Here is a 57,671-nt window from a genome sequence, read left to right as displayed (position 1 = left end):
GCCGGGTCCGAAGCCGGGCCAGGCCTCGCTCGTACGGCTGTCGCCCGGGTAGTGGTCCTCGCCGGTCCGGGTGGTCAGCATCGCCGCCACGTAGCGGTCCGGCTCGGCGAGCGGCTCGCTGACGTAGGCGGTGTCCAGCACCGAGCGCGGCGCGAACGGCGACCCGGCGCCCGGCTCGCCCTCACGCAGCAGCCGGACGAACTCGGGGGCCGCACCGCCGGCGCCGGAGCCCGCTCCGTCGGGCGAGTTGAGCCGTCCGTCCACCCCGTGGGTGCCGCCGAAGCCGTACGGGGAGACCGGGTTGACGAGGGTGATCGAGCGGACGAGCTCCGGCCGGTCGCGGAGCAGTTGCAGCACCACCCCGCCGCCCATGCTCCAGCCGACCAGGTGCACCGGGCCGAGTGCCAGTTCCGCCACGAAGGAGAGCAGGTCCTCGCTGTGGTCGCGCAGACCCCGGGTGGCGTCCACCGGGAGCGGCTCGCTGCCGCCGAAGCCGCGCAGGTCGGGAGCCAACGGCCGGTAGCGTGTCGGAAGTTCGGTCATCGTCGAGTGCCAGAAGACGCCGGAGGAGACGTTGCCGTGCACCAGGACCACGGGCTCCCCGGTCCGGCCCTCGACCTCGGCGTAGTTCACGGTCAGCCGGTCGGTGGCCACCAGTCGATCGGTGATCATCCGGATCTCCTCAGTTCAGCCAGCCGGCGACCTGCGCGCTCGCCGCGCTGTCCCAGCCGAGTTCCAGGTGGTTGGCGGAGGCGATCAGCGCGGTGCCGCCGACGGTGCCGAAGCCGGTGGTGTCCAGCGCACTGGCCACGAAGACCACGCCGTCGCTGGGGCCGCGATCCTCGTTGAAGATCCCGAGGATGTTGGGCGTCCCGCCGGCCAGCAGGTACGCCTTCACCGAGGAGGGCACCCCGGCCTGGCGCAGCGGGGCGATCAGCGAGCCGGCGTCGATCGCGGCCTGGATGCCGCCGCCGTCGGTGTAGAAGCCCTGCCCGCCGTAGTAGGTCGTGTACCAGTCCTGCTGGGTCTGGTCGACGCCGAAGACCGAGTCCCAGCGGGCCAGCATCTGCCGCTGCCCGGGGTAGTCGTCGTAGCCGCTCGTCGGTGTGAAGGAGAACTCCGGGTGCGCGGTGTAGGTGCCGTAGCAGGTCATGTGCAGGTGCGGAGAGGGGGCGTTGATCGCACCGCCGCACTGCGGCCAGATCGAGAAGTCGTGCGCCCACCCGTGCGCGAAGGGGTAGTCGTAGCCACCGTTCGGACCGCCCAGGGTGATCAGCTTGCGCACGTCGCCCGCGTACGCGCGGCCCCAGGCGGGCTTGACCGAGGAGACGTAGGCCCGGGCCGACATCTCGCCCTTGCTCCAGCCCACCACGTCCACCTGCGGGACACCGAGCTTCGCGCGGATCAACGCGACCGCGTCGCCGACCTCCTGGGCCTGCATCAGGTTGTCGCCCTGCTTGTGCGCGAAGCCGATCGCGAAGACCCGGTAGCCCTGCCCGGCCAGCTTCTGCATCAGCCCGGTGCTCGGGCACGAGGCGGCGCCGCAGCCGTATCCGCCGGACTCGCCGGGGTTGGCCCAGGCCCGGTCCGGGTTGTCGTTGGCACCGTGCACCAGCAGCACGGGGACCTGGCGCGCTCCGGTGTTCCAGCCCGGGGCCGAGTAGAGCAGGAAACGGCCGGAGAAGGGCTGCTTGACGCCGCCGAAGAAGGTGAGCCGCTGGCCGTCCTGGTTGCCGCGGCCGTCCGGCGGATACTGCTCCTGGCGGAAGCCGGAGGTGGTGTCGAGGTAGCGCTCGACGCGGTCCCAGCCGTTGGCGACGCCGCTGTAGGTCGCCTCCAGGGTCAGGTAGGGCGGCACCGCCGCCGAGGCCGACCCCGCCGGAACGACCGCACCGATCAGCGCCAGCACGCTCGCGAGCAGCCAGCCCCAGCCTCTCCGCCCACCACGTCCGTTCCTCCGCATGTGCGTCGCTCCTCCTCGTTCGGCTCCCGTGCGCGACACGTTACGGATGCCGGAGTGCCATCCCTATGGCGGCGACACATATGTCGGGCGTCACAGTGTGGGCGTCTGCCACCTGGTCCGTGGACCTCGCGCTGACTCCGCGAACGCCGCCACGACCGCTCGGAGTCGCCAGGACACCGGCGGCGCACGCGCCGAAAGGCACCGGCAGACGGCCGACGACCACCGGGTGCTCGACCGCGTTGTGGATCCGGACGGCGGGGTCTGCGGCGGGCTCCAGCCGCACCGCGTCCACGATCGCGGTCCCTCTCGGTCCGCGAAGGCCGGACGGAGCACCGGCCAGGCCCGGTGATGTGGGACAGCCGTCGTGAGTCGCGGGCCCGTGTCCACGACGACCCGGGCGGCTGGACGCCACGGCGGGTGTGACACTGATCTGGGGGCCACCGTGAGGTCGGCGCGCGTGCACACCGCACTCCGGGGACAGGGTGCCGACGGTACGGGTTGTTCCGACGAGGACGGGAGTCGGCGATGTCCGGAAGCAGGGACGGGACGTACCGCGCGCTGATCGCCGAGCTGGCCGGACTGGTCCGGCTGGCGCACACCGCTCTGCGAGGCGCCACGGCCGCGCTGGCGGAACCGGTCGGTGGCCGCGACGGGATTCCGGCCGCGGAGAAGTCCCTGGCGGAGCTGCGGGCCCGGATCGAGGAGGACGCCGCCGGCACGCTCGGCGGGCAGGCCGGGGTCGTCATGGGCGTCCATGTGGGCACCGAGGTGGAGTCCCTGGGACAGCTCGCACAACGGCTGCTGGAGGCGGCCTGGGCACGTCAGGAACGTGAACCGGTCGACGGGCGGCTTCGGGCTCCGCTGCGCGGAATCGCCGACACGGCCTTGGACGTGGTCGCCCGTGCGGCCGATGTCCTGGAGTCCGGTGCGCCCGAGGACGTCGCCGACCTGCTGGCGGACGTGCACGAGGTCGGCCAACGGCAAAGGCTCCTGTACGAGCTGCTGATCCACGAGGAGGAGGTGGACCCGGTCGACTCGGCCGACCTGGTGCTGCTGTCCTGCTGTTACCTGCACTGCGCCGACCACGCGGGGTCGATCGCCCGCCACGCGATGCTGTTCTCGCACACCGGGGCCTGAGGTCAGGGCAGGCCGGCGACAGCGGTCGCCTCCAACAGCAGCCTCCTGGTGGGTTCGTGCAGCACCGTGCCCCGGTCGGTCACCAGCATCGGGCCGAGTACCGGGTCGGCCGCGAGTGCCCCGCCCCGCAGGAGCCGGCCGAGCAGCGCCAGCACGTTGTGGGCGTACGCGCGCGAGGCGCTCCCCGGTACCTCCTCCGCCAGTTCACCCGCTCCGATCACCGTCACTCCGCGGCCGACCGGCACGGTGACACCCTGGAGTGCGCCCTCGATGGTGTTGCCGCCGTCCGGCTCGACATCCAGGTCCACCAGGACCGAGCCGGGCCGCATCGCCGCCACTGTGCCCGCGCCGAGCAGCACCGGGGGGTTTCGGCCGGCAAGCCCGAGAGCGGTGACCACGAGGTCGTCGCACGCGACGGCCTCGGCGAGCCCCGCCGTCCACGCGGATCGCCCGTGGTCGAGGGTGTCCCACAGCTCCCGGTCGTCCGCCACCGGGTGGAGACCCGGCAGCGCCAGCAGCTCGACCCCGAGGGCGGCGACCGCTGCGCGCTTGGGCCGACGCAGCTCGACGGCGCGGACCGACGCGCCCAGGCGACGGGCCGTGTCGATCGCCTGCAGGCCCGCGTGTCCGGCACCCACCACCAGAGCCCGGACCGGGTCGAACAACCCGTCCGTCGATCCCCACGGCGGCAGGCAGCGGTCCATCCGGGCAGCGGCGAGCAGCACCGCCCGGTAACCGGCCACCCTCGCCTGGGAGGCCTCGGCGTCCAGCGGGTACGCGGCCGGCAGGTCCGGCGCCAGGTCGAGGCCGATCGCCGTCACGCCCCGGTCCGCCCACTTGCGGACCAGGTACGGGATCCGGTGCGGTCGCAGCAGCGCTGCCAGTACCTGCCCGGGGCGCAGATCACCCACCGGGTCGACGTTCGGCGGATGGACGCCGAGCAGCACGTCCGCACGGTCCAGCAGCTCAGCGTGCCCGGTCACGGCGGCGCCGGCCATGCGGTAGTCGGCGTCGTCGTAGCCGAGGGGGGAGCCGGCGCCGGACTCGACCAGGACCGTCACGCCGAGGCCGCCCACGGCTGGGACCACGTCCGGCACGAGGGCCACCCTACGCTCGCCCGGCGCCGTCTCCCGGAGCACTCCCACCGCCGAAATCGCCATCACTGCCTCCCAGGTCGGCCGGCAGGACCAGTATGTTCCGTTTGCCCGGCCAGTTCGCCCGGTCGGATACTCGTACGCAGGGCCACTCACGCGCGGGGCGCCACGCGGCACAGCGGAGGGAGCCGGTCATGGCATCCAGGGGCTGGCAGTTCTGGGTGGACCGGGGCGGGACCTTCACGGACGTGGTGGCCCTGGCCCCGGACGGCCGTCTGCTGACCCACAAGCTCCTCTCGCACGCCCCAGCCCGCCACCGTGATCCCGCCGTGGCGGGGATCCGGGCCCTGCTGCCGCCCGACGCGGACCTCGAGGCGGACGTCGACTCGGTCCGGATGGGCACCACGGTGGCCACCAACGCCTTGCTGGAGCGCACCGGCGAGCCGACCGTCCTGGTCATCACAAGGGGATTCGCGGACGCGCTGCGGATCGGCTACCAGAACCGGCCGCAGATCTTCGCCCGCGGGATCGAACTGCCCGAGCCGCTGTACGCCCGGGTGGTGGAGGTGGACGAACGGATCACCGCCGACGGCGAGGTGCTTCGCCCGCCCGACCTCGACCGGCTCGCCGCGGAGTTGAGGGCCTGCTTGCACGACGGCATCCGCTCCGTCGCCGTTGTATGCCTGCACAGCTACCTCCATCCCGCGCACGAGCGCAGGATCGGACGGCTGGCCGAGCAACTCGGCTTCGAACAGGTTTCGTTGTCCAACGAAGCCAGCCCGCTGATGAAGCTGGTACCGCGCGGCGACACCGCCGTGGCCGACGCCTATCTCAACCCCGGCCTGCGCCGCTACGTGCGGCAGGTTTCGGACGAACTGGGCGGTGTCCGGCTGATGTTCATGCAGTCCAACGGCGGACTCGCCGAGGCCGGGCACTTCCGGGGCAAGGACGCGATCCTCTCCGGCCCGGCCGGCGGCATCGTCGGCATGGTGCGGATGTCAGGACTCGCCGGCTACGACCGGGTGATCGGCTTCGACATGGGCGGCACCTCCACCGACGTGTCACACTTCGCGGGCGAGTACGAGCGAGTGGTGACCACCCAGGTGGCCGGGATACGGCTGCGGGCGCCGATGCTCGCGATCCACACCGTGGCGGCGGGCGGAGGCTCGGTGCTGCGCTTCGACGGTGAACGCCTGCGGGTGGGGCCGGACTCGGCCGGCGCGGACCCCGGGCCGGCCTGCTACCGGGGCGGCGGGCCGCTGACCGTCACCGATGCCAATCTGCTGCTCGGTCGGATCCAGGCCGAGCACTTCCCGCACGTCTTCGGGCCCGGCGGCGACCTGCCACTCGACGAGGAGTCGACGAGACATCAGTTCGTCGAACTGGCAGGGGCGATCGGCGACCGTTCGGCGGAGGCGGTGGCCGAGGGATTCCTGCGCATCGCGGTCGGAAACATCGCCAACGCGATCAAGCGCATCTCCGTCCAGCAGGGCCACGACGTCACCCGCTACGCCCTGACCACCTTCGGCGGAGCGGGTGGCCAGGTCGCCTGCCCGGTGGCCGAGGCACTGGGCATCCACACGGTGCTGGTCCCGCCGATGGCCGGCGTCCTGTCCGCACTCGGCATCGGCCTGGCCGACACCACCGTCCTGCGCGAGCAGGCCGTGGAACGCCCGCTGGCGGAGGAGGAGATGGCCGCCGTGCGGGAGCGGGCCGAGGCGCTGGCCGGGGCAGCCACCGAGCAGCTGCTCGACCAGGGCGCGCCGAAGGAGCGGATCCGACTGGCCCGTCGGGCCCGGCTGCGCTATCAGGGCACGGACACCACGATCGGCGTCCCGCTGGGCGAACCGGCCGACATGCGGGCCGAGTTCGAGGATCGGCACCGAGCCACCTACTCCTTCCTGCTGGACCGCCCGCTCGTGATCGAGGCTCTGGCCGTCGAGGGCACCGGCCTCACCGAGCAGCCGGAGTTGGACGCGCTCCGCCCCGGACCCGTAGCCGGGTCCGGACTCAAGACGGTGTCGCTGTACACCGGGGGCGACTGGCGCCGAGTCCCACTGCGGGAGCGGGAGTCGATGCGCTCCGGCGACACCGTCACCGGCCCGGCCGTCATCACCGAGGCCAATGCCACCACCGTCGTGGACGACGGTTGGCGGGCCACCATGACGTCGCACGGACATCTACTCGTCCAGCAGGAGCGGTCCCGCACCGAGTCGCCCGCCCCGACGACGGCTGACCCCGTCCTGCTCGAGGTCTTCAACAACCTCTTCATGGCGATCGCCCAACAGATGGGCGCCCGACTGGAGTCCACCGCCCAGTCGGTCAACATCAAGGAGCGGCTGGACTTCTCCTGCGCGCTCTTCGATCCGGACGGCAACCTGGTCGCCAACGCCCCGCACATCCCCGTGCACCTCGGCTCGATGGGCACCACCGTCAAGGAAGTGATCCGCCGCAGCGGCCCCCGGATGCGCCCCGGCGACACCTATGCCGTCAACGACCCGTTCCACGGCGGCACCCACCTGCCCGACGTCACCGTGGTGACCCCGGTCTTCGACCCGAACGGCAGCGACGTCCTGTTCTTCGTCGCCTCCCGCGGCCACCACGCCGAGATCGGCGGCATCACGCCCGGATCGATGCCGGCCTCCAGCCGCGAGATCCACGAGGAGGGCGTGCTCTTCGACAACTGGCCGCTGGTGACGGACGGCAGGCTCCACGAGGCCGAGACCCTCCGCCTGCTCACCGAAGCGCCGTACCCCTCCCGCGACCCGGCCACCAACCTCGCCGACCTCCGTGCCCAGATCGCCGCCAACCGCAGGGGCGTCGACGAAGTCAACGCGATGATTGATCACTTCGGCCTCGACCTCGTCCAGGCCTACATGCGCCATGTCCAGGACAACGCCGAACAGGCCGTCCACCAGGCCATCGACGACCTCAGCGACGGTTCCTACCGCTACGAGACCGACTCCGGCGCCGTGATCGCCGTCCACGTCCGGATCGACCGCGAGGACCGCACGGCCACCATCGACTTCACCGGCACCTCACCCCAACTCGACAGCAATCTCAACGCCCCCTCCGCCGTCGTCAACGCCGCCGTCCTGTACGTCTTCCGCACCCTCGTCGCCGACGACATCCCGCTCAACGACGGCTGCCTGCGCCCGCTGCGGATCGTCGTCCCACCGGGCTCGATGCTCGCACCGACCTACCCCGCCGCCGTTGCCGCCGGCAACGTCGAGACCTCCCAGGCGATCACCGGCGCGCTCTACGCCGCCCTCGGTGTCCAGGCCGAGGGCTCCGGGACGATGAACAACCTCAGCTTCGGCAACGAGCACCACCAGTACTACGAGACCGTCGCCTCCGGCTCCGGTGCCGGCCCCGGCTTCCACGGCGCCGACGTCGTCCAGACCCACATGACCAACTCCCGCCTGACCGACCCCGAAGTCCTGGAATGGCGCCTGCCCGTCCTCGTCGAGGACTTCGCCGTCCGCCACGGCAGCGGCGGCACCGGCCGGTGGCACGGCGGCAACGGCGCTCTACGCCGCCTGCGCTTCCGGAAACCGGTGACCGTCAGCCTGCTCTCCGGCCACCGCCGGGTCCCCCCTTACGGCATGGCCGGCGGCTCCGCCGGCGCCCTCGGCGTCAACCGGATCCTGCGCGGCGACGGCACCGTCGAGGACCTGCCCGGCTGCGTCAGCGCCGACGTGGCGGCCGGTGACGCCTTGGAGATCCGCACGCCCGGTGGTGGCGGCTACGGCAGCCCGGACACGCCCCGACGCGGTGACGGTTCCCGGCGCCGGTAGGGCAGCGACCGGCCTGACGGCGGGCAGGTCCGGGGTCGGACGCCGCCGGCGGCAGGTGGGCCGGGTGACGGCGCTGCCGCGGATCATCGCCGTCACGTGCTCAGGCGATCGGGTCATCACCCGCCCCTGCCGCCGTAGCTGCGGGCGGGGAGGATCGGTCGGGCGCTCCCTGCCGGCTGCAAGGCGTCGAGCAGGGCCTGTACCGGCCCCGGCCGAGGGACCGGTCGGCCCTGCCGTCCGCCGCGATCCCCTCCTACCGTGGAAGCGAGCAGCACCATCCGGTGGAGGCGCGCCGAACCTGGCGATCGCGATCGCCGCGGTGATCCTTCCGCGAGGGGTGCGGTGGTGGTGTCCATCGGGCCGTCCTCGGTCAGGTGTCCGGCACCGTCCGGGGTGGGCGGCACGCTGCGTTCCACTGTCCGACGAGTCGCGGGATCCTGCATGGGCCGGGCGGCCCCGGGTCGGGGGCCGCCCGGGCCCGGGCCGCGACGGGGGGTGGGCACGGGCCGGTCGGGTCCCGTTGGCGGGCCACTGACCCCGCCCGGCACGGCCGTCGGTGCCCTCACCGGGCGGGATCGGTGGCCCGCCATGAGCCGGTCGCGCCGTGTGACCGCCGACAGCCGGGTCGCCGGGCTCGGCCGTCAGCCGCGCCGGTCGAGCCGCAACGCCAGCGCCGGGCACTGGCTCATCGCCCGTCGCGCGGCGTGCTGCTGCCACGGTGTGACGGGCATCGAGGTCGACGCGGGGTAGCCGTGCGGGCCGAGCCGAACCAGCCCGGGTGCCACGACGGCGCACAGGCCGTGTCCCGTGCAGCGGGACCAGTCCACCTCCAGGCGGGGCCCGGTCTCCCCCGGGAGCGGCAGCACCCCGAGCGTCGGCCGACGGCACCCGGGCCCGGCGACGTGCGCTGCCACGTCCTCCGCGAAGACGTCGAGCGCGGTCAGGACGAAGCGGACCGTGCCGTCCGGGTGGGCGCAGGCGCCGCCGCCCTTCGCCGCCCCGAGGGCCGAGCGGACCCGTTCCAGGACGGCGGGCCCGGCGGCACCGGCGGCCAGGTCCGCCAGTGCGTCGGCAGCGTCCGGCAGCCCCCGCCGGCAGGGTCCGCACTGTCCGGCGGACTCGCCCGCCAGCCAGGCCGCGACCCGGGCGATCTCGCCGAGTGGGCAGGTGTCCCCGGGGAGGGCGACGACCGCTCCGGCGCCGAAGGTGCCGCCGAGCCCCGCCAGACCGGCGCGGGACAGCGGAGCGCCGACGGCGTCCCGTGCTGGCAGCCACGCCCCGTGGTAACCGCCGACGAGCACACCCTCGTCCACGGGGGTGCCACAGGCCTCCAGCACCGGTCCCATGGCCTCCCCGGCCGGAACCTCGACCACCAGGGGGCCGGCATCCGGTCGGTTGACCGTGAGCAGCACCGTGCCGGGTTCCGCAGCGGTGCCGACCGCCGCGTACCCTGCGGCACCGAGCCGCACGGCCAGCGCGAGCTGGGCCCACGTCTCGGCGTTGGACAGCAACGTGGGGCGCCGCCGGACACCGCCCGGCCCACCGTCGGCAGCGCGGGCCCGCACCGTGCCGGGCACGACCGCGAGGCCGTTCACGCCGCGGATGAGCGCGCTGGACTCGCCCGACACGAACCGCTCGGGCAGGCACACCACACGGGCCGGGCACGGCAGGTCGTCCTCGCGCTCGGCGAGCGCCGCGGTGACGGAGCCCTCGCCGGGGCCACCCGCCGCGACGCCGATCACGATCTCCTCCGCGTCGAACGCCGCCGCCGCCGCGCGCGCCCCGTCCAGGACGAGGTGCGGCACACGGGCGAGCAGCATCGTGTCCTTGGCGCTGGGCGGCTCGCCCTCGGCGCCGTTGACCACGACGACGGGGCGCGCGCCCGAGCGGTCTGACGCCACGAGGGTGGCGCGCGCCTTGCGGGCGAACGGGAATCCGGCGCCGCCGCGACCCCGCAGGTCCACGCGCTCGGCGAGCGAAAGCAGGTCGTCCCGGGACGGGGACGGCGGCAACGGGTGGACGGACCTGTGTGCCGCGAGGTCCAGTCGCCGTTTCCGGTCCAGGCCGGCCGTGAGCCGTGCGGGTGCCAGCCAGCGCACCTCGGGCAGCGCGGGCGCCGGGCTCATCGGCCACCGCCCGGCCGGGCCAGACGCAACGGGCCGGCCGCAGGCGGCCCGGCGTGCCGCGGCTGGCGCGGCAGTCGACCCGCGGAGGAGAGGCCGGCTGCGGACGGGGCCGGTCGAGCCAGGGGGCGGGCACCGCTGTCCACCCGGGAGGCCCGGGCGGTGAGATCGGCGAACGTGACCGCGCGCGCGGTGGCGGGGCGGCGGGCACGCGTCCTGCGCCGGTGCAGGCCGACGGCCCGTCGCCGGCCCACGCCGGCGAGGGTGCGCACCAGCAGGGCGAGGGCCACCGCCGCCGCGCACAGCCCGTAGCCCCACCACACCCAGGCGTGTGCCGGTCTGCCCGCGGTCAGCCCGTGGGCCAGGGCGACCGGCCAGCAGGCGTACGCGGTGGAGTGCAGGACCCGCCAGAGCCAGGCGTGGCGGCTGCCCGCGAACCTTGCGCGCACCGCGCCCGTGGCCGCGACCAACACCATCAGGTCGGCGGCCACGGTCCCCAGGGCGACCTCGACGCCGGTGCCTCCGGTGAACGGGACCACCACGGCCCACGGGTCGGCGTGCCGCTCGGCGACCTTGACCGCGATGTGGACGCCCAGGAATCCGAGGGCTGCGACGGCCGTCGCCCGGTGTGCCGACTGCACGGCCACCCGCATCCGCGGTGTCAGCAGCAGCCGGTCCGTGGCGACCAGCCCGCACACCACCACCGCGGTGAGCGACAGCAAGGTGAAGACGCCGGCGAAGTAGTCCAGGAAGGCCTGGACCCGGACGACTGCTGGAGGCGACGGGTGGAGCGCGGGCGCGGCGGACAGGGCGTAGCCGAACATCGGGGAACCTTCTTTCGCGGGCCCGGGTCGCGCGGCTCGTTCCGGAACCGGGACCGCGGCAGGGCGTCAGCCGACCCGCACGGGGGGTGCCGCCCCCTGGTGGTGCGGGCGGCGAGGCATGACGGGCCCATTCTTAGCGTGGCTCGCGGCGGGGCCCAAGGCCCCTCAGTACGACCATGCACCGTAGGCGGCCGCCGCGCGGGCCTCCCGACAGTGCCCCCGACCAGGGACGTCGCGGGTACGACCGACCGTAGGAGACGCTCCGGCCGGTGTTACCGGCCTCACGGTGCCGGGCGCCGGGGCTCCGGCCGGCACCTCCGGGCCGGCCGACGAGCGGACGGCCCGCCGGGCATCGCCCGGCCGGACCGTGCCCCCGATTCGACGGGCCCCTCCGCCGGTCACGGCGCGGGGCGCGGTCGGGCCCGCGCACGCCCCTAGGCTTGGGGCCATGCAGAGCACGGCGGCGGTACGGGTCCTGGTGGTCGAGGATGACGCGGGGATCGCCCGGCTGCTGGTCAGGGGCCTGCAGCGCGCCGGGTACGCGGCGCAGACCGTGGAGACGGGCCGTGCGGCTCTCGCCGTCACACCGCAGCCGGACGTGGTCCTGCTCGACCTCGGCCTGCCCGATCTGGACGGGGTCGAGGTGTGCCACCGACTTCGGCAGCGCGGCGACGCGGCGATCATCGTGGTGACCGCGCGGGGCGAGGAGAGCGACCGGGTCTCGGCCCTGGACGAGGGCGCGGACGACTACCTGGTCAAGCCGTTCGGTCTGGCCGAGCTACTGGCCCGGATCCGCGCGGTGCTCCGCCGCACGCGCCCGGCCGAACCGGAACTGCTGCGGCACGGCGTACTGGTCGTCGACCCGCGCACGCGCAGGGTCACCGTCAAGGGGAAGGAGGTGGCCCTCACCCCGAAGGAGTTCGACATCCTGGAGTGCCTGGCCACCGACCCCGGCCGGGTCGTCTCCCGGCAGGAGATCCTGGAACGGGCCTGGGACGAGCACTGGTACGGTCCCACCAAGGTCCTGGACGTCCACGTGGCCGCGCTGCGACGCAAGCTCGGCGTACCCGGCCTGGTGGAGACCGTCTACGGCCGGGGCTTCCGGCTCGGCGAACCGGGCTGAGCAGCGATGACCCGGCGAATCGCCCTGACCGTCCTGGCCCTGGTCACCGTCCTGCTGGTACTCGCGGTAGTCCCGCTCGGCGCCCTGCTGACCCAGCGGGAGGAGACGTCGTTCCGGGGCACCGCCCAGGCCGCGGCGCGCACCCTGGCCTCCGCCGCCGAGGAGCACCTCTCCGATCACAAGCCCGACACGGACATGCTCGAACTGCTCGACGACACGCAGGACGAGGGCGGGTGCGCGGCCGTGTACGACGCGTCGGCCCGAGTGATCGCCCGCACCTCGTGCGCCGCCGCGACCTCCGCAACCGCCCACCGTCTGGTGGCCTCGACCCTCGCCCACCCGGACACCGTCACCCGACGGTCCGGCGACGCGCTGACGGCGGCCACGCCGATCGGCGACGAGGCCGCCCCGGTCGGGGTGGCCGTCCTGGTGCGGTCCACCGACCCGCTGGACGACCGGATCGCCGCGGTCTGGGGCTGGCTCGCGCTCATCGGCGTCGTCGGGTTCGGCCTCGGGACGCTGGTTTCAGTGCGGCTGGCCCGCTGGGTGGGGCGTCCGCTCCAGGCGGTCGACGCCGCAGCCCGCCGCCTGGGCGAGGGGGCACTGGACGTCCGTGCCCCGGCGGACTCCGGGCCCGAAGAGGTGCGCCGGCTCGCCGCCACCTTCAACACCATGGCCGCTCGGACCGAGGCCCTGGTGCACGGGCACCGGGCGGTGACCGCCGACGTGTCCCACCAACTGCGGACCCCGCTGACGGCGCTGCGCCTACGGCTGGACCTGTTGGCCGCGGACGCCGAGGGCGAGGACGCGGCCGAGCTGGCCGGCGCCCAGGAGGAGATCGCCCGGCTGTCTCGCCTGGTGGACGGCCTGCTGGCCGCGGCGCGGGCGGAGAACGCCGTGCCCACGCCCGTCCACGTGCGGCTGGACGACGTCGTCGCCGAGCGGATCGCGGCCTGGGAGCCGGTGGCCGCCGAACGACGGGTCGGGTTGGCCGCGCACTGCCCGGGCCGACCCGTCGTGTTCCTGAGCGGCGGCCACCTCGAACAGTTGCTCGACAACCTGCTGGCCAACGCCCTGGACGCGGTACCTGCAGGGGGCACCGTCCGGTTGGAGACGGCACCTGCAGCGCCCTCCTTCGGGACGGGGACGGAACTGCGGGTCATCGACGACGGGCCGGGGATGAGCCCCGAGGCACGGGCGGCCGCGTTCCGGCGTTTCGGCAACGCCCAGGCGCGCGGCACCGGCCTGGGCCTGGCCATCGTGCACAGGCTGGCGACCGCCAACGGCGGCACGGCCCGGTTGGAGGAGACCCCGGGCGGCGGGCTGACCGTCGTACTGGAACTTCCCGCCGTGCCGCGCGGGCAGGAGCCCGGCCGCCCCGCCCAGGCACCCGGCTGACCCCCGGACGTCATGTCCGTCCGGGCGCCCGGACACCCCCGCCCGAGCCGGCGGTGGCGGTACTCGCGGCCCGCTCTGGCCCGGCGCTGCGCCGATCTTTACCGGATCCGAAGGATTTCTGAACGGGATTCCGACCTCCTGTGGCGGACGCTGGAAACCGGATGAGACGCAGGCGGCCCCCGCCGCACCCTCGACGCCGGTGCGGGGGCGCCGCCGCCGGGAGGTGCACGATGCCGGACTCCGACCCCCTGCACGACCACCCCGCCGTCCGTCGGCGCGACCGGGGGCTGCGGCGCGTCGGCGTGGTCACCGCCGCCGTGCTGACCACGGCCGCCGCGGGCACTGCCGTTCTGGGCGCCGAGTACCGCGGTCAGCCGCCGGGTGTGGTCCCTCCCCCTGCCACGGCGCCCGCGTCCGCACCGACCCCGCCGGCGGGCAGCACTCTACGGCCCCCGGTCCAGGCCCCGGTCCCGGTCGCCCCGCCCTCCCAGGCGCCTTCCGCGACCTCGGGGGCGTCATGACCGCCCACGCCGTCCGGCACTCGACGACGACGTTCCCCGCGCTGGGGACCACGGCGGTCCTGTTGGTGGCCGACCCCGACGGCACCCCGGACGCCCTGCGGGTGCTGAGGGCGGAACTCGAGGCGATCGACCTCGCCTGCAGCAGGTTCCGGCCCGACTCCGAGCTCTCCCGGGCCAACCACGTGACCGCTCCGGTCACCGCCGGTCCCCTGTTCGCCGAGGCGATCGACGCCGCCCTGCGGGCCGCGCGGGCCACCGAGGGCGCGGTCGATCCCACCGTCGGCCCCTCGATGGCGGCGCTCGGCTACGACCGGAGCTTCGCCTCCGTCCGACCAGTCGACGACGGCCCGGTCACCCCGGTCCGACCGGCCGGCTGGTGCACCGTGGACTGGGACTCCCGGACCCGCCGTCTGCGCCTGCCCCCCGGTACCGGTCTCGACCTCGGGGCGACGGCAAAGGCGCTGGCCGCGGACCGCGCGGCCGAACGCGCCGCGCAGGCGGCGGGGTGCGGTGTGCTGGTCTGTCTCGGCGGTGACCTGGCGGCTGCCGGCCCCGCCCCGAGGGACGGCTGGCAGGTGGCGATCGCCGATGACCACGCGACCCCGCCGAGCGGGGCCGGCCCGGTGGTGTCCGTCACCGGCGGAGGCCTGGCCACCTCGGGCACGGCCGCACGGAGCTGGCGCCGCGGGGGCCGCACGCTCCACCACATCGTGGACCCCGCCACCGGCGACGTCCCGGCCCCGCTCTGGCGGACGGTCAGCGTCGCCGCTGCGACCTGCGTGGACGCCAACACCGCGGCCACCGCGGCGATCGTCCGCGGCACGCGCGCCCTCGGTTGGTTGCGCGGACTCGGTCTGCCGGCCCGGCTGGTGCGCACGGACGGCTCCGTGACGGTCGTCTGCGGCTGGCCCGAGGACTCCTCCCCCGCCCGCCCGCCCGCCGACTCGCGGAGAGGTCCCCGATGAGCGCCACCGTCCCCCTCACAGCCGCACCGAGTCCGCTCTGGTACGCGACCAGGGCCGGGGGCACCGTCGCCCTGCTGCTGCTCACTGCGACCGTCGTCCTGGGGATCGCGGCCGGCGGCCGGTACGCGCCCCGGCGGATCGCCCGGTTCGAGCTGGGAGCCCTGCACCGCAACCTCTCGCTGCTCACCGTGGTCTTCCTCGGACTCCACATCGCGACCGCGATCGCCGACCCGTTCGTCCATCTGACGTGGCCGGACGCCCTCGTACCGTTCGTCTCCTCCTACCGGCCGATCTGGTTGGGTCTGGGAGCCCTGGCCGTGGACCTGCTGCTGGCCGTCCTGTCGACCAGCGCGCTGCGGCTGCGGATCGGGCGCAGGGCGTGGAAGGCGGTCCACTGGGCGGCCTACGCGTTGTGGCCGCTGGCGTTGCTCCACGGCGCGGGCACCGGGACGGACACCCGGCTGACACTGCAACTCGTCCTGGTGGCCGGCTGTCTGATCTCCGTGGTGGCGGCGGTGTGGTGGCGCCTCCTGCGCGCCGGCCCCGGCCACCGGACCGGCCGTCTGTGGGCCGCCCTGTCCGCAGCCGCCGTGCCCGTTCTGGTGCTGGCGCTGCTCGCGGCCGGTCCGGCTCGGACCGGATGGGCGCACCACGGCGGCTCCACGCGGTCGGGCACGGTCGTCACGGAGCAGCGCACCACCGAGGACGGCAGCAGCGGCGACAGCGGGGCCGACACCGGCGGGGGAGACGACCGGTGAGGCCGCGACCCGCCGTCGCCCGTGCCCCGCAGCCCCCGTACGCCGCTGAGGGGCCGTCCGGCGCCCGGCTGCTGCACGGCTGGTACACCACCGGCGCACCGGCCGGACTGGCCGAGCACCTGCAGCGGTACGGGCCTCCACCGTCGGCGTCCGGCCGCCGGGCCGCGGCATGGGTGATCGGAGCCGTGGAGGAGGCGGGACTGACCGGGCGGGGCGGGGCCGCGTTCCCCACCGGCCGCAAGCTTCGGTCGGTCGCCGAACGGCGCGGCCGGGCCGTGGTGGTGGCCAACGGCATGGAGAGCGAGCCCGCCAGTGACAAGGACGCGGCTCTGCTCGACCTCGCACCGCACCTCGTGCTCGACGGCGCCGCCCTGGCCGCCACCGCAACCGGCGCCTCCGCCGTCCACCTCTGCCTGCCCCACACCCGGCCCGGGCAGGTGGAGCGGCTGACCGAGGCGGCCGAGGAACGCCGCCGGGCCGGCGTCGACCGGCTGCCCGTCCGCGTGCACGCCCTGCCGCACCACTACGTCTCCAGTGAGGCGACCTCGCTGGTGAACTGGCTGAACGGCGGCGACGCCCGCCCCTCGGCCGCACCGCCGAGGGCGTTCGAGAAGGGCGTGGGCGGACGCCCCACCCTCGTCGACAACGTGGAGACCCTCGCACACCTCGCCCTCATCGCCCGCTACGGGCCGCAGTGGTTCCGTGCCGCGGGCACCCCGGATGCGCCCGGGACCACCCTGGTCACCGTCTGCGGTACGGTGCGCGGCCCCGGCGTCCGCGAGATTCCCCTCGGCACCCCGGTCCGGGCCGTCCTCGACGCCGCCGGCGGGCCCTCGGAGCCGCTCCGGGCGGTGCTCGTCGGCGGGTACTTCGGCAGTTGGCTTCCGCTCGCGGCGGCGGACCTGCCGTTCAGCGCCCCCGGGCTCGCCGAGGCCGGTGCCGCGCCGGGCGCGGGCGTGCTCGCCGCACTCCCCGCGAACGCCTGCGGCCTGGCCGAGACGGCACGGGTGCTCGGCTACCTCGGCGCCCAGAGCGCGCGTCAGTGCGGGCCGTGCCGGTTCGGGCTGCCCGCCGTCGCGGACGACTTCACCCGGCTGGCGACCGGCCACACCGACCCGCACCTGCTCGAACGGCTCCGGCGCCGGACCGGGCTGCTGGCCGGCCGCGGAGCCTGCCGTCATCCCGACGGTGCCTCCCGGCTCGCCGCCAGCGCCCTTGACGTGTTCGCCGACGACGTGGACCACCACGTGCTGCACGGGCCGTGCGCCCGTGCCGGGCGCCGGACGGTCCTCGCGGTACCCGATCCCGTGCCCCCGGAGAACGGGGGATGGCGGTGACCCGGCACCACCGGCTCGCCGTCGACCGCATCGCCTGCGACGGCCGCGGGCTCTGCGCCGAACTGCTGCCCGAACTGGTCGCCCTCGACGAGTGGGGCTACCCGATCGTGCCCCGGTCCGACGTGCCCGGCGGACTCCTGTCCGACGCCCGACGCGCGGTGGCGGCCTGCCCCGTCCTGGCCCTGAGGCTGGTGCACACCCCCGGCGGCCCCGCCCGGACGTGACCTGAACCACTTCTTAGTGACCTGCCCGGCACACTGCTCGCGACCCCGTACCAGCCGGGACACGTCCCCGCGCGCCCGGCGCGGTCCTGCACCAGTGGAAGGCGGGCCACCCATGCCCTCGACAGGCAGCACCACGGCGCCGACGGGCACCACTGCGCCGCTGCTCGCGGGGCGCCTCGGCGGCCCCGAGGGCAACCGGCGGCTGACCGCCGTCACCGGCGCCCTCCTGCTCGTGCTCCTCGCCGCGCAGGGCGTCACCGTCCTGTTCCTCGACCGGCTCCTCACCTGGCACTTCTTCCTCGGAATGCTGCTGGCCGGCCCGGTGGCCCTCAAGCTCGCCAGCACCGGCTACCGCATCATGCGCTACTACGCCGGCGATGCCGCCTACCGGCGGCAGGGACCGCCCCATCCGCTGCTGCGCTTCCTCGGCCCGGTCGTCGTCGCCACCACCCTCGCCGTCCTGGTCACCGGCGGCGCCCTCGCCCTGGCCGGCCGCGACACGGGAACGGTCCCCGTACTGTTCCTCCACAAAGCCGCCTTCGTCTGCTGGGCGGCGGCAACCGGCGTCCACGTCCTCGCCCACGCGTGGCGCCTGCCCGCCCTGATCGGCGCCGACCTGCGACTGCGCGCCTCCCGCCACGGTCCGGCCCGCGTCCACGGCGCCGCGCTGCGCTGGTCACTCCTGCTGGCAGCGCTCGGCGCCGGCCTCACCCTGGCACTGGCCGGGTCACCGCTGGCCGCCCGGTGGCACACCACCGGCCACCGCACCGAGCACCGGCACCCTCGTGCAGTCGCCCCGGGCGATGCCCCGGGCAGGATCACCGCTGCGCCTCGGGCTGCGGCACAGTGAGCGTCTTCCTGCACTGACCGCAACCCTGCACGGGAGCGGAGCCTCAGCGGACCGGCGTGCGTGAATGGCACGGCCGTCGGTACCGCGCAAGGCTGGAACAAGACGCCCCGGTCCACCGGGACGGACCTCGCCGCTCACTGCCGGAAGGGCCCCATGAACACGCCCACGTCACCTCTCGCACCCGTGGAGGTCGCCCGCGTCGCAGCAGAGGCGCTCGAGGCAGGCGACCTGGACCGGTACAGCGGACTGGTCCACGAGAACGCCGTCTTCGAGGTGGTCCCCTTCGGGGAGAAGCGCGGGCGTGTCGCGGTCCGCGGGTTCTTCGAGGAACTCCGAGCGGCATTGCCGGACCTGTCGTTCTCCGCGGAGGCGATCACGGGAGACGAGCGGCGTGCGGCCGTGAAGTGGCGGATCCGTGGCACGTTCGACGGCGAGCCGTTCCAAGGGTTCGAGCCGAACGGACGCGGCTTCGACATCCGGGGCATCGACTTCCTGGAGATCGACGGCGGCCGGATCCGACATGACCGAATAGCCTTCGACGGTGCGCAGTGGGCCCGTCAGCTCGGGCTGTTGCCGCGCCGCGGCTCCATGGCCGAGCGCGCCGTGACGACCGCCTTCAACTCGAAGACCCGGGTCGCGGCCTGGTGGCGGATCGCACGCCGGCGCGTTGCCGGGTGATCCCGCGGGGAGGAGAATGGATCACGAGACGTGTGCCTCAGCCTAGGAAGGGAGCTTCCGATGGCATGGCGTATCGAGGGTACGTATTTCGAGAACTGCAACTGCGACATGGTGTGCCCCTGCTCCACCTCCGGCCTCACGGCCCCGGCGGACTACGACCGTTGCCGGGTCTTCCTGGCCTTCCACGTCGGGTCCGGCCAGGTCGACGACGTCGACGTGAGCGGTCTGACGGTCGCCGTGGTGGCCGACACCCCGCCGCTGATGAGCGACGGCGGCTGGCGGATGGGCGTGATCATGGACGAGGCCGCCTCACCCGAGCAGGCCGAAGCGCTCGGGGCGGTCTTCTCCGGCCAGCGCGGGGGCCCGATGGAGGCCCTGGGTCCGCTGGTCGGCGAGATGCTCGGCCTGGAGGTCGCCCGGATCGACTACGCCGACGACGGCCGGAACCACCGTGTGCGGATCGGGGACGCGGTCGACATCGAGGTCGAGGACTTCGTCTCGCCCCTCGACGCGACCGGCAGGGGCGTCAAGGTCAGCGGGGTGGGGTTCCCCGCGGACACCCTCGCGGCCGGAGTCGCGACGACGTCGCGGGTGAACGCCTTCGGTCTCGAGTTCGGGAACGAAGGGAAGAACGCCTTCTCGGCGCCGTTCTCCTGGGCGGCCTGAATGTCGTCACTGCTGACTCGACGGGCCGTCGTCCCGGCGAGCTGGGCGGCGCTGCTCGCCGTGGCGGCCCTGGCCTGGATCCTGACGGTCCGCAGTGCGTCCGGCATGGCGCCCGGACCGGGCACCATGGGCCGCGACCTGGCCGGATTCCTGGTCCTGTGGGGCCTGATGATGGCCGCGATGATGCTGCCCTCCGTCATGCCCGTCGTCTCCCTGTACCTGCGGACGCTGAGCGCCCGGACGACGGGGTGGACGCGCGCGGGCCGCAGCACCGGTCTGGTCGTCGGCTACCTGCTCGCCTGGGAGGCCTTCGGTCTCGCCGCGTTCGGCGTGGCCTGGGCGGGCGGCGAACTCGCCGCCCGGGCGCCGGACGCCGCGCCCTGGGTCGCCGCCGTCCTGCTGGCGGGGGCCGGCCTGTACCAGATGAGCCCGCTCAAGGACCGCTGCCTGAGGCACTGCCGCTCCCCCATCGGCTTCCTCATGCGCTTCGGGGGCTACTCCGGTCGGCTGCGCGACGTCCGCGTCGGCGTCTACCACGGGGGCTACTGCGTCGGCTGCTGCTGGGGCCTGATGGTCGTCCTGATCGTGGTCGGCGTGATGAACCTCGCCTGGATGGCCGGTCTGGCCGCGGCCGTGTTCCTGGAGAAGACCTGGCGCCACGGCAAGGCGTTCAGCATCGTCCTGGGCGTCGCCCTGATCGTCTACGCCTGCTTCGTCCCCTGGAATCCGGGCCTGGTCCCGGGGCTGTCCATGCCGGCGGACATGTCCATGTGAGCGGATCTCCGGCGGGGCGGCCCCGGACCCCGGCCCGCCGAGGAGGCCGCCGACCGTAGGATTCCCGCCCTTCAGCCGATGGCGATGACGGGGTGGTCGGCGGGGTCGATCCACCGCATGATCCCCGTCATGAAGGCGGCCGGGACGGCGACGCAGCCCGCGGTGGCCTCGGCCCCGGGGCCGAGGTCGTGCAGGAAGATCCCGGCCCCGCGGCCCTTCACCACCGGGGAGATGTTGAAGTCGATCACCAGGACGTTCTCGTACTGGACGGGGTGGTCGATGAGGTGTTCGCTGCCGAGGGCGCCCTGATCGGTCAGGTGGAAGCCGCCCTCGGTGTCGGTGCGCATCCGGTTGTAGTGGGCGGAGGTCGGGTCCTGGACCCACCAGTCGTGGGTGGTGACCCGGTGGTAGGGCACCTTGGTGCCCGGGTCGAGGGCGATGCCGAAGCCCTGGGTGAGGGTGTAGGTGCCGGACGGCGTCGTCCCGGTGCCCTGGACGCGGGTGGGACCGTCGTGGAGGCCGCCGGACCCGATCCGCGCGTCGGAGGTGGAGGCGAGCGCCCGCCAGGCGCCGTCCTGCCGTGCCCACGTGGTCACCGTGGCGCGGGTCCCGGAGGCCTCGACCGTGATCACCTGCTCGGCCCGGCCGACCGCCGCCGGTACGGGGAACGGGCCGTCGGCACCCGCCGCCCGGTGGGCGGGGGCCGCACCGGTGACGGTCACGGCGACACCGAGCGCGGCGACCACGGCCACCCGGCGGCGCACCCTGCCGCGGCCGGCGGTCGGCCGGGTCCGCGAGCCGGTCGGGGAGGGCACGGAGGTCATAGGAGTCACTGAGGTCACTGAGGTCACGAAGGATCCTTCCGGCACGAACACACGGGTGGCAGACCGCGACGGCGTCCACGGCAATCGCAGTCTGAGCGCCCACCCGCCCGGGACCCGGGACCGACTCACCCGGCCCGCCGGATCGGGGGGGCCGCCGTCCGCCGCCGGGGCCCGGCGTTCCCGGGAGACGGCCCGGCGGCGGCCCGGCGGGTGGATCAGCCGACGTCGATGCCGGTGACCGCCGGGGTGCCGATGTCCACCGCGTCCTCCTGGTATCCGGCGGCGGCGAAGGCCCGCCGGGCCAGGCCGAGGGCCGTGTCGCCGGCCTCGCCGCGGTCGGCGGCCTGCACCTCCAGTCGCAGCACGAACGTGCCCTCCGGTTCGTCCAGGGTGAGGACGTCGAGGTCGGGTACCTCCACGCCGGCCTCCTCCGGGTCCGCACCGTGCACGACGGCCAGCAGGGTGCGGCGCGCGGCCTCCCCCACCGGTCGTCGGACGGTCCCCGGAACGGTGATCACGTAGTTGCCCATGGCGTTCGTCTCACCCGTGAACGGCGTCGCAAACCCGGGGAACCGCCGCCGATTTCCGCACCCGGCAGGTGTCGGTGCCCGGATCCGGGGCACCCGGGGACCCAGCCGACTGACGAGGAGTGAGACGACATGGGCATTGGCGGCTGCATCGTACTGTTCGCCTCCGGCGCGATCCTGGCCTTCGCGTCGGACTGGCACGTGAAGGGTGTCGACCTGCACATGGTGGGCTGGATCCTGATGGCCGCGGGTCTGCTCGGCATGATCACGTACGCGAACGTGTTCCGGCGCCGACGGCTGGTCCGGCGGGTCGGGGCCGACGAGACGGTCGAGGAGCGGCGCTACTACGACGAGCCCTGAGCGGACCGTACGGCCCGTCCGGCGGCGGGTCCGGCGCGGGCCTCAGCCGGCCGGGTCGTACCAGGTCTCGCCGTCGGCGAGGAGGGCGTCGGCCTCGCCGGGGCCCCAGGTGCCGCGGGCGTACGGGTGGACCGGGACGGCGTCCCCGAGGACCGGGTCGACGATGCGCCAGGCGGCCTCGACGGTGTCCTGGCGGGCGAAGAGCCAGCGGTCGCCGTCCAGTGCGGCGCCGATGAGCCGGTCGTAGGGGCGCATGTCCGAGCCCGGGAGCTGGCTGAAGGCGAGCTCCTCGTGGTTGGCCTGCCAGCCGCCGCCCGGCTGTTTGCCGGCGAGGGTGAGCGCCACCTCGGTCTCCGGCCAGATCCGGAAGCGGAGCATGTTGGTGGCGGGCGCCGGGCGCAGGCCGAAGACGTCGTGCGGGGCACGCCGGAACCGGATGCTCACCTCGGTGGCCGTCACCGGGAGGCACTTGCCGGCCCGGATGAGGATCGGCACGTCGGCCCAGCGCCAGGAGTCGGCGGTGAGCCGGATCGCGGCGTAGGTCTCCACGGTCGACTTCGGGTCCACGCCGGCCACGTCCCGGTAGCCCTCGTACTGCCCGCGCACGATGTGGTCGGTGGCGAGTGGTCGCAGCGAGCCGACGGCGACGGCCTTGGTGTCCCGCCAGGCGCCCAGGCCGTGTCCGGCGGGCGGGTCCGCCAGGACGGTGGCGAGGACCTGCAGCATGTGGTTCTGGATGACGTCGCGGATCGCGCCCGTCCGGTCGTAGAAGCGGCCGCGGTCGGAGACGTCGAAGGCCTCGGCCATGGTGATCTGGATGCTCTCCACGTGCGTGCGGTTGAGCAGCGGCTCGATCACGGAGTTGGCGAACCGGGCGAACAGGACGTTCTCGACGGGGTCGAGTCCGAGCCAGTGGTCGACGCGGTAGATGGCGTCCTCGGGGAAGTACGTGTGCATGGTGGCGTTGAGGGCGCGGGCGCTGGCCAGGTCGGTGCCGAAGGGCTTCTCGACCATGATGCGGGCGTCCTTCGCGCGGCCCGCGCCGGCGATGCCGGCGGCGATCCGGCCGAACAGCGGTGGCGGGACCTCCAGGTAGTAGAGGGCCCGCCCGCCGGTGCCCATGGCCTCGGACATCGCCTGGTAGGTGGCGTCGTCGCCGAGGTCGCCGTCCACGTAGCGCAGCAGGCCCAGCATCCTGGTCGCGGCGGGCGCCCGGGGGTCCATGCCGTTGGGGGTGAGCGAGGCCTCGGCGTAGTCGCGGAACTGCTGCAGGTCCCAGCCGGCCTTGGCCACGCCCACGACCGGGACGTCCAGGACGCCGCGTTCGGCGAGGCCGACGAGGGCGGGGAAGGTCTCCAGCTTGGCCAGGTCACCGGTCGCGCCGAAGATCACCAGAGCGTCCATCTGTCCTGTCGTCATCGCCGACTCTCCTGTGGGGTACGGGTGTTCGGAACTTCCGGTCGTCCGGCGCGGCCGGTCGCCCGGCACGGCGGATCGTCCGGCGCGGCCGGTCGTTCAGCGCAGCCGGTCGGCGAGGTGGTCGCCCACCCGCAGCGCGTTGGCGATGGCGGTGAGCGACGGGTTCACGGCGCCGATGCTGGGGAAGAAGGACGTGTCCACGACGTAGAGGTTGTCCAGTTCGTGGGCCTTGCAGTCGACGTCGAGGACGGACGTCCGCGGGTCGGTGCCGAAGCGCACCGTGCCCGCCTGGTGGGCGGTGGCACCGATCGGCATGCCCTTGTGCAGGTAGATGCTGTGCGGGAGCAGGTGGTGCTCGTGCATGCCGAGCCTGCCCAGCATGCCCTGGAGCTTGTGGCGCAGCCGGCCGAGTCCGGCGGTGTTGTTCCGCTCGTCCAGGGCGAGGTGGATGTTGCCCTCGGCGTCCAGCGTCACCCGGTTGTCGGGGGCGGGCAGGTCCTCGCCGCACAGCCAGAAGTCGACGGCGTGGTGGGCGAGCACCTCGAAGGGCAGGTCGGGCGAGACGGCGCCGGCCCAGCGCGGCGCCTCGCCGTGGATCTGCTCGGCGTCGGACTTGCCGAGCATCTGGATCCCGCCGAGCGGGTAGTCCCAGTCGTCAGCGCCCAGGTACCAGTCGTGCAGGGCGAGCGTCTTCTGGAAGCGGGTGGGGTTCGGCTCCTTGGAGACGGCCATCAGCGCGAGGTTGTTGTGCCGCAGGTAGTTGCGGCCGACCATGCCGGAGCCGTTCGCGAGCCCGTCCGGGTGCCGGTCGCCGGCCGATCTCAGCAGCAGGACGGCCGAGTTGACGGCTCCGCAGGCGACGACCACGATGTCGGCGGTGAAGGTGGCGGTGGCTCCGTCGCCGAGGTCGGCGACCACGCCGGTGACGGTCCGGCCGGTGGCGTCGGTCTCGAGCCGGCGCACGTCAGCACGGGTGATCATGGTGACGTTGTCGTGTTCCAGGGCCGGGTCGACGCAGATCACCTGCGCGTCGGACTTGGCGCCGAGCAGACAGGGGAAGCCGTCGACGCGGTCGCAGCGGATGCAGGCACTGCCGTGGAGGGGCCGCCCGTGCTCGTCCTGGGCCAGGTCGACGCCGATCGGCAGGTGGAACGGGTGCAGGCCGTGCTTCTCCAGGTCGTCGCTGAGCTGCTGGATGCGGGGCTCGTGCTCGACGGGCGGGAACGGGTACGGGGAGCTCGCCGGGCCCGCGGTCGGATCCTCCCCGTGGCGGCCGTGGACCCGGTAGAGCTGCTCGGCCCGGGAGTAGTAGGGCTCGAGGTCCGTGTAGTCGATCGGCCAGGCCGGGGAGGTCCCGCCGTGGTGGCGCAGTTCCCCGAAGTCCTCGGGGCGCAGGCGGAACAGTGCGGCGCCGAAGAACTTGGTGTTGCCGCCGACGTAGTAGTTGACCTCGGGCGGGAAGGCGTTGTCGTCCTTGTCGTACCAGTACTCGGGGGCCCGGTACTTCCCCTTGACGAAGACCGCGGTGGAGTCCCAGTTGTCCCGTTCGCGGGGCAGGTAGTCGCCGCGTTCGAGGAGGAGGACGCGCTTTCCGGTCGGCGCCAGCCGGTGGGCGAGGGTGCCGCCGCCGGCTCCGGTGCCGACGACGATGACGTCGTAGTGCTGATCGCCTGCCACGGAGGGTGTCCGATCTGGAGTCGTTGCCTGCCCTGCACCGTGTGCCCGCCCCCGCGGTGACCCTCGCGACGGGGGGTGTGACACCACCGCACCGCCGCGTGGCAGGACAAGTCCCGTCCTCTGCAAGCTACCTCCGACGCGGCCGGGCGGCACCTCAGGGAGGGGCGGGCAGGGCCCCGGCACGCCGCACACCCCGCACCCCGCACCCCGCACCCCGCACTGCCCGCCGGGGCCCTTCAGAGGATCGCGACCGGGTTCACCGGGGAGCCGGTCGCACCGGGCAGGCGCAGCGGCGCGACCACGCACAGGAAGGACCAGCGCCGCTCCCGCACGCAGAGCGGCACCAGCTCCTCGAACTGCAGGTAGTCCAGCAGGTGGACGCCCATCGCGTGCACGGCGAGCACGTGGACGGGGTAGTCCACGCCCTCCGTCCGGGACGGCGCGGCGTCGTTGTTGCCGTCGCTGCCGAGGGCCGCGACGCGCCGTTCGGCGAGGAACTCCATGGCGCCCGGGTGGAGCCCCGCACGGGCCGTCGCGGTGTCCCGGGCGCCGAGCTCGGACCGGCGCCGGCGGTGCCCGACCCGGACGAACAGCAGGTCGCCCGGGCCGACCCGGACTCCCTGGGCGGCCTCGGCCTCGGCCAGCTCCGCGGCGCCGACCTGCTCGCCCGGTTCCAGCCAGGGCACCCCGCGCAGCCGCGGGACGTCCAGCAGGACGCCCCGGCCGACGATGCCGTCCCGGACCAGGTCGACGGAGAGGGCCCCGGCCCCGTGCGGGGTGAGGGTGTCCGCGTCCGTCCCGCCGTACAGCGTTCCGTCGTACACCACGTGGCACAGGGCGTCCAGGTGGCTGTCGGCGTCGCCGTGCACGTTCATGGCGATGCGGTCGCGGGCGAAGGCCAGGCCCTCGGCGGGCAGCCGGCCGGCCACCGCGCCGGTCATCCGGTGGACGGCGGGCTCGGGGTTGTCCGGCCCGGGAGCGGTCTCCACGGGTGCGGCCAGGGAGACCCGCAGCCCCGACCGCACCTCGCGGGCCGCGGCGGCCACCCGGTCCGGGGTGAGCTCGGCGAGGGCGCCGCCCGGCCGGTCGCGGCGCAGCCGCCGGTACAGGGCGCGGAACTCCGCGGCGCCGAGCGCCGCCGGCGCCGGGTCCTGGGCCATTCAGGACCCCCGCTTCGCGTCCAGGGCACCGTCCAGCGTGTTGGCCGCCATGATCAGGGAGAGGTGGGTGAAGGCCTGCGGGAAGTTGCCGAGCTGCTCGCCGGAGGGGCCGATCTCCTCGGCGAACAGGCCGACGTGGTTGGCGTAGGTGAGCATCTTCTCGAAGGCGTAGCGGGCCTGCCGCAGCCGCCCGGCGCGGGCGAGCGCGTCGACGTGGAGGAAGGTGCAGAGGCTGAAGGTGCCCTCGGAGCCCCGCAGTCCGTCGGGCGAGGCGGCGGGGTCGTAGCGGTAGACCAGGCTGTCGGAGACGAGCTTGCGCTCCATCGCGTCGAGGGTGGACAGCCAGAGCGGATCCCGCGGCGCGAGCAGACCGACCCGGGGCACGACCAGCAGCGAGGCGTCCAGGACGTCCCCGTCGTAGTGCTGGACGAGCGCCTTCTCGCGCTCGCTCCAGCCCCGGGTCATGATCTGCTCCAGCACCTCGTCGCGCGTCCGGCGCCAGCGCGCGATGTCGGCGGGGCGGCTGAAGTGCTCGGCGAGGCTGATGCCCCGGTCGAAGGCGACCCAGGTCATCACCCGGCTGTAGGTGAACTCCTTGCGCCCGCCGCGGGTCTCCCAGATGCCCTCGTCGGGCCGGTCCCAGTTGTCGGCGAGCCAGTCGAGCATCCGGGCCGTGGCCTTCCAGCCGCGGTAGCCCGCCTGGATGCCGATCTCGCGCGCTTCGGTCAGCGCGTACATCGCCTCGCCGTAGATGTCGAGCTGCAGTTGGTCCATCGCGGCGTTGCCCGCGCGGACGGGGTACGAGCCGCGGTACCCCTCGAGGTGTTCCAGCACCTCCTCGGTCAGCTCCGGGTCGCCGTCGACCCGGTACATGATCTGCAGCCGCTCGCCGGGCAGTTCGAGCCGCTCGTGGAGGCGGTCGCCGAGCCAGCGGGTGAACGCACCGGCCTCCTCGTGGAAGCCGAGGTCGAGCAGGGCGCGCACGGACAGCGAGGCGTCCCGCACCCAGGTGAAGCGGTAGTCCCAGTTGCGCTCGCCGCCCACCTGCTCGGGCAGGCCCGTGGTGGCGGCGGCGATCGGCGCGCCGGTGGGGGCGTAGGTGAGCAGTTTCAGGGTGATCGCGGACCGGCGGACCATGTCCGTCCAGCGGCCGCGGTAGTTGGCGGTGCGGACCCAGTCCTGCCAGAAGTTGACGGCGTCCCAGAGCCCCTCGGTGATCTGCTCCTCGCTCGTCGGGGGCGGCACGGCGCCGTCCGCGGCGCAGACGGTGAGCACGGCACCGGCCGTCTGACCGGCGCTGAGGGTGACGGTGCCGGCCACGTCGTCGCCGCTGCGGTGCAGCGGGAAGGTGCTGCGCAGGTGGAGGGCGATGCCGGGGGCGCGGAAGGCGGCGTACCGGTCGTCGAGGTGGAGTTCGTGCAGCGCGCGGCCGTAGTCGAAGCGCGGCCGGCAGTCCAGGTCGAACGTGACGGTGCCGCGCACCACGCGGATGCCGCGGACCACGGTGTGCCGGTCGGTGGCGCCGCCGGAGGTGAGCGGCGGCATCCAGTCGATCAGCTCGCCGACGCCCTCGGGGGACATGAACCGGGTGACCAGGACGGCGGTGTCCGGGTAGTACAGCTGACGGTGGGTGACGTCCTCGGCGGTGGGGCAGATCCGGAAGTGGCCGCCGCGGTCGTGGTCCAGCAGGGCGGCGAAGATGCTGGGCGAGTCGACCCTGGGAGCGACGAACCAGTCCATCACGCCCTTGGCGGAGACCAGCGCGACGGTCTGGAGGTCGCCGACCAGACCGTGGTCGGCGATCGGCGGGTAGCGGTCCATCAGCACACTCCGAGTCCGTGATCTGCCCCCGGCACGACGCTAACGGAGGCGTTTTCGTCCCGGCCGTTCCCGTCGGCGATGTCGGGCGACCTGCCCCCGTACGGCCGAACCGCAACGCGGCGGCGGCCCGCTCGCCCGCCCGCTCGCGCCGGGCCACCCGGCTCGGCGTCGGGCCGCACGCACGGAGCCGGCGGGCCCGCGACCGCGCGGGACCGCCGGCTGCTCTCCGCCCGTACCGGGATCGGAGGATGGTGCGGAAGATCAGGGACTCGACGGGCCGGGCGGAGCAGCGGGGCTCGGGCGACGCCGGGGGAATCCGGACGAGCGCCGCGTGGGCCGTACGGGCCGGGCCGTCCGGGTCATCGCCCGCGCGGCGGGCGTCAGTTGAAGGTGAACCAGTTGAGGTTGACGAAGTCGGCGCCCTGTCCGCTGGCGAAGGTGAGGTAGACGGTGTGGGTCCCGGTGGTCCGGGTGATGTCGGCGGGCACCGTGCGCCACGCCTGCCAGCCGCCGGTGTTGGCGACGGCGAAGCTGCCGACCGGTGCGGCGGTCGGGCTGTCCAGCCGGACCTGGACCAGTCCGCTGACGCCGGGGGCGGCGCCGGAGGCCACCCGGGCCTGGAAGCGGCTCGCGCCGGAGCCGCCGAAGTCGACGCCCGGGTAGGCGAGCCAGTCGCCGTCGGCGATCCAGCCGACGTCCCGGCCCCCGCCGGTGTCGCCGCAGGTCTCCAGCGCGGTGCCGGACTGCGAGCCGTAGGACTCGGCCTGGATCGTCCCGAACGCGCTGGTCCCGCCGCCGGGTTGCGGGGACGGACCCGGGTCGACCGGGCCCTGACCGCCTCCGACGGTGACGGAGAACAGGGTCGGGCTCGACGACTGCACCCGGCCCTCGAAGTCCACCCCGGCCGGGTGGACGTCGTCGTACGGGAAGGCGTAGCCGAGGTGGTCGGGGTTGGTCACGTGCAGGATGCGGGCGTAGTGGTTGGTGCGGGCGGCGGTGTAGAAGGCGGCCGGGTTCTCGCCGGTCGGCTGGTGCGGATCGTCCAGCAGGGTGGTGCGGTTGAGCGCGGCGGCGATCCGGGCGCTCAGGTTGCCCATCAGGTCGTTGCCGGTGGTGAACGGTGCCGAACTGCAGTTGAAGACGGCTGCCGTGGAGGGCCGGGCGAAGCCGCCGACGCCGGGGAAGGTGAGGACGCCGTCGGCGGCGACCCGGCCCGTGACGGTGCCCCAGCCGGCCTGGGTGTCGATCACCAGGTCGGTGCTCCGGTACTTCTGCCAGACGGCGGCGAGGTAGCCGTCGAGGTAGCCGTCGAACAGTGCCGGGTCGGCGCTGATCGCCGTGTTGGGGCTGAGGATGCGCAGGGTGCGGCCGGCGGAGTCGGGGACGATCAGCCGGGCCCAGTCGCCGCCGTCCTGGGCGGCCTGGGTGCGCAGCGCGCTCGCGACGGACTCCAGACCGCCGGCGGGCAGGCCGCTCACGCGCTGCCGCCCGTCGCCGGTGGTCAGGTCGAACGCGATCGGGACGGCGGCGAAGTCGACGTAGCTGATGTTGGCGTACAACTGGTCCGGCCCGTAGGTGAACTCGCAGAATCCGTAGGAGGTGGCGATGTTGGGGTCGGTGGGGTTGCTCACCGACGGCAGCGCGATGCCGGGGCCGGGGTTGATCAGGAAGGTCAGGGGGCGGCCGACGGAGAGGTAGATCCGTCCGCTGGAGAGGTAGGGCAGCCGGACCCGGCGCGGGGTGGCGCCGGGTGCGCCCAGCGCGATGGCGCAGTCGGCGCCGAGCGGCGCACCCGGGGCGGAGGGGGACGGCGGGTGGTAGAGCGTGCTGCCGTCGGAGCGCAGGAAGGCCCAGCTGTTGCCCCGGGCCGGGTCGAGGCCGAGGACGTGGGCGTAGACCGGCTGGGAGGGGACGGTGTTGACCAGGTCGACGTCGAGCTGTTGCGGGGTGGTGCTGCCGTTCGCGGTCTGCGCGAGGGCGAACAGGGCGGGCGCGGTCAGGGCCGCGACGGAGGCGCCGAGCACCTTCCGGCGAGTGATCACGGGGGCTCCCGAGGGGGTGGGGGCGGCCAGGGCCGGTGGGGGCGGCCGAGGAACGGTCAGGGGACGGCGGGGGGACGGCGAGGGGGGCGGTGTGGACGGCCTGGCGGCGCGGGTCGCGCTGCCTCGCCGTCAGACTCCCGCCCGGACCGGGACACGTCAATATCTGTAACCGTAAGCGGCCCTTAAGCCTGAATGTGTTGATTTCTTGAAGGCGCGTCACCCGGCCGCGCTCGGCCGCTCAGGCACCCGCGTGCAGGTAGGCGGCCCACAGCCACGGGGAGTCGTTGAAGTTGAGCGGGGCCGGCAGGCCGTGGCCGTCACGCACCCGGCGGACCGCCCGGTGGAGTGCACGGGCCGACCGGTCCGGATCCGGGCGGGCGCCATCGGCCCCGAGGCCGGCGTAGAACAGCCTGGCGACGGTGACGGCCATCTGGTCGTCGATCTCCCAGAGCGTGCCGATGACGTGCGGGAACCCGGCGAGCTGGAACGCGGAGGTGAGGTGGATGGCCTCGTCGAGCAGTTCGGAGGTGTCGATGGCCGCGGTGCGGCAGGCCGACAGGTAGGCCAGCCGGGCTCCGTCCAGCGCGACGGACGCGAGTCGCCCGACGGTCAGCGGCGCCTCCGCGTGGTCGTGGAGCAGCAGCAGGCTCCGGGACGGGTCCGCCGGGTCACTGGAGCCGTGGCAGGAGAAGTGCGCGATCGCGCAGTCCGGCAGCTGGTCGAGGACGCGGGCCCGGGTCGGCACCGAGGGCTCCCGGTGCGCGGGGCCGTCCCCGGGCTCCGGTTCCCGGAGCAGGACCGCGTCGGGCAACCGCTCGCGCAGCACCGCGACTTCGTCCTCGACGTAGTGCAGACGGCCGTGGTCCGGAAGGCCGGGTGTGGTCGGCATCGCCACGATCAGGTTCCGTGCGGCCGGCGTCGAGGCCGCGGTCCGGGCGCGTTCGCGGGCGTGGCGCAGTGCGCGGACGGTGGGGGTGTAGGAGGAGACCACCCGGTCCATCACGGTGCGCCGGTGCGGCGTGCCCGGCGGGTCGTCGTGATGGCCCGAGGCGTGCAGGGGCAGCAGGCCCAGCAGCCCGCCGGGCACCCACCACACCCGCGGCCAGGCCTCCTCGGTGTCGCCGCGTCCGTGGAGTCCGAGGGCGCCGAGCACCGGGCCGGTCGCCGTGTCCCACAACCACTGCAGGACGGTGACCAGGGTCTGCTGCGCCGCCAGCTGCTCGGCCTCCTCCCCGCCGACCGTCAGCGTGTGCAGCGCGTTGCGGAAGGCGTTCACCCGGTCGGTCACCGCGCGGAGGGTGAGACCCGGCAACGCGATGCTGTCGATCCCCCCGGTCGTGACCAGCAGGGCGTCGCTGCGGTACCCGCTGATGTTGAACACCACGACGGGCCCCTCGGCCGCCTCGGCGACCAGCTCCGCTTCGGCCGGCGGCCGGGCGAACCCGGTGAAGTCGTCCAGGGCCCGGATCTCGGCCAGCAGGGCGGCGAAGTCCCCCGCGGCGCGGTGCCGGTCCCGCACCGGTCCCCGCCGTGACGGCCCCTGGTCGGCCGCCTCGCTGCGGAGCCGGACGGGGGTCATGGTGTCCGCGGGCATGTCGAGCTGGTCGCGCAGCTCGACGTAGCGGGTCGCGAGACCGGGGTGCCGGTCCCGGAGCTCGGTGAGGTCGCCGCGGGTCTCCAGGGCCTGGCTGAGCAGGACGGCGCGCCCCGTCTCCAGCAGCCGCAGGGCCCGTCGGGCGCGTTCGGGCGGGGTGCCGCCGGGCGCGGCGAGCGCGAGCGCGGCGGCCCGGCCCGCCAGTCCGGCGACCTGTGCGACGGCGTGCTGCTGGTCGCCGCGTTCCAGACGGCGCGGGGCCACCTGGGGCAGCCGCAGCACCGCCTCCTCGGCCACGTCCGCCGCGCTCCCGTACTCGCCGCGGTCCGCCAGGAGCCGGGCGGCCCGGTCCCCGGCCTCGACGCCGGTCAGGGGGGTGACGGCCGCGTCCACGGCCGCCACGTGGCAGGAGGTCGCCTCCTCGAGGTCCTCCGATGCCGCGGACTGCCGGAACCGGATGCTCAGCATGCCCCCCAGGTTGGACAGCAGGACCGCCCGGTCGGGGTGGCCGGCCGGAAGGGACTCGACCGCGAGTCGCCCGATCCGGACGGCCTCGTCCAGGTCCTCCGGTGCGCCGTCCCGCTGCGACCGCATGACCAGGGCGTTGGCGAGGTTGGACGACTCCATGGCGCGGCCGGCGCCGGCGGGGGCGAGCCGCACCGCCTCCTGCGCCACCGTCACCGCCGCGTCCAGGTCCGCCCGCGCACCGGACCGCTCGAAGCGGGTCTGCAGCGCACTGCCGAGGTTGGCGAGCGCCGCGGCGCGTCCGGGCTCGTCGCCGGCAGCGTTGACGGCCTCCCGCAACACCCGCACCGCCCGGTCCAGGTCCGCCGACACCCCGGTCCGCCGGAAGCGGGTCAGCAGCGCACTGCCGAGGTTGCCGAGCACCATCGCCCGTACGGTCCGGTCCGCCGCGGCGGCCGCGGCGGCCACGGCCTCCCGCAGGACCGTCACCGCCTCGTCCACGTCCGCGAGCGCACCGGCCCGCTGGAACCTCCTGAACAGCGCGGTGCCGAGGTTCGACAGCATCCCCGCACGGTCGCGGTCGTCCTCGGGGGCCGCGTCCACCGCCTTCCGCAGCCACTCGACCGCGGCGTCCGTGTCCGTCAGCGCCCCGGTCCGTTCGGCCCGTTCCGCGAACCTGCCCCCGAGGTTCGACAGCATCACCACGCGGTCGACCGACTCGCCGGTGTCCACGGCCTGCTGCCCGAGCACGATGGCCCGGTCCAGGTCCGCCGCCACGCCCGTGAGCTGGTACCTGGCCCACAGGGCCCTGCTCAGGGTGGAGATCACGGCCGCGTGGTCGCGGCCCTCGGCCGGGCTGTGGTCCGCCGCCCGCTGCCCGACCTCGACGGCCTCCTCCAGGTCCGCCGGCACGCCCTCGTGCTGGTAGCGGGCCCGGAGCACCGTCCCGAGGTGGGACACCCGCGCGGCGTGCTGCGGATCGTCGGGCGGGGTGGCGTCGGCCGCCTTGCGGAGGCACCCGACGGCCTCCTTCAGATCGGCGTCCACCTTGGTCACCTCGAACCTGCTGGCCAGCGCGATGCCCAGCACCCAGACGGCCGTGACGGCGCCTGGGTGGCCGGGGCGGGCCTCGGCCAGCGCCTGCCGCGCAGCACGGACGGCGGCGTCCAGATCCGCTTCCGCTGCGGTCTCCTGACCGCGGGCCTGCAGCAGGCCTCCCAGGTGGGTCAGCCAGGTCACACGGTCGGGGTGGTGGGCGGGCGCGGCGGAGGTGAGCTCCTGGAAGCACGCGATGGCGAGGTCGGCGTGGAGCAGCGGGCGGGGGCCCGGACCCCAGTCCCGGAGCGCCTCGGCCAGCAGCGCGAGCCGTTCGGCGTGCGCCGGCTGGTCGGCGGGCGTGGCCGCCAGGACGCTGCGCAGCATCGTCACGGCCGTGATGCACTCGATCCGGCCGGGGGACGCCTGAGCGCGCCGGAGCGCCTGGACGGCGCTCGGGGCCACGGCCTCGGCGAGGGCCGGGAGCAGCGGCTCCGGCAGCCGGTCCTCGCCGAGCGCGAAGCACGGGGCGAAGGCCTCGACGGCCGCCGTCATGTCGGCCAGCGTCTGTTCCCCGGGCGGGGCGAGGTACCGGCCGTACACGCTGCGGCTCCAGTAGAACCACCCGAGGGCGTACCGGACTTCGGTGTCCCCCCGGCCGTGCTCCGCGGCGAGCCGGCGGGCGTCCCGCAGCGCGTCCGGCCCCAGGACCGACGACGGGTCCCTGGTCTCCTTCGTCCGCTGGATCCGCGCCCACATCGCCGCCAACAGCGCCTCGCGCATCGTGCCTCCAGATCGCTCGCGGTTCGCGATGCTAGTTGCACATTCCTTTCCCCGGAGGGGAGTTGCTCCGATACCCTCCGAAAGGGCGGCCCGGGACGACAGGTGGGGCCGTCGGTACCAGGGGGGTGGAAGAGCACATGCCTCGACCCGAGGAGACCGCACGGCGGTTGGGCATCGTCTGTGCCCGGGAGCAGGAGCTCGGGGCGCGGCTGCGCGCCGGTCCGCTTCGGAGCGACGCCCTCGTCCGGGACCTGCTGGAGGCCGTCCGTCAGGGCGAGGACGTGGCGGATCGGGTGGACGCGCTGCACAACGTGCTGGTGGCGGTCGGGGTCCCCCAGGGCCTGTACGCCTACGACGAGCACGGGCGGACCGGCGACCGGGGTGTCCACGTCGCCGGCGCCGACCGGGGCCGGTCGGCCGAGCCCGTCTACCTCTGTCCGCTCGGCCCGGCCGCGCGGTGCGGGCGCTTCTGGTGGCAGCAGGGGCCCGTCCCCGTTCCGCGGTGTGCGGTCAGCGGGGACGCCCTGTGCCGTGAGCGGCTGTAGCCGGTGGGCGCGCTCCTGGGGGAGCTCGGCAAGAAGCTCGCGGAGCGGTGGCTCTCCCTGCTCGTCCTGCCCGGTGCGCTGTACCTGGCCGTGGCCCTCGCCGCCCGCACCCTCGGTCAGGCCCACCCCTTCGACCTGTACCGACTCGCCGCCCGGATCACCGGGTGGGCCAAGGCCCCGGTGGCGGGCTCACCCGGCGGCCAGGTGGTCCTGCTGGGAGCCGTCCTGGGCGGTGCGGCGGGTGTCGGGCTGATCGCCCAGGCCCTCGGTTCCCTGGCCGAGCGGATCCACCTGGCCGCGGACTGGCACACCTGGCCCGCGCCCCTGCGGGCTCTCGCGCGGCGGGCCACCGACCGCAGGACCAACCGCTGGCTACCGCGTGCCAGGGCGTGGCACGGTCTGCGGAACGACGCCGGCGAAGCCCGCGCGCTCGCCCGGCTGTCCCGGCCCGGGCCGGCCCCCGGCACCGCGGACGTCGACACCGCGGACGGCGACTCGGCGGACGAGGACGCGGACCTGCGGCTCGCCCGGTCGGCGATGGTCCGCGTCTCGCCGGAGCCGCCCGAACGCCCGACCTGGAGCGGCGACCGCGTCAACGCCGCGGCCCTGCGCCTGGAGCGTGACCAGCACCTCGACCTGGCCGTGCTCTGGCCGCACCTGTGGCTGGTCCTCCCCGACACCGTGCGCACCGAGATCACCGCCGCCCGGCAGGGCCTCACCCGGGCCACCGGGCTGAGCGCCTGGGCACTGCTCTACCTGCTGCTCGTCGTCTGGTGGTGGCCCGCCGCCCTCGTCGCCGCCGCCCTCGCCCTCGCCGGCCGGCACCGCACCCGGGCCGCCGCCGACGGCTATGCCACCCTCGTCGAGGCCGCCGCCCGGCTCCGCACCCGCGATCTCGCCGCCCACCTCGGGGTGGATCCCGCCGGCATGTCCACCCAGGACCTCAACGAGCTGCTCATGCTCCACCTGACGGCCAGCGCTCCCCCGGATCCGGGGCCGGAACCGGCACCGGACCCCGCCGCCGGCGCACCGCGACCGGCCCCCGCCCCGGCACCGGGCCCCGCCGCCACCGCACCGCGAGCGGCCCCCGGCGCCACGGCTCCCGAGAGCCCCTGACCGGCGCCCGGCGCACCGGCCCTGGCGTGCACACCGCCGAGGCTGGCACCGCGGCCGGCCGTGCGCCGCGAACACCCGTGCTCCGCCGGCCCCGGAGGGTGGGCGGAGCACGGGTGTTCGGGCTGCCGCGGCACGAGGTCCGTGCCGCGGCAGCCCGGGAGCCGTCCGACGGATCAGAAGGTGAGGTTCCAGGAGTCGACGGTGCCGGTGTCGCCGGAGGCGCCGTCCTTCACCCGGAGCTTCCAGGTGCCGTTCGCCGCGCTCGCGGCGGCGTTGACGGTGTAGGTCTTGGCGACGTTGTCGGTGCTGTCGTTGTTCGGGAAGTCCTCCAGGAGGTAGACCGTGCCGTCCGGGGCCACCAGGGAGAGGACCAGGTCACCGCGGTAGGTGTGCTTGATGTCCACGCCGACCTTGAGCGTCGCGGGCGCGTTGCCGGTGACGCCGGTGACGGTGATCGGGCTCTCCACCGTGGTGTTGTCGGGGATCGCCACGTCGGCGGTGTTCTCGAAGTACTTGCCGGTGGGCGGGGTCGTGCCGCCGACCGCCTTCAACGCGTCGACCTGGCCCTCGCCGAAGAAGCCGTTGTTGGCGGTGGTGCCGGTGCAGCGGCTGTCCGAGGCGGGGCAGGCCAGGTCGTTGGCCTGGGTCGCCAGCCGGGCCCGGATGTCGGCCGGGGTGAGCGACGGGTCGGTGCTGGCGATCAGCGCGGCGACCCCGGTGACGTGCGGGGAGGCCATGGAGGTGCCGCTCTTGGTCCCGTACTTGCCGCCGGGCAGGGTGGAGTAGACGCCGGTCGCGCCGTCACCGCCGGGCGCGGCGACGTCGATGACGCCCCGTCCGTAGTTGGAGTAGGAGGCCTTGCCGCTGCCGCTGGCCGTGGCGGCGACGGTCACCACGCCCGGGAGTTCGGTGGGGATGTCGAGGCAGGCGTTGGTGATGGTCCGGGTGACCTTGGTGGAGTCGTTCGGGCTCTCGGTGTCCGTGGTCTTGTTCGCGAGGTCGTAGTCGGCGTTGCCGGCCGCGGCGACCTGCAGCGAGCCCTTGCCCTCGGCGTACTCCTGGGCGCGCTTGACGCCCTCGATGATGGCGGCCTGGTCGAGGTCGTCAGGGCAGTTGAACTGCCACGGGTCGGTGTAGTAGCTGTTGTTGGTCACCTTGAAGCCGTGGTCGCCGGCCCAGACGAAGCCGCAGACGGTGTTCTCGGCGTAGAACAGGGTGCTGGTCGGCTCGGCGATCCGGACCGAGGCGATCTTCACGCCGGGCGCGACGCCGATGACGCCCTTGCCGTTCTTCGCGGCCGCGATGGTGCCGGCGACGTGGGTGCCGTGGGTGTCGACGTCGCGCCAGGCGCCGGTGCGGGCGTCGGCCTTGCCGTACGCGCAGGAGACCGAGTCGGCGGCGTCGAAGTTCGGCGCGAGGTCCTGGTGCTGGTCGTCCACGCCGGTGTCCAGCACGCCGACCTTGACGGACGGGGATCCGGTGGTCACGTTCCAGGCCTGGTCGGCCTTGATCTGGGTCATGTCCCAGCGGTTGGACTCGGCCAGCGTGGTGGCGGCCTGCGCGGGGTTGGCCGGCAGGGCCGGGTTGTAGGCGTCGGCCGGGACGTCGGAGGTGCGGGTCGCGCCCACCTTCTGGATGCCGGTGACGGTCCGCAGGGCGGCGGCGAAGCCGGCGCTGGTGGAGTGGGCGACGACGACGCCGATCGCGTCGTAACTCGCGAAGACCGTACCGCCCTTCGCGGCGACGGCGGTCTTGGCGGCGGCGACGTCGGCGGGCGCGCTGATGATCAGGTAGGCGCGGGTGCCCGCGGCCCAGCCGGCCGCCGCGCTCGCCGGAGCGGCCGCGGGTGCGGCGGGCGCCGTGACGCCGGCGGGGACGGCGGGCGTCGTGGTCGTCGGGGCGGCGGTCGCGAGCGCGGTGGGGGTGGCGAGCGCCATCGCCGAGAGCACGGCGAGGGCGGCGACCGGGCGGCCGAGCCGCCGGGATATCAGGGGTGACACGGGTCCTCCGATTCGGACCGTGCGTGAGGGGGGATCGCACGGGAATTGAACGAAACATGCCACATTGGTGAGGACTTGGGGAAGGCTTTACGCCCGACGAATTTTCCCGGGGCCGTCTCCACCTGCGAGGCGCGGGGGCGGCGAGGGGCGGGAACCGGTGGCGGAGATGTGCGGCCCGGACAACCGCTCGCACGCAAACGACGCACGCTGCCGCCGCCGCGTTCACAGGACTGACAGATCCTCACATCGCTGTGATCGGAGCAGCTTTGGCGTACACAGAACCCTCACGCACAGTTCGGGAAATCTCATCCCGGCGGCGCCCGGAGCTAACGTCCCGGTTACACACGGTCGGTACGCTGGACAGCACGGTGACCGGTTCCGGAGCCGGAATGTTCGGCCGGCGGTTCGGCGCGAACGATTCGGAGCCGGCAGCTCGGAGCCACCGGTTCGACGCGGACGGAGGGGAGGCGCAGTGACGGCACGACGCATCTCGCGCGGCAAGCGCCTCGCCCTCCTGTTGGCCGCCGTCGTCTCGGCCGTGCTCGCCGCCCTCGGCACCGGTTCGCAGGCCTTCGCCGCCGAGCCGCTGCCGCAGTCCACGGCCGCCGACGGCCACCCGGCCTGGAAGGTCCACCACCTCACCGAGGCACCGACCGCACGGGCCACCGCCCACCACCGCACGAGCGGCGGCACGGCCGTGCGTACGGCCGTCGGCGCGGCGAGCGGCACCGTCACCGGCGTCGCGGCCACCTGCGTCACCGTGCCCACGGGCCCCGTGCCCGGCGCGAACGGGTCGAGACCGGCCGCGCTCGCGCGCCTCCAGGTGTTCCGCTGCTGACGGCTCCCGCGAGCTGACCCGCACCCCGCACGCGATCCGGCGCGCGCCCACCAAGGGCGCGTGCGGCCCCGCCATGCCCTCGGGCGGCGGGCCACCGCCCCACGCCCGACCGGCGGATCCTTCCGGACGGGCCCGGGCCACGGCACCGCCGGCCCACGGCCGACCGCGCGTCAGCCCGCCGCTGCCCCACGACAGCAGCTTCCCGCCCGGCACCACCCGGGCGGGCAGAAGGAGACCTCTCATGCAGTCCCTCGTGACGCACGCCCGCGTCTTCCCGCACCGGCTCGCCTCCGGCGGCCACGACCTCGGCCGGCTCTCCGCCGGGCAGGCGCCCGAAGCCCTCTTCATCACCTGCTCCGACTCCCGCGTCGTCCCGGCCCTGATCACCGGATCCCGCCCCGGGCAGCTCTTCGAGCTGCGCACCGCCGGGAACATCGTCCCCGTCTACGACACGGCCGCCCCCAGCGGCGAGGCCGCCACCATCGAGTACGCCGTCGACATCCTCCGGGTCCCCGACGTCATCGTCTGCGGGCACTCGCACTGCGGGGCCATCGGCGCGCTGGTGCGGGCCGAGGACCTGGCGCCCGTCCCCGCCGTCCGGACCTGGCTCGAACACGCCGCCCCGCCCACCAGCCACCTCGCCCCCGTCCCGGCCCACGACCAGGACGCGGACGTCGCCCGCCCGGTGCAGCGCAGCGTCCTCGCCCAGCTCGACCGGCTGCGCAGCTACCCGGGCGTGGCCCGCCGGCTGGCGGAGGGTTCCCTGCGGCTGCACGGCTGGTACTACGAGGTGCACACCGGCACCGTCCTCGCCGGATCGGACCGGGGGTTCCTGCCGCTGTGAACACTCCCGACCACCCCGGTCTCCCCGGCACGACCGACAGCCCCACCAGCCCGGCCGGGCCCGAGGCCCGCGGCCGCTCCCCGCTGCGCGGCGCGTTCGCGCACTGGCGCCAGGACCTGCCCGCCTCGCTGGTCGTCTTCCTGGTGGCCGTCCCGCTCTGCGTCGGCGTCGCCGTCGCCTCCGGCGTGCCCGCCGAACGCGGCCTGATCACCGGCATCGTCGGCGGGCTGGTCGTCGGCCTGCTGCCCGGCAGCAGCCTGCAGGTCAGCGGCCCGGCCGCCGGGCTGACCGTCCTCGTCTACGACGCCGTCCGGCAGTTCGGGCTCGCCTCGCTCGGCGCCGTCGTCCTCGCCGCCGGACTCCTGCAGGTCACGATGGGACTGCTGCGCATGGGCCGCTGGTTCCGCGCGATCTCCCTGTCCGTCGTCCACGGCATGCTCGCCGGGATCGGGCTGATCCTGATCCTCGGACAGCTGTACGCCGTCTCCGGCCGGTCGGCGCCGGGCTCCGGCACCGCGAAGGTGGCCGGGATCCCCGCGCTGCTCGGCGACTGGCTGACCGGCCGGGCCGCGATGACCGCCGTCGCCATGACCGCCGCCACGGTGGCCCTGCTGGCGTGCTGGAAGAAGCTGCCCGCCCCCGTCCGCGCGGTGCCCGCCCCGCTGGCGGCGGTCGCCCTCGCCGCCGGCGCGACGGCCCTGTTCGACCTGGACGTCCCCCGGGTCGAGGTGGACGGGCTGCTCGGCGCCGTCGCCCTCCCGACCGCGGACGGCCTGGGCGCCGTCGCGAGCGCGGCGGGCCTGGGCACCGTCCTCGCGTTCGCCGTCATCGCCTCCGCCGAGAGCCTGTTCAGCGCCGCCGCCGTCGACCAGATGCACGACGGGCGCCGCACCGACTACGACAAGGAGCTCACCTCCCAGGGCATCGGCAACACCCTGTGCGGGCTGCTCGGCGCCCTGCCGATGACCGCCGTGATCGTCCGCAGCGCCGCCAACGTCCAGGCCGGGGCCAGGACCAGGGCGTCCCGCGTCCTGCACGGCGTGTGGCTGCTGCTGTTCGCCGCGCTCCTGCCGGCCGCCCTGGGGCTGATCCCGCTCGCCGTGCTCGGCGGCGTCCTGATCCACGCCGGCGGCAAGCTGATCCCCCTGCGGCAGGGCGTCGCCCTGTGGCGGGCGCACCGCAGCGAGGTGGTGGTGCTCGCGGCCACCGCGGGCGCGATCGTCGTCACCAACCTCTTCGAGGGCGTCCTGCTCGGCGTGGCGCTCGCCGTCGCCAAGAGCGCCTGGCAGACCTCCCAGTTGCACATCGACCTCACCGACACCGGTGACGGCCGTCCGCTGCACGTCCGCCTCGGCGGCAACGCGACCTTCCTGCGGCTGCCCCGGCTGCTGGACACGCTGGAGTCGCTGCCGACGGACCGTGCGGTGGACCTCGACTGGAGCGAACTGCGCCACCTCGACCACGCCTGCCGCAGCGCGCTGATCTCCTGGGCCGACCAGCACGCCGCCCGGGGCAGCAGCGACGTGCGGCTCAAACCGCCGCTGGTGGTGAGCGCCTGACGGTCCGACCGACGCCGGCCGGGCGGTTCCCCCTCGGGGGCACCTGCCCGGCCGGCGTCCGCGCGCTCCGCCACTCCCCCGCTCAGCCCGCTCAGCCCGCTCAGCCCACGCAGACCGTCAGGCCCAGAGGGCCTCGCCGAGGGTGCCGCCCACCGGGGCGCCGGGGAGGACGTAGGCGACCGCCGAGGCGGTGTGTTCGAGGAAGGGGTTCAGGGCGTCGCGGGCGGCGAGCCGGTTCTGGACCCGCGTGAACTGGGCCGGGTCGCGCATGAAGGCGCAGAACAGCAGGCCGCGGTCGGCCGGTCCGTCGTCGTAGCCGTAGCCGCGGCGCAGCATCCGGGCGCCGCCGTCGAGGCGGGGGCTGCTGAGCCGGACGTGAGCGGTGGCGGGGATGACGTAGGAGCCGTCCGGGTTCTTGGCGTAGATGTCCGGCTCGTCGTGCTCGGCGCTGCCGGTGAGCGGGGCGCCGTCGCCGGCCCGCCGGCCCATCGCCAGCTGCCTGCGGTCCTCGGGCAGGGCGGCGAAGGCGGCGGTGTCCATCCGGATCCGCCGGTAGACCAGGACGGTGCCGTTCTCGTGCGGCCCGACCGGGCCCCAGACCCACTGCCGGGCGGCCTCGTCGTCCGGGTTGGCGGTGCCGTCCTTGAAGCCGAAGAGGTTGCGCGGGGTGGCGCCCGGGGCGGTGCGCTGCAGGAATCCGGACTGCGACCAGCGCGGTACGGCGCCGGCGGACCGGGCGGCAGCCGTGGCGAGTTCGGCGAGGACGGCCGGTGTCCAGGGGTCGTCGGCGCTCACCTGCAGCAGGAGGTCGCCGCCGCCGCGGGCCGGGTCGAGCCGGTCGCCGGGGAACTCCGGCAGCTCGGCGAGCCGGGCGGGGACGTCGAGCCCCAGCCGGGTGGCGAGCGCCGGGCCGACGCCGACCAGGGAGGTGAGCCGGGTGGTGGTGCCGCCCTGCAGCCTCGGGTCGGGCGGCGTGTCGGTCGCCGCGGCCGCCAGGGTGCGGGTCAGCGCGCCCAGGAGGCCGCGCAGGGTGTCCCGGTCGGCGGCGGTGGTGGTCTGCGGGAGGTCGAAGGCGAGCAGCCGGGTGGCGACGGGCTGGGGCGCCGTCACCCCGGCCTGCCGGGCGCCGTGGAAGGGGGCCGCGGCCTCGGGGGGCGGCCCGCCGGTGGCACTGCCGGTGGCACCGTCCCGGCCGGGCGTCCGGCTGCCGTCCGCCAGTTCGCCGGCGGCGGCGCCGATCCCGGCGGCGAAGACCGCGCCGGCGGCGAGCAGGGCCCTGCGCCGCCCCATCCCGGTCGCGGCCGGCCCGGGCGACGGCCGCGGGTTTTCCGGTTCGGTAGGCATGCGCCCTATTGGAGACGATAGAACACTTGCCATGCAAATCACGTCTCCTGAGCGCCCGTTGACCACCCCGTCCGCTCGGCCGCCGGTGGTCGGGGCGGCGGCACGGCTCCTGACGGCCCTGGTCGCGGCGGTCGCCCTGACGGCCACCGGGTGTTCCTCGACCGGTGCGGGCTCCGCCGACTCCCGGCACCCGGCCGGGAGCGTGCTGCGGGTGCCGGAGGACTTCCGCACCGTCCAGCAGGCCGTGGACGTCGCCCGGGAGGGGGAGACGGTGCTGGTCGGGCCGGGTGTCTACCGCGAGAGCGTGCGCATCACCAAGGCCCGGGTCGTGCTGCGCGGGACGGACCGCACCACCGTGGTCCTCGACGGCGGGCTGCGGCTCGTCAACGGGGTCACCGTGACCGGCCCCGGATCGGTGGTGGAGAACCTCACCGTCCACGGCTACCTGGCCAACGGCGTCCTGTTCACCGGCGTCACCGACGAGAAGCTGCAGCAGCACGGCGCCGGCGGCTCCGCGTACGACCCGCTCGACACCGCCCGCTTCCCGGTCGTCCAGGGCTTCCGGGCGACGCGGGTGACGGCCTACGGCAACGGCCTGTACGGCATCTACGCCTTCGACGCGCGCGGCGGCGTGATCGAGGACTCCTACGCCTCCGGGCAGGCCGACTCGGGCATCTACGTCGGCCAGTGCAAGCCCTGCGACACGGTGGTGCGCGGCAACACCGTGGAGCGCAACGCCGTCGGCATCGAGCTGACCAACGCCTCGGACGGCCTGTCGGTGCTGGGCAACCGCGTGGTCGGCAACCGGGTCGGCGTCACGGTGAACTCCAACGACCTGGAGGCCCTCGCCCCGCAGCACGGCGCGGTGATCGCGGGCAACGTGGTCGCCGACAACAACGCCGCCGACACCCCGGAGCAGGCGGACGGCGGCTTCGGCATCGGGATCGGGATCGGCGGCGGCACCGCGAACCGGGTGGTGCGCAACCTCGTCCGGGGCAACCGCGCCGCCGGAGTGGTGATCACCGACCCGCCCGGGCACCCGGCGAGCGGCAACCGCGTCGAGGGCAACCGGGCGGACGGCAACGGCGCCGACCTCGTGCTGGCCTCGGCGGATCCGGGCAACTGCTTCAGCGGCAACCTGCCCGCCGTGCAGAGCCCGGACGGCCTGGAGACGCTGGCCGGGTGCGGCGTCCAGGGCCGCGGGCCGCTGCCCGCGGGCCGCGCGGCGCCGGTCCAGGCCCCGCCCGGCATCCCGTTCAGCCAGGTGCCGGCCCCGCCCGCACAGCCCTCGCTGCCGGATCCGACCGCGCCCGGCCGTCCGGCCACCGACCTGCCCGGGGCCGTCGACCCGGACGCCTACCCGCTCCCGGCCGACCCGGCGGCGGTGCCGCAGAAGACGGGCTGAGGACACTCCCCGAGGCGCCGTGGCTCACCCGGTGAGCCACGGCGCCTCGGGGAGCTTCGCCCCGGCGTCGCGCCCGGTGAAGTCCACGGTCGTCGGGGTCCCCAGGCCGGGCATCCGCATCGTCACCCGGCGCAGCGTGGCGTCGCCGTCCACCCAGTAGGTGAGCGGCGAGCGGCCCGCGTCCGGCGCGGCGCCCTGGGCGCGCGGCCCGGCGAACCGGTCGTGGTCCCGGCCGTCGATGCGGTCCCGGCCGAGCCGGCGCGCCCCGGACTGGGCCAGCAGCAGCGGGTTGTCGGGCCGGTCCGCGCCGAGCTGGACCATCAGCTGCAGCCCGGCGTCCAGCGGGTCCGCGGTGTACGTGCGCGGCGACCAGCCCGTCCGGGGGACGCGCTCGGCCTGTTCCCAGGGCGGCCCGGCGGCGTCGGGTGCGGGGGCGCCCTGGGCCGCGGGGGCGAGGCCGAGGCCGCCGGCGTCCCAGACGATCAGGCCGTGGTCGAGCGGCCCGTTCGCCCCGGTGACCAGGTAGCGGCCCGCGCCGCGGTGCGTGCGGTAGTCCACGATCCCCTCGACCCTGACCTGCACGCCGCCGCCCTCCGCGGCGGTGAGGGCCACCGTCACCGGGCTCGCCTGGTACAGGTTCAGCCGGGACAGGGCCAGCCTTGCCGCCTCGTCACCGGTCACCGCCCGCTCCCCGGGCTCGGCGGAGACGGTCCGGTAGGCGGCCACACCGCCGACGGCGGCGGCGCACACCACGACCGCGACCGCGGTCCTGAGCCAGAAGGTCCGCCGCGGCGCACCGCGGTCGGTCCTCGTCCTGCGGGCCATGCGTCTGCCCTCTCTCCTCGGTCGGTCACCACGGCCGGGCGGGTCCGCGGACCGGTGGCCCGCGAACCCGCCCATGACCGCTACCGCTGTGCCCGGCGGCCCGGGTCTACCGCCGCCCGGCCCTGCGCCTGCGGCTCGTCACCAGCAGCGCCGCACCGAGAACGGTGAGCGCCACGGCCGCGGCCGCGGCCACCGGGAGCGCCTGCCCGGCGCCGGTGCCGGGCAGCTGCCCGCCGGGTGCCGGGCGCGGCGGCGCCGGTGCCGGCGCGTCCGGCCCGCCCGGGGGCGCCGGCGGTGCCGGAGGCGTGGTCGTCGGCGCGGTCGGTGACGGCGTCGGCGACGACGTCGGTGACGGCGTCGGTGACGGCGTCGAGCTCGGGGTGGGGGTCGGCGTCGGGGTGGGGATGAGCCGGTTCACGGCCGTCACCGAGACCCCGTCGTCGAGGTTGTCCGGGGTGAGCACCAACGGCCCGGCCACCGGGTTCTCCGGCGCGGCGTAGCCCGTCGGCGGGCTCAGCTCCTGCCAGTAGTACGTCCCCGGCGTGCCGCTGCCCTGGCAGAGGCCGTCCGCCCCGGTCGTGCACGGGTCGCCGACGGCGGTGTCGGGCTTCGCCCCGGTGCTCTGCAGTCCGTCGGTGCCGTTGCTCTCCCTCCACAGCTGGAACCGGGCGCCCGTCAGCGGCTTGCCGTCCTGGTCGTGCTTGACCAGGCGCAGCGCGCCCTCCTGGCGGCGGAAGCCGAAGTCGAAGGTGTGGTCGTTCTGGCCCGGGCCGCCGGTGGTGAGGGCACGTTCGGGGAACCTGCCCCCGGCGGGGACGACGCCCTTGGAGTCGACGAAGCGGTTGTCGCCGACGTCGTGGTCGGTCGGCACCCACTGGTACAGCGGGCCGCCCTTGGCGTAGTCGGCCGGATTGTCGAGCCGGATGGTGTACTTGGTCCGCGGTTTGAGGTCTCCCGGCACGTTGGAGCCGTCGAAGTAGTACTCGCCGCGCTCGGTCGTCCTCGTGGTGGCGACGAGCTTTCCGGCCTCGTCGTACAGGTTGACGGTCGCGCCGGGCACGGGCTTCTGGCCGGGGCTCTGGGTGCCCTTGCGCTCGGGGTCGTACCAGACCCGGTTGCCGATCTGCAGCGGCGCCTGGTCGCAGAGCACCTCGAGGTCGCCCATCGAGGCGCCCTTGCCGAACGGGGCGACCGCCCCGGCCGGGTTGAGCCGCAGGCCGAACTTCGGGTCCTGCTCGCCGGTGCGCCGGAGGAAGGAGGTGCCGTAGCCGAGGGCGGTGTGGTTGGGGTCGAAGGCGGAGACCGCGATGGTGCTCTCGACCCTGGACAGGGCCATGCCGGCGAACGCCGTGTTGCGGTGGCCGCCCCAGCTGGTGTCGAAGAAGCGGGTGCCGCGGGGGGCGAGGCCGCACCCGTTGTTGGTGTCCATCACGTACCCGCCGTTCGCCGGGCAGGCCTTGTCGAGGTCACCGCCCGACATGACGACGGCGGCGGATCCCGGCGTGGGGCCGGCCGGTGCGCGGTCGCCGAAGCGGTCGCGGAAGGCCAGCAGCATCGAGCCGTCGGTCTCGAAGGCGATCTCGCCCAGCTCCGGTTCGGGCTTGGCGATGGTGGAGTTGCCGCAGGGGCGGCCGTTCTGCTCGGTCGGGTAGGTGTCCGTCCAGGGGAACCAGCCCGCTCCGTCGCACGGCCCGCCGCCGACGGTGGACTGCCGCGGGTAGTCCAGCGGCTGGTCCAGCACCGCCTTGCCGAACACCCCGGTGGCGGGGTCGAACGGCAGGACCACGGCACGCAGGTCCGAGGTCTTCCCGGTGGACTCGCCCGAGCAGACGCCGCCCAGGTAGCCGGTGCCGTCCTGGAGGCCCAGGCCGAAGGGCCGCCAGTCCCCGGCCGCCGGGCAGCCCGGGTCCGGGATCCGGTAGACGGCGTCGGGCGCGGCCGCGGTCGCCCCGGTGGCGTCGTAGCGGTACAGGCTGCGGTCGTTGAGGTTGACGACGAAGAGGTTCCGGCCGTCGTCGGTGATCTTGATGCCGCCCAGGCTCTCCTTGCCGGGCACGCCCAGGAACGCGTCGTCGGTGCCCGTGCCGTGCCCGGTCGACCCGGCGTCGGGGACGGTCGTGAACAGCGTGGTGCGCTTCTGCACCGGGTCCGTGACGTAGATTCCGCCGGCTCCGCCGGGGCCGTAGGGCGTGGTGCGCTTCGCCGTCGCCGCCGAGAACACCCGCCGGTCCGCCTTGTTCCAGGCGATGCCGAACAGCGTGCCGGTGTCCGCGACGGTGGCGAGGTCCGTCACGTTGACGTCCACGCCGTCCTGGCCGCGCGCGCTGTAGGGGAACGACACCAGCGTGCGCTGCTCGCCGCCCTCCCTGGCCGCGGCCTGACAGGTCGTCACCAGGGGTGCGTTCTTCTGGCAGTAGTCGCCCGGGTTCCACAGTCCGGTGGTGTACGCCACCTTCCTGCCGCCGGTGAGGTCCACGAACTCCTCGTTGCTGCTGAGCCGGTTCGGCGCACCGTCCAGCCCCTGCCGCGAGGCGAAGGCCGGGAACAGCACGCCCGGCTTCGGATTCACCACCTGCACCCGGTACCTGCCACCGGAGAGCTTCGTCCCGGCCGGTGCCAGCGTCACCGTCCCGTCGGCCGCGGTGACACCGTCGACGCCGGCACCGGCGTCGTCGGTGAGCGTCACCCGCACGCCCGCGATGCCCGGCTCCAGGGCCGGCGTCCACACTCCGCTGGTGTCCACGGCCCGCACGACGCGGACCGTCACCGCTCCCTCGTCGACCGCCCGCGGCGAGGCCGACGGGGCCGCCGCCAACAGGCAGGCGCCGATTCCGGCGACCGCCACCACGGCGCCGCCCACCGTGCGGCCGCCGGGAGCTCCCGCCCGTCGCCGGTCCGGGCCGCGTGCGATCCCGGATGTCCGCTCACTTGTCTCTGTCATCCCTGCTCTCATCGTCCAGCCTGGGCCTTCCGCCCGACCTCGTGAGGGAGTTCGTGAGTGGCGAAAAGCCGCCATTGTTAACGGGAGCTTAAAGGGGACCGGGACAAGTTCGCAGCAGAACTTGAACTTTGACGCATGCTCACGGGAGCGCGCGGCGGAGACCGCGCCGGAGGGGCGCACGGAATCCGCCGCGCGTTTCAACTCGTCTGCACCACGCACCACTTCCTCACCCCCGGCACCAGTGCGGGGCCGGCCGGGAAGCCGCACCACCCCGCCGGCCCCGGCCAGGGAGGACTGGGCCGGCGCGCCACCGGGCGGCGGGGGCACACGGGTTCGACACGTTCCGGCTCCAGGAAGGCGACATTTCGCTTGTCCGGATCAGGCCCCTCCCGCCCCGATCAGGCCCCTCCCGGCCGGCCGGGCAGGCCCGGTCCGGCCGTCCCGCTCAGGCCCGTCCGGGCGGGCCCGCCGCGCCCGCGCTCCTGCGGTGTTCGTCGAGCGCCTGCCACACCTTGTCGCGCAGGAACGGCGCCTCGGTGAAGCGGATGCCGGTGGCGTCCCGCAGCGCGTTGGCGAAGGCCGGCGGCACCGGGTTGAACGGGCTCTCCGACATCGACTTGGCGCCGAGCGGGCCGATGGCGTCGGAGGTGTCCGAGAAGTGCACCTCGGTGCGGGGCACGTCCGCGTACGCGGGCAGCCGGTAGCGGCGGAAGGCGGCCGTGGTGACCTCGCCGCGGTCGTCGACCAGCACCTGTTCGAAGAGGGTCGCGCCGAGCGCCTGGGCGACGCCGCCCTCGACCTGGCCGCGGCACTGCAGCGGGTTCATCACCTTCCCGGCGTCCGCGCCGTGGACGCTGCGCAGGATGCGGATCTCGCCGGTGTCCGGGTCGACGGCGATCCGGAACCACTGGGAGTTGAAGGCGATCGAGCGCGGCGAGCCGCCGAAGTGCCCGTCGGCGGCGAGCTCGACGCCCCGGCCGCGGGCGGCCTCGAAGACCTCCTTGAGGGGCACCGTGCGCCCGTCGCACTCGACGGCGTCGGCGGTGAGCCGCAGCAGGCTGCGCGGGGTGCGGGCGTACTCGGCGGTGAAGCTGAGGAGGAGTTCGGCGAGCGCGTTGGCGGCCTTCATCACCGCCTTGCCGGCGACGACGGTGCCGGCCGAGCCGAAGGCCCCGGTGTCATGCCGGACGACGTCGGTGTCGGACTGCCGGATCGCGATCCGGTCCACCGTGGTGCCCAGCGCCCCGGCGGTGATCTGCTTGTGGACGGTGGTGGTGCCGTTGCCGAACTCGGCGGTGCCCACGGCGATGTCGTACGTGCCGTCCTCCAGCAGCTTCACCGTGGCGTCGGCGATGTGCCCGCCGGGCGGCCCGCAGGCGATCGCCGCCATGGCGAAGCCCTGACCCACCAGCCAGCCCTCGGGCGCCAGTTCGGCGCTGGTGTCGTCCGCTAGGGCGGTCCGCACGACCCCGAGGCACTGGTCCAGGCCGTAGCTGGCGATGTGGAGGTCCTCCTCCTCGCCGAGCGGGCCCTCCATGTGCTCACCGGGGCCGATGACGTTCCGCTCGCGCAGCACGAGCGGGTCGACGCCCAGGCGCCGGGCGAGCTCGTCCATCGCCGACTCGACGGCGAAGGTGACCTGGCCGAGCCCGTAGCCGCGGAACGCCCCGGCGGGCACGCCGTTGGTGTAGACGGAGTACGCGTCGACCTTCTTGTGCGGCGCCCGGTAGACGCCCATCGACTCGCCGACGCTGTGGAACATCACCGCCGGCCCGTGGTTGCCGTAGGCGCCGGTGTTGGAGACCACCCGGAACTGGATGGCGGTGAGCGTGCCGTCCGCCCTGGCGCCGAGCTTGACGGTGATCCGGAACGGGTGCCGGGTGGTGGCACCGTAGAACTGCTCGGCGCGGGTTCACCGGCCGGTGCAGCCGCATCGCGGCGAGCACCGCGATGTCCTCGGTGAGCATCTCCTGCTTGCCGCCGAAGCCGCCGCCGACCCGCCCGGCGACCACCCGGACCTTCTCCATCGGCAGGTCGTACAGGTCGCACAGCGCCCGCCGGGTGAGGAACGGCACCTGGGTGGAGGACCGCACCACGATCCGCTCCTCCCCCGCCCCCTCCGTCTCCTCGAAGTACACGACGCAGCCGTGGGTCTCCAGGCTGGCGTGCTGCACCCGCTGGGTGCGGAAGGTCTCCTCGTAGACGAGGTCCGCCTCGGCGAAGCCCCGGGCGACGTCGCCCGTTTCGCCGTGCGCCTCCCCGCAGACGTTGTTCTCGGCGCGGGCGATCCGCGACTCCGGGCCCTTGGGGTGGATCACCGGGGCGCCCGGCGCCATCGCCTCCTCCGGGTCGAGCACGTACGGGAGGACCTCGTACTCGACGGCGATCCGCCGGCACCCCTCCTCCGCGGCGCCCTCGCTCTCGGCGACCACCGCGGCGACCCGCTGACCGACGAAGCGCACCACGTCGTCCAGGACCCGGGTGTCGTCCGGGTCCTCGGTGGGGTGCTCGTGCCGGGCCGAGGAGTAGAGCTTGTCGGGGGCGTCCTCGTGGGTGAACACCGCGACCACCCCGGGCACCCGAAGGGCCGCCGCGGTGTCGATCGAGACGATCCGGGCGTGCGGGTGCGGGGAGCGCAGCAGCTTCATGTGCAGCAGGCCCTCGACGTCCAGGTCGAAGGTGTAGCGGGCGGTGCCGGTGACCACCTGCGGCCCGGCGGGGGCGCCGAGGCTGCGGCCCACGGCCTGGCCGGCGCACGGCGACTCCGTGTGCCGGACGCCGCGGATCGCGTCCTCGATCGCCCGGTAGCCGGTGCAGCGGCACAGGTTGCCCTTCAGCGCCCTCGGGAGGTCGGCCCGCTTGTCCTCGTCGAAGCCGGCGGCGGAGGTGGTCATCAGCATCCCGGCCGTGCAGAACCCGCACTGGAAGCCCTGGGCGTCCAGGAAGCGCTGCTGCATCGGGTGGAGTTCGCCGTCCCTGGCCAGCCCCTCGACCGTGGTGACGGCGCGGCCCTCGGCGCGCAGCGCCGGGTAGAGGCAGCTGTGCACCGGATCGCCGTCGACCTGGACGGTGCAGGCGCCGCAGTCGCCGGCGTCGCAGCCCTTCTTCACCCCGAACCAGCCGCGCTCGCGCAGATAGGTCCGCAGGCACTGGCCGGCTCTCGGCTCGGCGTCGAACTCCTCGCCGTTGACGCGGATGCGGAAGCTCATCGCCCGGCCTCCCCGGCCCGCTCCCGGCGGAGGTCCGTACGGCCCCGCTCCCCCGGCCGGGCGCTCCCCGGCCGTCCGGCCCCGCCACGCCGCGCGCCGCACGGGTCCACCACCGTGTTCAGGTCCACGTCCAACCACCGTCCTCGACCGTTCAGTACGGTGATTGAAGCAACGCCCCGGGGTGCGGACGAGTGGGCTCGGACACCAGCCCCGTCCGGCGGGACTGGACGATTCACCAGGTCGGCCGCCCTTGCAGGCGCGAGGGCGTCACGGGCAGTAGCCTCGCGGATGCGATGGGCAAGGGTCCGCGGGGCATGTGAACGCAAGGGCACTCGGGCATGCGGGCGCGAGGGCTCGCGGCGCAGCGGCCCGGAACGCGGCGACGCCACCGGCACGGCCCGCTCCCTGCGGGGGCGGTGCGCCGGTGGCGTCGTGACCGGTTCAGGAGTGCGCCGGCGCCGGCTCCTGGACGCGCCCCTGGAGGGCCCTGGAGAGGTCCGCCACGCAAGCCGCGAGCTGCCCGGTCGTCATCTGCCCCGGGTCACCCCCGCACCCGCCCGCCGGTGCGGTCGGCGGTGCGGTGGCGGGCGGGCCGGTCGGGGCGGGCCCGGTGGGAGTCGGCGCCGGCGCCGGCTGGCCGCCCGGCGGGGTGATGCTGCCGCCCAGCGACACCAGGTTGGGCGTCACGGTGGCGTCGCCGGACAGGTCGATGTAGTCCTGGGTCTGCCCGTTGAAGTCCACGAAGCCGCGCCACATGTCCCGGCCGAACGGGACGATCTCCTGCAGCGCGCCGCCCTGCCCGGCGCTGACGGTGATCGAGGTCTGCTGCGCCATGTACGTCACCATCCGGCTGGCCAGCACGTCCAGGTTGACCGCCGGGCTGTCGTCGCCCCGGACGTACACGTGCAGGTCGTTGAGGCCGCCGCCGGCGCGGTCCGCCTGGAGGACGGCGAACGCCACCACCAGCTGCGAGGAGCTGTCCCTCGGCACCAGCGGCGTGACGTAGTACAGGTGCCCGTCCGCCTTGGAGCGCAGCAGGAACTCGCCCGGGTTGACGGCGTTGGTCGCCGCCGAGGTGTGGGCGTAGCCGAAGCCGCGGTCGTCCTTGGCGCCGCGCCCGCCGAGCCACTGCACCTCGTGGATCTGCGACCGCACCACGGAGGCCGGGTAGACGGCGCCGGGGAGGTCGCCCGGTGCCACCTCCGCCCGGTAGGTGACGGCCGGGCGGCCGTCCGCGGAGCCGCGCAGCACCAGGACCCCGGCCGGGGCCAGCACCGTGCGCTGCTTCCAGCCGGTCTGCCGCGCCACCGAGATCACCACCACCGGCCGGGCCGTCCGCGGGTCGGCGCCGTCGCAGTAGCCCCAGATGTCCTGGTCGCTGTAGACGAGGTCCGGGAAGCGCTCGGCGAGCAGGTTGCGCAGGCTCACGGCGCCGGTGCCGTCGAAGGCCCGGCCGAACGCGTGGTCACCGCGGAACGCACAGGTCGCGACCGCGTTCGAGCGGCCGTCCCAGACGGCGACGCCCTCCATCGGCTGCTCGCCGGAGCCGTCCAGGACGGCCGTCCACACGCCGCCGCCCTTCGAGGCGTCGGGCAGGTAGTGCAGGCTGTGCCCCAGCAGGTGGATCCCGGAGGTCAGGCCGGCACTGTCGGTGAGCGCCTTGGTCGCCGCCGCGTAGGAGGCGGTGCGCGCCTCGAAGTCGAAGTCCGGCATCGGCGCGGTCTTCACGCAGGCGGGCACGTCCGCGGTGCCCACCAGGTCGCAGCGGTCGCCGTCGCCGGCCCGGGTGTGCTCGGTCACCGGCAGCACCGAGCGGGGCGTGCCCGCCCCGCCCTCCGGGATGTCGAGGACCGTCGCCGCCGCGTAGAAGCGGCCCTCGTCCTTGTCGTCGTCCCAGAGCCCGGTGCCCGCCCGCACCAGCGAGCCGACCAGGGCCAGCACCACCGCCGCCATCGTCAGGCGCACCCGCCAGCCGCCGAAGCCCGCACCGGACTCGGAGGCGACGTAGCCGACCGCGACGACGGTGCCGCACAGGCCCACCGCGAGCCAGAACCAGAACAGCGGCGCCGAGTCGAGCACGGAGCCGTGCGGGAAGAACTCCCTTTCCAGCAGCAGGACGTAGCTCTGGTCCTGCTGCCCGAACCCGCCGAACGCGAAGTGCTTGACCAGCCAGGCCAGCAGCGCGACGAGCGGCATCCACAGCCACCAGGCGGCCAGCGCGACGGCCCCGCCGCGCACCACGCTCCACCGGATGTCACGATCCTTCATACGCCCCCCATCCACTCCCCGCCGCCCGCACGGGACTTGGGCTCCCTGCGGCGGGCTCCGATCCTACGGGCCGGGCCGCCCCCGCCCGACGGGAGACCGCGATCCGGGGTCCTGCGTCCGCGCCCCGGTCACGCGGCCGGCGGCGCGGTCGTGCGGCCCGGCCGCGGGCCCCGCCTCACGGCCGGCGGGCGGACCCGGCGTACTGGCCGGAGCGCAGCGCCGCGCGGATCCGCTGGGCCACGGCGCCCGCCCGGGTGGGCGCCGACCCCTGGTCCGGCCGGTCCAGGCGGTCGGTCCGGTCGAGCCGGTCCAGCCGGTCGGCGAGGTGGTCGAGGACACCGGCCACCTGGGCGGACTGGACCCCGTCGGCGTGCCGCAGCGCCTGCTCCGCGGCCTGGCAGGCCTCGTCGGGGCGGCCGCTGCCGGCCTCGGCGAGGGCGAGCAGGCCGTAGCCGATCGCCTGGTCGACCACGCGGCCCGGGTCCCGGGCGGCGATGGCCAGCCGGGCGCAGTCGCGGGCCGCCCGGTGGTCGCCGAGGGCTAGCAGGCAGCGGAGTTCGCAGTCGGCGAGGTCGGCGGGGCCGAAGCCGCCGGTGCGGTCGGGGCCGTGCGGTTCGGGGGCCGGCTGGGCGGCGCGCCCGAGGCACCTGCGGACCTCGGCCAGTGCGCGCGCGGTGGCCGCCGGGTCGCGGCGGGCCGCGTACGCCCGGGCCTCGCTGGCGTGCAACGCGGCCCGGGCGTACGGGTCGTGGCCGACCGTGGCGGTCAGGGCGGCCCGGACGAGGTCCATCGTCGGCGGGTGGTCGCCGACCGTGAGGGACTGGTCGGCCAGGGCGGCCAGCGCGTGGGCGCCGACCAGTCGGTCGTCGGCGTGGTGCGCCATGAACAGGGCGAGGAGCTGGTAGCGGCGGGCCAGGCCGTAGAGGCCCTCGTCGAAGGCGTAGCGGCCGATGCCGAGGCAGGCCTCGGCGGTGGCGCCGAACAGCAGCCGCCCGACCGGCCCGGGGTAGCGCCCCGTCAGCAGCGGGCTGAGGCCGGTGTGCAGGTACTGCACCGCCGGCAGCCGGGCCGCCGCACCGCCGTGCCGCCCGGCGATCTGGTCGAAGGTCCGGCAGGTGGTGTGCACCCGGGTGACGTCGGCCGCGGTGACCAGCGGGCCGGCGCCGCGGCCCGGGGGAGGCGGCGGGGCGGGGGCGAGCAGCCAGTGCAGGGCGGGGCCGCTGAGCGCGCCGGCCGGGATCTCGACCCGGATGGCGCTGTGCTGGTCGAGGTCGCTGCTCCAGAGCCGTCGGGCGGCGGCCACCAGGTCGGCCGGCTCGTCGATGAACTCCGTCATCGTCGCGAGCAGGTCGCGGTGGCGGTTGGTCGGCATGCCGATGTCGGTGGTGCTGACGAGCCGTCCGAGGGCCAACGAGAGCGTCTCGGCGATCAGTTCGGGCGGTACGGCGCGGCTGCTCCGCCCGTCGAGCCAGCGCTGGACGCTGGTGTGGGTGCACTTGGCGTCGTGCCCGTGCCGGACCGCGGTCTCCCGGACCGACCGCGCGAACTGCTTGTTGGACAGACCCGCCTGGTCGAGGAGGTCGGCGAGTTGCCAGTTGGGCCGCCTCTCCAGGGTGGGCGTTCCGGTGCGGCGACTGGTCATGGACCGGAACTGTAGGGCCGCCGCCACCCGCCGGGGGGCACGTTTGCCCGAACTTGGACCGACGACGGGCACGAGTGTGCCCGTCTCCCGTCGAGTGGACCCCCAGTGAGCCCTACCTGCGGCCTGTCCGTTTCTGATTTTCTACTTCCGCGCAGCGCGACGAACGGTTGACGCTTCGTATTCGCCCGCATGGACACACCCAACGGAAACCGCAGGCCCGGCACCGCCGCCGGGGCCGTCGGCGACCGTCGAAGGAAAAGAGCATCCGTGGCACCCGCACCAGCTCCGTCAGGGGTCCTCCGTGGCTAGGGGACCGGGACGCGACGCATCCTCGCTGGACGACCACCCGGCCCGGGACGACCGGGCGCTGCGCGCCGTGTGCGAGGACGCCGCGATGGGCCGCTGGGACGGCCCGCGCGACTTGATCGCGGCCACCGGCAGCGACTGGGACCGCCGTGTCTTCCGGCTGCAGGTGCTGGCCCGGCAGGGCGTGCGGCTGCGCTGGGTCGAGACCTGGATGGCGGCCGAGCCCGGAAACCCCGACGCGCTGGCGGCGCTGGCCCACGTCCGGTCGCTGCGGGTGATCCTGGCCGGCACCGACTCGGACCAGGCGTCCAGGGAGGCGGCCTGGCGCACCTGCCAGGAGGCGGCCGCCGCCGCGCCCGAGGACCCCTCGCCCTGGCTGGTGATGATGGCGCTGGTGCGCACCCTCGCCCCGGACTGGCCCGCGATGGCCGGGCTGTGGGAGGAGGTCCGCGACCGCGACCCCTACAACCGCGAGGGCTACCACGAGTTACTGGCCTACCTGATGCCCCGCGCCCAGGGCTCCACCACCGCCATGTTCAACTGGGCCCACGAGCAGGTGCACCAGGCTCCGCGCGGCACCCCGACACCGGTCCTGTTGCTGGTCGCCCAGGCCGAGTACCACCGGCACCGGACGGCCCAGGACCCGCGCCGGTTCGGGCCGACCGTCCACCCCTGGCTGGACTGCCCGGACATCGACCGGGTGCTGGAGCGGTGGTGGCACTACCGCGCCCCGCAACCGCACGCCAACTTCGCGGACGACGCCAACTACCTGGCGCACGCGCTCTGTTTCGCGGGGCGCCACGAGGAGGCGCTGGACGTGTTCGAGGAGATCGGCCCGTACGCCACGCGCCTGCCGTGGTCGTACTGCGGCGACGCCCGGGCCCTCTTCGTCAAGCACCGGGAGCGGGCGTACGCCTCGACCAAGACCTCGCGGTGGCGCCGGCGGTCCTGAGCCCCGGCCGGTCCGCCGTCCGGCCCGAGCACAGCCCGTCCACTCCGTACCCGGTACCCGGTACCCAGGCCCGTCCTCCCCCCACCCGCCCCGCGGTGCCCGCCCCGGACCAGCGTCCCGGGCCCGACAGTCCCTCCCTGCCCGCTTCCCCTCCGCGCACCTCCCCCCTGGAAGGATCCTTGTCATGCCCCTGGAACCCGACGGCCTCTCCGACGAGGAACGACTCGCCCAACTCGGCTACACCCAGGTCCTGGCCCGCCGGATGTCCGGCTTCTCCAACTTCGCCGTCTCCTTCACCATCATCTCGGTGCTGTCCGGCTGCCTGACCCTCTACGGCTTCGGCCTGACCACCGGCGGCCCCGCCATGCTGACCTGGGGCTGGGTGCTGGTCGGCGCGATGACGCTGCTCGTCGGGCTCACCATGGCCGAGGTCTGCTCCTCCTACCCGACGTCCGCTGGCCTCTACTTCTGGGCGAAGGAGATGGCCCCGGCCCGTTCGGCCGCCGCCTGGGCCTGGTTCACCGGCTGGTTCAACGTGCTCGGCCAGGTCGCCGTCACCGCGGGCGTCGACTTCGGCGCGGCGACCTTCCTCAACGCCTACGCCGACCTGCAGTGGGGCTACGAGAGCACCCCGCAGCACACCATGATCCTCTTCGCCGGCATCCTGCTGCTGCACGGGGCCCTGAACACCTTCGGCGTCCGGGCGGTGGCGTTCCTCAACAGCGTCAGCGTCTGGTGGCACGTCGTCGGCGTGGCCGTGATCGTCGGCGTGCTGGCCATCGTCCCCGCCAAGCACCAGTCCGCGAGCTTCGTCTTCGGGCACTTCGCCAACGGCACCGGCTTCCAGAGCGGCTTCTACGTCGGCCTGCTGAGCCTGCTCGTCGCCCAGTACACCTTCACCGGGTACGACGCCTCGGCGCACATGACCGAGGAGACCAACAACGCGGCCGTGGCCGGGCCCCGCGGCATCGTGCGCTCGATCGCCCTGTCCTGGGTCGCCGGCTTCATCCTGATCGTCGGCCTCACCTTCGCCATCCAGGACTGGGACTCCACCGTCGGCACCGCCACCGGCGTGCCGCCCGCGCAGGTCTTCATCGACGCGATCGGCATCGGCGGCGCCAAGCTCCTGCTGCTGATCGTCATCGGCGCCCAGTTCTTCTGCGGCATGGCCTCGGTCACCGCCAACTCCCGCATGATCTACGCCTTCTCGCGCGACGGCGCGCTGCCCTTCAGCCGGGTGTGGCACACCATCAACCCGAAGACCCGCACGCCCACCAACGCCGTGTGGCTGGCCGTCGCGGGCGCCCTCGCCCTCGGCCTGCCGGACCTCATCAACACCACCGCCTACGCCGCGGTCACCTCGATCGCCACCATCGGCCTCTACATCGCCTACATCATCCCGACCTTCCTGCGGGTCCGTCAGGGCGACCGCTTCCAGCGCGGGCCGTGGCACCTGGGCCGCTGGAGCCGGCCGATCGGGATCGTCGCGGTGGTCTGGGTGGCGGTGATCACCGTGCTGTTCATGCTGCCGCAGGTCAGCCCGGTCACCGCGAAGAACTTCAACTACGCGCCGGTCGCCGTCGCGGTCGTCGTGGGCTTCGCGACCCTCTGGTGGCTGCTCTCGGCCCGCAGGTGGTTCCTCAAGCGCGACCACCCGCGCAACGCCTCCTACACCGGCGTGCAGCCGGCGGCCGAGCCCTTCCACTCCTGACCCGCACCGCTCCGCCGCTCCCCCGCTTCCCCGGGGGTGGACCGCCCCGGCCCGGGGCGGTCCACCCCCGTACCGACACCTTACGGAGATCCGATGAGCAGCCGTCCCCGGCTCACCCTCGACGAGCTGCGCGCCATGGTCGCGGCGGGGGAGATCGACACCGTCGTGCTGGCCATGACGGACATGCAGGGCCGGCTGCAGGGCAAGCGGGTGGCCGCCGAGTACTT

40 protein-coding genes and 1 pseudogene (1 of these 41 running past the window's edge) are annotated in these 57,671 nt (G+C 74.6%); 21 read left to right on the top strand and 20 right to left on the bottom strand.

All coding sequences use genetic code 11. The features are described from left to right. Nucleotides 1-672: the 5' portion of an alpha/beta hydrolase gene (locus AB0N04_RS32830; protein ID WP_360217723.1), read on the bottom strand. 357 nt of this gene lie to the left of the window's left edge; 672 of the gene's 1,029 nt are visible here — the first part of the coding sequence; the start codon lies at nt 670-672; the stop codon falls past the left edge of the window. A gap of 10 nt (nt 673-682) precedes the next feature. Further along, nucleotides 683-1,963, bottom strand: a complete 1,281-nt coding sequence (locus AB0N04_RS32825; RefSeq protein WP_360217726.1) for a lipase — start codon at nt 1,961-1,963, stop codon at nt 683-685. A 525-nt stretch (nt 1,964-2,488) separates the two neighbouring features. Here AB0N04_RS32825 and AB0N04_RS32820 point away from each other — a divergent pair. After that, nucleotides 2,489-3,100 (top strand): hypothetical protein, encoded by a 612-nt coding sequence (locus AB0N04_RS32820; RefSeq protein ID WP_360217729.1) that lies wholly within the window; start codon nt 2,489-2,491, stop codon nt 3,098-3,100. A 2-nt stretch (nt 3,101-3,102) separates the two neighbouring features. On the opposite strand, the gene AB0N04_RS32815 is transcribed toward AB0N04_RS32820, so the two are convergent. Beyond that, nucleotides 3,103-4,260, bottom strand: a complete 1,158-nt coding sequence (locus tag AB0N04_RS32815) for an NAD(P) transhydrogenase subunit alpha (RefSeq protein WP_360217732.1) — start codon at nt 4,258-4,260, stop codon at nt 3,103-3,105. A 128-nt stretch (nt 4,261-4,388) separates the two neighbouring features. On the opposite strand from AB0N04_RS32815, the gene AB0N04_RS32810 reads away from it, so the two are divergent. Then, nucleotides 4,389-7,991 (top strand): hydantoinase B/oxoprolinase family protein, encoded by a 3,603-nt coding sequence (locus AB0N04_RS32810; RefSeq protein WP_360217735.1) that lies wholly within the window; start codon nt 4,389-4,391, stop codon nt 7,989-7,991. A gap of 641 nt (nt 7,992-8,632) precedes the next feature. Here AB0N04_RS32810 and AB0N04_RS32805 read toward each other — a convergent pair. Both AB0N04_RS32805 and AB0N04_RS32800 read right to left on the bottom strand, forming a co-directional pair. Next, nucleotides 8,633-10,117 carry an NADH-ubiquinone oxidoreductase-F iron-sulfur binding region domain-containing protein gene (locus AB0N04_RS32805; RefSeq protein ID WP_360217738.1) on the bottom strand — a complete coding sequence of 495 codons (1,485 nt, stop codon included), beginning with the start codon at nt 10,115-10,117 and terminating at the stop codon, nt 8,633-8,635. Continuing rightward, the gene (locus tag AB0N04_RS32800) at nt 10,114-10,938 is read right to left on the bottom strand and encodes a hypothetical protein (RefSeq protein WP_360217741.1); all 825 of its coding nucleotides are present in this window, start codon (nt 10,936-10,938) and stop codon (nt 10,114-10,116) included. Before AB0N04_RS32800 ends, AB0N04_RS32805 begins: the two co-directional genes overlap by 4 nt. A gap of 448 nt (nt 10,939-11,386) precedes the next feature. On the opposite strand from AB0N04_RS32800, the gene AB0N04_RS32795 reads away from it, so the two are divergent. The 10 genes from AB0N04_RS32795 (at nt 11,387) to AB0N04_RS32750 (ending at nt 20,232) form a co-directional block, all read left to right on the top strand. After that, the gene (locus AB0N04_RS32795; protein WP_360217744.1) at nt 11,387-12,061 is read left to right on the top strand and encodes a response regulator transcription factor; all 675 of its coding nucleotides are present in this window, start codon (nt 11,387-11,389) and stop codon (nt 12,059-12,061) included. Between the two features lie 6 nt (nt 12,062-12,067). Next, on the top strand, nt 12,068-13,459 hold the full coding sequence (locus tag AB0N04_RS32790) for a HAMP domain-containing sensor histidine kinase (protein WP_360217747.1): 1,392 nt from the start codon (nt 12,068-12,070) through the stop codon (nt 13,457-13,459). 517 nt (nt 13,460-13,976) lie between these two features. Next, nucleotides 13,977-14,945 (top strand): FAD:protein FMN transferase, encoded by a 969-nt coding sequence (locus tag AB0N04_RS32785; protein ID WP_360217750.1) that lies wholly within the window; start codon nt 13,977-13,979, stop codon nt 14,943-14,945. Continuing rightward, the gene (locus AB0N04_RS32780; protein ID WP_360217753.1) at nt 14,942-15,703 is read left to right on the top strand and encodes a ferric reductase-like transmembrane domain-containing protein; all 762 of its coding nucleotides are present in this window, start codon (nt 14,942-14,944) and stop codon (nt 15,701-15,703) included. The genes AB0N04_RS32785 and AB0N04_RS32780 overlap by 4 nt, the downstream gene beginning before the upstream one ends. Next, nucleotides 15,700-17,040: an NADH-ubiquinone oxidoreductase-F iron-sulfur binding region domain-containing protein gene (locus AB0N04_RS32775; RefSeq protein ID WP_360217757.1), complete on the top strand. Its 1,341-nt coding sequence runs from the start codon at nt 15,700-15,702 to the stop codon at nt 17,038-17,040. The genes AB0N04_RS32780 and AB0N04_RS32775 overlap by 4 nt, the downstream gene beginning before the upstream one ends. Continuing rightward, a complete protein-coding gene (locus AB0N04_RS32770) occupies nt 17,031-17,264 on the top strand; it encodes a ferredoxin (protein ID WP_360217760.1) in 234 nt (77 codons plus the stop codon). The genes AB0N04_RS32775 and AB0N04_RS32770 overlap by 10 nt, the downstream gene beginning before the upstream one ends. A 112-nt stretch (nt 17,265-17,376) precedes the next feature. Next, nucleotides 17,377-18,114 (top strand): hypothetical protein, encoded by a 738-nt coding sequence (locus AB0N04_RS32765; RefSeq protein WP_360217763.1) that lies wholly within the window; start codon nt 17,377-17,379, stop codon nt 18,112-18,114. Nucleotides 18,115-18,267: 153 nt separating this feature from the next. After that, on the top strand, nt 18,268-18,792 hold the full coding sequence (locus AB0N04_RS32760) for an ester cyclase (protein ID WP_360217766.1): 525 nt from the start codon (nt 18,268-18,270) through the stop codon (nt 18,790-18,792). 60 nt (nt 18,793-18,852) lie between these two features. Beyond that, complete coding sequence (locus AB0N04_RS32755) at nt 18,853-19,458, top strand: DUF1326 domain-containing protein (protein WP_360217769.1); 606 nt, start codon at nt 18,853-18,855, stop codon at nt 19,456-19,458. Continuing rightward, a complete protein-coding gene (locus AB0N04_RS32750; protein WP_360217772.1) occupies nt 19,459-20,232 on the top strand; it encodes a DUF2182 domain-containing protein in 774 nt (257 codons plus the stop codon). It abuts the gene before it with no gap. 71 nt (nt 20,233-20,303) lie between these two features. Here the strand turns inward: AB0N04_RS32750 and AB0N04_RS32745 are convergent, their stop codons facing one another. Further along, the gene (locus AB0N04_RS32745) at nt 20,304-21,056 is read right to left on the bottom strand and encodes a L,D-transpeptidase family protein (protein ID WP_360217775.1); all 753 of its coding nucleotides are present in this window, start codon (nt 21,054-21,056) and stop codon (nt 20,304-20,306) included. Nucleotides 21,057-21,271: 215 nt separating this feature from the next. Beyond that, nucleotides 21,272-21,586 (bottom strand): hypothetical protein, encoded by a 315-nt coding sequence (locus tag AB0N04_RS32740; RefSeq protein ID WP_360217778.1) that lies wholly within the window; start codon nt 21,584-21,586, stop codon nt 21,272-21,274. A 129-nt stretch (nt 21,587-21,715) separates the two neighbouring features. Here AB0N04_RS32740 and AB0N04_RS32735 point away from each other — a divergent pair, with 129 nt between their 5' ends. Continuing rightward, complete coding sequence (locus AB0N04_RS32735) at nt 21,716-21,943, top strand: DUF6458 family protein (RefSeq protein ID WP_360217781.1); 228 nt, start codon at nt 21,716-21,718, stop codon at nt 21,941-21,943. 42 nt (nt 21,944-21,985) lie between these two features. On the opposite strand, the gene zwf is transcribed toward AB0N04_RS32735, so the two are convergent. The 6 genes from zwf to AB0N04_RS32705 form a co-directional block, all read right to left on the bottom strand. Then, nucleotides 21,986-23,362: a glucose-6-phosphate dehydrogenase gene (gene zwf / locus AB0N04_RS32730; protein ID WP_363365632.1), complete on the bottom strand. Its 1,377-nt coding sequence runs from the start codon at nt 23,360-23,362 to the stop codon at nt 21,986-21,988. 96 nt (nt 23,363-23,458) lie between these two features. Next, nucleotides 23,459-25,039 carry a GMC family oxidoreductase gene (locus AB0N04_RS32725; RefSeq protein ID WP_360217787.1) on the bottom strand — a complete coding sequence of 527 codons (1,581 nt, stop codon included), beginning with the start codon at nt 25,037-25,039 and terminating at the stop codon, nt 23,459-23,461. 236 nt (nt 25,040-25,275) lie between these two features. Then, the gene (locus AB0N04_RS32720; RefSeq protein WP_360217790.1) at nt 25,276-26,199 is read right to left on the bottom strand and encodes a cyclase family protein; all 924 of its coding nucleotides are present in this window, start codon (nt 26,197-26,199) and stop codon (nt 25,276-25,278) included. Beyond that, nucleotides 26,200-28,020, bottom strand: a complete 1,821-nt coding sequence (locus AB0N04_RS32715; RefSeq protein WP_360217793.1) for a glycoside hydrolase family 15 protein — start codon at nt 28,018-28,020, stop codon at nt 26,200-26,202. A 380-nt stretch (nt 28,021-28,400) separates the two neighbouring features. After that, the gene (locus tag AB0N04_RS32710; protein ID WP_360217796.1) at nt 28,401-30,062 is read right to left on the bottom strand and encodes a beta-1,3-glucanase family protein; all 1,662 of its coding nucleotides are present in this window, start codon (nt 30,060-30,062) and stop codon (nt 28,401-28,403) included. A 238-nt stretch (nt 30,063-30,300) separates the two neighbouring features. Continuing rightward, nucleotides 30,301-33,939 carry a CHAT domain-containing protein gene (locus tag AB0N04_RS32705; RefSeq protein WP_360217799.1) on the bottom strand — a complete coding sequence of 1,213 codons (3,639 nt, stop codon included), beginning with the start codon at nt 33,937-33,939 and terminating at the stop codon, nt 30,301-30,303. 137 nt (nt 33,940-34,076) lie between these two features. On the opposite strand from AB0N04_RS32705, the gene AB0N04_RS32700 reads away from it, so the two are divergent. Both AB0N04_RS32700 and AB0N04_RS32695 read left to right on the top strand, forming a co-directional pair. Beyond that, the gene (locus AB0N04_RS32700; RefSeq protein ID WP_360217802.1) at nt 34,077-34,484 is read left to right on the top strand and encodes a hypothetical protein; all 408 of its coding nucleotides are present in this window, start codon (nt 34,077-34,079) and stop codon (nt 34,482-34,484) included. 3 nt (nt 34,485-34,487) lie between these two features. Further along, entirely contained in the window at nt 34,488-35,600 is a 1,113-nt protein-coding gene (locus AB0N04_RS32695; RefSeq protein ID WP_360217805.1) for a hypothetical protein, read from the top strand. Nucleotides 35,601-35,773: 173 nt separating this feature from the next. Here the strand turns inward: AB0N04_RS32695 and AB0N04_RS32690 are convergent, their stop codons facing one another. Then, nucleotides 35,774-37,537 (bottom strand): S8 family serine peptidase, encoded by a 1,764-nt coding sequence (locus tag AB0N04_RS32690; RefSeq protein WP_360217819.1) that lies wholly within the window; start codon nt 37,535-37,537, stop codon nt 35,774-35,776. Between the two features lie 535 nt (nt 37,538-38,072). On the opposite strand from AB0N04_RS32690, the gene AB0N04_RS32685 reads away from it, so the two are divergent. The 3 genes from AB0N04_RS32685 (at nt 38,073) to AB0N04_RS32675 (ending at nt 40,841) form a co-directional block, all read left to right on the top strand. Beyond that, nucleotides 38,073-38,438 carry a hypothetical protein gene (locus tag AB0N04_RS32685; protein ID WP_360217807.1) on the top strand — a complete coding sequence of 122 codons (366 nt, stop codon included), beginning with the start codon at nt 38,073-38,075 and terminating at the stop codon, nt 38,436-38,438. Nucleotides 38,439-38,679: 241 nt separating this feature from the next. Next, nucleotides 38,680-39,282 (top strand): carbonic anhydrase, encoded by a 603-nt coding sequence (locus AB0N04_RS32680; RefSeq protein WP_360217810.1) that lies wholly within the window; start codon nt 38,680-38,682, stop codon nt 39,280-39,282. A gap of 83 nt (nt 39,283-39,365) precedes the next feature. After that, a complete protein-coding gene (locus tag AB0N04_RS32675; protein ID WP_360217822.1) occupies nt 39,366-40,841 on the top strand; it encodes a SulP family inorganic anion transporter in 1,476 nt (491 codons plus the stop codon). A 117-nt stretch (nt 40,842-40,958) separates the two neighbouring features. On the opposite strand, the gene AB0N04_RS32670 is transcribed toward AB0N04_RS32675, so the two are convergent. Beyond that, nucleotides 40,959-42,185 (bottom strand): Dyp-type peroxidase, encoded by a 1,227-nt coding sequence (locus tag AB0N04_RS32670; RefSeq protein WP_360217813.1) that lies wholly within the window; start codon nt 42,183-42,185, stop codon nt 40,959-40,961. Nucleotides 42,186-42,216: 31 nt separating this feature from the next. Here AB0N04_RS32670 and AB0N04_RS32665 point away from each other — a divergent pair, with 31 nt between their 5' ends. Then, a complete protein-coding gene (locus tag AB0N04_RS32665) occupies nt 42,217-43,590 on the top strand; it encodes a right-handed parallel beta-helix repeat-containing protein (RefSeq protein ID WP_360217816.1) in 1,374 nt (457 codons plus the stop codon). A gap of 24 nt (nt 43,591-43,614) precedes the next feature. On the opposite strand, the gene AB0N04_RS32660 is transcribed toward AB0N04_RS32665, so the two are convergent. The 5 genes and pseudogenes from AB0N04_RS32660 to AB0N04_RS32640 all read right to left on the bottom strand — a co-directional run bounded on the left by AB0N04_RS32660 (nt 43,615) and on the right by AB0N04_RS32640 (nt 54,475). Then, on the bottom strand, nt 43,615-44,415 hold the full coding sequence (locus AB0N04_RS32660; RefSeq protein ID WP_363365631.1) for a hypothetical protein: 801 nt from the start codon (nt 44,413-44,415) through the stop codon (nt 43,615-43,617). Nucleotides 44,416-44,521: 106 nt separating this feature from the next. Beyond that, nucleotides 44,522-47,356 (bottom strand): SdrD B-like domain-containing protein, encoded by a 2,835-nt coding sequence (locus tag AB0N04_RS32655; RefSeq protein WP_360222628.1) that lies wholly within the window; start codon nt 47,354-47,356, stop codon nt 44,522-44,524. A 445-nt stretch (nt 47,357-47,801) separates the two neighbouring features. Then, a pseudogene (locus AB0N04_RS32650) lies at nt 47,802-50,565 on the bottom strand (molybdopterin cofactor-binding domain-containing protein). A gap of 441 nt (nt 50,566-51,006) precedes the next feature. Beyond that, nucleotides 51,007-52,833, bottom strand: coding sequence for a hypothetical protein (locus tag AB0N04_RS32645; protein WP_360222625.1), 1,827 nt, complete (start codon nt 52,831-52,833; stop codon nt 51,007-51,009). A 175-nt stretch (nt 52,834-53,008) separates the two neighbouring features. Next, complete coding sequence (locus AB0N04_RS32640) at nt 53,009-54,475, bottom strand: hypothetical protein (RefSeq protein WP_360222622.1); 1,467 nt, start codon at nt 54,473-54,475, stop codon at nt 53,009-53,011. A gap of 301 nt (nt 54,476-54,776) precedes the next feature. Between AB0N04_RS32640 and AB0N04_RS32635 the strand changes: the two genes are divergently transcribed. Together AB0N04_RS32635 and AB0N04_RS32630 are read left to right on the top strand one after the other, a co-directional pair. Further along, the gene (locus AB0N04_RS32635) at nt 54,777-55,733 is read left to right on the top strand and encodes a hypothetical protein (RefSeq protein WP_360222619.1); all 957 of its coding nucleotides are present in this window, start codon (nt 54,777-54,779) and stop codon (nt 55,731-55,733) included. Between the two features lie 184 nt (nt 55,734-55,917). Beyond that, nucleotides 55,918-57,444: an amino acid permease gene (locus AB0N04_RS32630; RefSeq protein ID WP_360222616.1), complete on the top strand. Its 1,527-nt coding sequence runs from the start codon at nt 55,918-55,920 to the stop codon at nt 57,442-57,444. The last annotated feature ends 227 nt before the right edge of the window (nt 57,445-57,671 follow it).

It is taken from the genome of Kitasatospora sp. NPDC051702 (genome assembly GCF_040681575.1).
In the GTDB taxonomy this organism is placed as follows: Bacteria; Actinomycetota; Actinomycetes; order Streptomycetales; family Streptomycetaceae; genus Kitasatospora.
The sequence above is the reverse complement of the archived record's forward strand: the minus strand, read 5'-3'. Positions and strand labels throughout refer to the sequence as shown.

Coding starts and splice junctions, on each gene's coding strand:
- AB0N04_RS32815 (WP_360217732.1), bottom strand. CDS start 4,260: ATGGCGATTTCGGCGGTGGGAGTGCTCCGGGAGACGGCGCCGGGCGAG.
- AB0N04_RS32795 (WP_360217744.1), top strand. CDS start 11,387: ATGCAGAGCACGGCGGCGGTACGGGTCCTGGTGGTCGAGGATGACGCG.
- AB0N04_RS32750 (WP_360217772.1), top strand. CDS start 19,459: ATGTCGTCACTGCTGACTCGACGGGCCGTCGTCCCGGCGAGCTGGGCG.
- AB0N04_RS32660 (WP_363365631.1), bottom strand. CDS start 44,415: ATGGCCCGCAGGACGAGGACCGACCGCGGTGCGCCGCGGCGGACCTTC.
- zwf (WP_363365632.1), bottom strand. CDS start 23,362: ATGACGACAGGACAGATGGACGCTCTGGTGATCTTCGGCGCGACCGGT.
- AB0N04_RS32645 (WP_360222625.1), bottom strand. CDS start 52,833: ATGAAGGATCGTGACATCCGGTGGAGCGTGGTGCGCGGCGGGGCCGTC.
- AB0N04_RS32665 (WP_360217816.1), top strand. CDS start 42,217: ATGCAAATCACGTCTCCTGAGCGCCCGTTGACCACCCCGTCCGCTCGG.
- AB0N04_RS32785 (WP_360217750.1), top strand. CDS start 13,977: ATGACCGCCCACGCCGTCCGGCACTCGACGACGACGTTCCCCGCGCTG.
- AB0N04_RS32740 (WP_360217778.1), bottom strand. CDS start 21,586: ATGGGCAACTACGTGATCACCGTTCCGGGGACCGTCCGACGACCGGTG.
- AB0N04_RS32680 (WP_360217810.1), top strand. CDS start 38,680: ATGCAGTCCCTCGTGACGCACGCCCGCGTCTTCCCGCACCGGCTCGCC.
- AB0N04_RS32655 (WP_360222628.1), bottom strand. CDS start 47,356: ATGACAGAGACAAGTGAGCGGACATCCGGGATCGCACGCGGCCCGGAC.
- AB0N04_RS32765 (WP_360217763.1), top strand. CDS start 17,377: ATGCCCTCGACAGGCAGCACCACGGCGCCGACGGGCACCACTGCGCCG.
- AB0N04_RS32720 (WP_360217790.1), bottom strand. CDS start 26,199: ATGGCCCAGGACCCGGCGCCGGCGGCGCTCGGCGCCGCGGAGTTCCGC.
- AB0N04_RS32825 (WP_360217726.1), bottom strand. CDS start 1,963: ATGCGGAGGAACGGACGTGGTGGGCGGAGAGGCTGGGGCTGGCTGCTC.
- AB0N04_RS32810 (WP_360217735.1), top strand. CDS start 4,389: ATGGCATCCAGGGGCTGGCAGTTCTGGGTGGACCGGGGCGGGACCTTC.
- AB0N04_RS32640 (WP_360222622.1), bottom strand. CDS start 54,475: ATGACCAGTCGCCGCACCGGAACGCCCACCCTGGAGAGGCGGCCCAAC.
- AB0N04_RS32800 (WP_360217741.1), bottom strand. CDS start 10,938: ATGTTCGGCTACGCCCTGTCCGCCGCGCCCGCGCTCCACCCGTCGCCT.
- AB0N04_RS32705 (WP_360217799.1), bottom strand. CDS start 33,939: ATGCGCGAGGCGCTGTTGGCGGCGATGTGGGCGCGGATCCAGCGGACG.
- AB0N04_RS32760 (WP_360217766.1), top strand. CDS start 18,268: ATGAACACGCCCACGTCACCTCTCGCACCCGTGGAGGTCGCCCGCGTC.
- AB0N04_RS32805 (WP_360217738.1), bottom strand. CDS start 10,117: ATGAGCCCGGCGCCCGCGCTGCCCGAGGTGCGCTGGCTGGCACCCGCA.
- AB0N04_RS32700 (WP_360217802.1), top strand. CDS start 34,077: ATGCCTCGACCCGAGGAGACCGCACGGCGGTTGGGCATCGTCTGTGCC.
- AB0N04_RS32745 (WP_360217775.1), bottom strand. CDS start 21,056: ATGACCTCCGTGCCCTCCCCGACCGGCTCGCGGACCCGGCCGACCGCC.
- AB0N04_RS32820 (WP_360217729.1), top strand. CDS start 2,489: ATGTCCGGAAGCAGGGACGGGACGTACCGCGCGCTGATCGCCGAGCTG.
- AB0N04_RS32690 (WP_360217819.1), bottom strand. CDS start 37,537: ATGGCGCTCGCCACCCCCACCGCGCTCGCGACCGCCGCCCCGACGACC.
- AB0N04_RS32715 (WP_360217793.1), bottom strand. CDS start 28,020: ATGGACCGCTACCCGCCGATCGCCGACCACGGTCTGGTCGGCGACCTC.
- AB0N04_RS32735 (WP_360217781.1), top strand. CDS start 21,716: ATGGGCATTGGCGGCTGCATCGTACTGTTCGCCTCCGGCGCGATCCTG.
- AB0N04_RS32770 (WP_360217760.1), top strand. CDS start 17,031: ATGGCGGTGACCCGGCACCACCGGCTCGCCGTCGACCGCATCGCCTGC.
- AB0N04_RS32780 (WP_360217753.1), top strand. CDS start 14,942: ATGAGCGCCACCGTCCCCCTCACAGCCGCACCGAGTCCGCTCTGGTAC.
- AB0N04_RS32630 (WP_360222616.1), top strand. CDS start 55,918: ATGCCCCTGGAACCCGACGGCCTCTCCGACGAGGAACGACTCGCCCAA.
- AB0N04_RS32790 (WP_360217747.1), top strand. CDS start 12,068: ATGACCCGGCGAATCGCCCTGACCGTCCTGGCCCTGGTCACCGTCCTG.
- AB0N04_RS32755 (WP_360217769.1), top strand. CDS start 18,853: ATGGCATGGCGTATCGAGGGTACGTATTTCGAGAACTGCAACTGCGAC.
- AB0N04_RS32670 (WP_360217813.1), bottom strand. CDS start 42,185: ATGCCTACCGAACCGGAAAACCCGCGGCCGTCGCCCGGGCCGGCCGCG.